Source organism: Psychrobacter urativorans (genome assembly GCF_904846695.1).
GTDB classification, from domain to species: Bacteria; Pseudomonadota; Gammaproteobacteria; order Pseudomonadales; family Moraxellaceae; genus Psychrobacter; species Psychrobacter urativorans.
Genome location: NZ_CAJHBR010000001.1, coordinates 230,687 through 288,357 on the forward strand (window position 1 = coordinate 230,687; position 57,671 = coordinate 288,357).

The following is a 57,671-nucleotide window of genomic DNA, read 5'->3' on the forward strand; positions in this document are numbered from 1 at the left end:
ATGTCAATCGCCAACAGCGCTTTGTTGAGCAAGCCATTAGTCGCCAGCAGTAACTTTAGCGCATAAACTCGCACTAATGAATTGGTCCAAAACGGCAATATTAATAGCAACATCAGCAAGGGTTGCCAGCGTGCCTTAGTTCTGGAGACAAGCCAAGCAAAAGGGTAGCCCAGCAGTAAGCAAATAAGAGTAGTGATACCTGCCATCCACAGCGAGTGGACAAACACCTCAAAATACAGTGGATCAACCATGCGTACATAGCTGTCAATACTGACCGGTAAGCTAATGAAGTCGCTAGTATCACGAGTCAAAAAGCTCACTGCTATTACCAATATATTTGGCAGTAGCGCAAAGATCAGCAGCCACCCCCAAATAAGCCATAACGTAGTGGTGCGAAATATACTTTTATTGCTCAGATGAGTAGCGCTTTTACCTGCCATTAGCTCAAATCCTTATGCACAGTTGCGCTACTCATATCGAAAATGGCTTTAGGTACGACTTCATCATCGATAGAGCCGTCATTAGGCAATACCCATTCCCAACCGTCGACCCAAGTGACTTTCACCGGCTCATTCATTTTGTAATCAAAGCTAGGGTCATCTTCATCAAAGAACTCTGAGGCTTTTATAATATGGCCATTATCCAACTCAATAATAGAGTCTAGAGTACTGCCTTTGTAGTTACTCTCAATTACTCGACCTAGCAATCCAGAGTGAGAGCTGTCATTGGCTTCATAAATACGTAAGTCCTCTGGACGCAGTAGTAAATTAACGATATCACCAACCTTTACATCACTAACAAAGTTAGGACGGCGTAGATTACGCAAAGTAGCCGGTGTTGCTTGTGCTTGCGCCTCGCAGACTTCGACTTCGATACGGCCGTTAGTAACGAGTCCATCACGATCTGGCTGTTGCGGATAGACGTTCTTTACTTCAGCCTTAAATAGATTGGTTTCACCGATGAATTTGGCAGTAAATAGATTCGCTGGAGTTTCATAGATCTCAATAGGAGTGCCAATCTGCTGGAACTTGCCATCTTTCATCACTGCAATACGATCGGACATCGACAGCGCTTCTTCTTGATCGTGAGTGACGAATACAAAGGTGATACCTAGCTCACGTTGCAGACGTTTGAGCTCTGATTGCATCTGCAAGCGTAGCTTATAATCAAGCGCTGAGAGTGGCTCGTCTAGAAGGAGTAACTTGGGACGGTTGATCACCGCACGAGCAATAGCCACCCGCTGCTGCTGACCACCAGACAAGTCTTGCGGACGACGATTGGCCAAAGCTTCTAGCTGCACCATTGCCAACATATCGCGCACTTGAGTTTGAATCTCATCCTTCGGTACTTTTTTAAGCTTTAGCCCATAAGCAACGTTTTGCGCTACGGTCATATGAGGGAATAGAGCGTATTGTTGAAATACGGTATTGACCGGACGTTTATCAGCAGATAGCCCAGCCATTTGTACCCCATCTAACTGAATATTTCCGGCTGTCGGTTGCTCAAAGCCGGCAATAAGGCGTAGCAAAGTCGTCTTACCACAGCCCGATGGGCCTAATAAAGTTAGGAACTCACCTTGTTTAATATCCAGATTGATATCTATTAATACTTCGGTTTTATCATAGGACTTTTTTAGCCCAGTTATTTTTAGTAGGGTATCAGTAGCAGCAGATGCTTGAGGGTTTACGTCTGAGTCAGTCATGATCGAGATTCCTAAGAGACCAAAATAGAAGGTGTCTGTAGTGAGAGAGCAGTTAGGTAATATGCTTAATATAAACGCTTAACGTCGAGACCTAATAGTAAAGCTTGGCATTAGGCATAAGCTCAATGTAATTGTTGCGTATTATAACAAACCTTCCCTATAAGTTGCTGCAAGTTACGCAGGCTATACTTTATTGCGCCTAAACTATGGCGTTACCGTTTAGTTGACTGACTGCCTAAGATTTCATTGAATGCTAATGACTGTAGCTGTGCTGATAGGTCTGGCTAACATAAAAGCCCATACGGTTTGAAAACAGCTAATAAACTGAGGGCTGACATAACGGTTTAGAAACAGCTAATAAACTGAGGGCTGACATAATATGAGGGCTATTTGATGCTTTGATGACAGCCATCTGTATTGGTCAATGACTAAGCGACAGCTGCTAATATTAAATTTTTTATTATTATTTTACTTTTATTGCTATACAATAATTTTGATACTAATGAATAATATAACCCATTTATAATCAAGGATTGCTAATGCCTAATGCTAATCGCCCAAAAACAGGAACGGAAGCGCTTGCATTGCTTAAAGAGGGCAATAGGCGCTATGTGGATAGTTTAACTAGTGATCCATCGATGCAGCGTCGTCCAGAATTAGTCAGAGATCAAGATCCACTAGCTATTATTTTAGGCTGCTCGGATGCTAGGGTGCCCGTAGAAATTGTCTTCGATCAAGGTTTAGGTGATTTATTTGTGATCCGAGTAGCCGGTAATATAGTAGCACCGTCACAAATCGGGTCTATTGAGTTCGCTGCTGAAAAGTTCGATACTAAATTAGTAGTTGTACTAGGTCATTCAAATTGTGGAGCGGTAAGCGCTTGTGTAGATACCCTAATTAATCCTGAGAAAAACTATTCACCAAATTTACAGTCTATCGTTGATCGTATCCGTCCAAGTGTCTATAACTTACATGAACTGGCCACTGCTAATGGGCAAGATGTGGATGCCGAAGAGCTTATAAATCGCTCTATACGCGCCAATGTACGCATGTCAGTGAGTCAGCTCAAACACGGCTCACGAGCTTTAGAAGATTTATCAAGTACCGGCCAGCTGTTAATCGTTGGCGCAGAATACAATATTGACACTGGCAAAGTACGCTTTTTAGACAGCTAATAAAGTACTCTCGACTAGCAGAAGATAGCGAAGTCGCTGATAAAGGCACTTTGGTTGTTTTTTGCTATAACATTATCGATAGCAGTAATATCTGTGCTAATAACATTATTTTAAAAAGTGAGAACAATTATGTCTAATGACACTAATCCTAATACTAATAACATCAATGCTAATAACACTAATGCCAAGAGCAATGACAGCAGCAATCATATCTCTCAACCTGCGACTAGTATCCAAGTGCCGGGGGTGCAGCCTATCGCTATGGTGACTAGTGGCTTTACCTTTAATCACACTATGCTAAGAGTCAAAGATCCCATTAAGTCTTTGAGTTTTTATACTGGAATTTTAGGTATGAGCTTATTAGCTATCAAAAAGTTCCCCGAAATGGGCTTTGATTTATACTTTTTGGCTAAGTTGACTGATGAGGAGCGTGACAATCTACCAGCGGGTGATGATTTGGCTATCTATGCCTTCCGTCAGCGTGGTATCTTGGAATTGACGCATAATTATGGCACTGAAACTCAGCAGGACTTTAGCTATCATGATGGCAACGAAGAGCCACAAGGCTTTGGTCATATTTGCTTTACTGTGCCCGATTTAGAAGCTGCGGTTGCTTGGTTTGATGATAACAAGGTTGATTTTAAAAAACGTCCAGAACAAGGTAGTATGAAAAACATCGCTTTTATTAAAGATGTTGATGGTTATTGGATTGAGATTGTGCAGGCCGACTTGATGGGCTAGTGCTTTAATCGCCGTTAGTTTTGCTTATCGAACTCTATAATGGTTAAGTAATATAGTTTTGTGCTTGATAGTTTCAATAGCCTAGCGATAAACACCATAAAAAAGACAGGAATAATGATTCTATGCCTACCTCTGATACTGACGTTGCAGCGGCTCCTACGGAAGCTCTGACTTACCAAACTATCACTGGCACTGCTAATGAGCTATTAATAAGCTTTATAGAGCGTGTTCCTTATCTAGTAGCAGCAATAATAGTCATGCTGATTTTTTGGTTGCTATCCAAAGTTTTTAAAAAGGTTGTGATTAAACTATTAGGCAAACAGCGTAACCATCAAAACTTAATCAAAGTCTTTCAGCGAGTAGGCGCGGCGCTGATATTTTTTATTGGTTTTATGATAGCTATGGTAGTTGCTATTCCCGGTTTTACTCCTGCTAAATTAATTGGTGCTTTGGGTATCGGTTCAGTAGCTATCGGCTTTGCTTTTAAAGATATTTTCCAAAACTTGCTATCGGGTATTTTGTTATTGTTATCAGAGCCATTTCGTATCGGCGATCAAATCGTCTCCGGTAGTTTTGAAGGTACCGTTGAAGATATCAAAATCCGTGCTACTACGATTCGTACCTATGATGGTCGACAAGTAGTAATCCCTAACTCAGACCTTTATACCTCGGCTTTGACGGTCAACACCGCTTATAAACAGCGCCGCTTACAGCTAGCTGTGGGCATCGGTTATGCTGATGATATTGAACAGGCCAAAGCACAGATTATCCAAGCGTTAACTAGAGCAAACACGGTTTCAACCTTAGCTGCACCAAGCGTTATCGCTACTAATTTGGGAGATTCAACGGTTGATTTGATCGTGCGCTGGTTCATTGAAGATGGTACCCAAGCCAACAAAGTGGCTTCTATTGATCAAGTCCTGATCGAAGTCAAAAAAGCGCTGGATAGCGCCGGTATAGATATGCCATTCCCAGTACGTACTTTAGATTTAAGTGATCCTTCAGTATCAGCCATAGCCAAGCAAATAAAGCAGCAACAGGATAAGGATAGCTAGGTTTAGCAATTGGATTTAGTAACTGGGTTTAGTAAGCAACTGGGCCTGCTAAGTAGTTTGCATAAACCGCTGCTAGCTGTAGTGACTAATTTGAGTAATTGCTGGCCGATCTATGGTCTATTCGCTGGTCAAATTCGTTATGGTAGCTAAGGTTTGAGCACAAAAAAACCGCCACTATCGAGGATAGAGCGGCTTCATAATTCTACTGATCTATTAAATTAATAGTATTAGTCGTCTTTATCTACTTGGTAATCATCATGGCATGATTTACAGCTTTTACCGACCGCACCAACAGCCATCTTTATATCGTCAGCAGAAGTTGCTGTTTGTGCCACAACATTCAACTCAGCACTAGCCTGCTGAAAATCTTCCGCTTTGGCTTTGAAGTCGGCCATATCAGTCCAAACTGCTTCTTTAGCATTACCAATGGCTGCTTTATCTTCAAAATGAACCCAAGGGCTCTTAGATTCTTCCGCTAAAAATGAGGCTTGCTCTTTTAAAGTTACCGCATCAAAAGTATCAGGCTCTTTTACCATCCCACCTATTGATTTCATGGTATCACCGTAGTTCTTCATGATATCTTGACGGGCTTTTACATCAGGATTGGTAGGGCCGCTACAGGCGCTTAAGCCTAGTGCCAAAGTCATCAAAGTGACGCTAGTGATAGATTTTAATGAGGTAAGGTTATAAAATTTTGACATAGTAAAACTCCTTTATACGTGGCTTGTGATAAGCGTATTAAATCATACTGACCTTAAAGTGCTTATGCAAAAACAAGTGGCTACGTTAGACTAGCTATAAATAAAGTATCTCTTATAAAGTTAAGGTCAGCTACAGGAGCTGACCTTCGGATATGCTAAACGTTTACTAGCAAATCTAATTTTATAACGTAAGACATTTATCTGCTTATCAGAGTTATTATGCCAATAAAGACTATAAAGTCAACCAATCCCGAGGTTTTAAGTAGAAGTCAGTCAATTCAAACTCTGGCGTGCCAGCTACAGGCTCGAAGCGGTAGTGCCAACTGGCAAGCGGTGGCATGCTAACTAAGATTGATTCAATGCGGCCATTACTCTGTAAGCCGAACAAAGTTCCACGGTCATAGACTAGATTATATTCAACGTAGCGACCACGACGATAAAGCTGAAATTCGCGCTGCTCGTCAGTATAAGGCAGATCTTTGCGCTGCTCAAAGATGGGAATAATACCGTCGAGGTAGCCCTGACCAACTGCTTGCATAAGTTGAAAACAAGTATCAAAGTCCCAGCCACGACTTTCAGTATTGACATCATCGTAGAACAGACCGCCAACACCGCGCTGCTCATCACGATGACGTAAATGGAAATACTCATCACACCATTGTTTAAAGTCCGAGTAGATATTGTCACCAAAAGGCACACACAAGTCATGACAGACTTGATGCCAATGCACACAATCTGCCAATACTGGATAAAAAGGCGTCAAGTCAAAACCGCCACCGAACCACCAAATAGGCTCTTTACCAGCGGCTTCGGCGACGAATAGACGCACGTTAGCATGGCTAGTAGGGACGTTAGGATTCTTGGGATGTACTACCAAAGACACGCCCAGTGCTTGCGCTTTACGTCCGGCAATATCAGGATGACGAGCAGTTGCTGAGGCTGGCAAGTTGCTGACATGAATATGGCTAAACATCACCCCAGCTTTTTCGATTACCTTGCCATCAGCTAAAATACAAGATCGACCACCGCCACCTTCAGGACGCTCCCAATCATCGGCCACAAAAGTAGCTGTACCGCCGTCAGCGCTTTCTTGCGCTTCTAGGGTCTGACAAATTTTGGCTTGTAGTCCTACTAAAAATTCACGAACTCGTAGTAGGTCAGCTGCCGTTACGCCGCCCTCAGATTCTGAAGTGTCTGTGCGGGCAAGTGGTGTAGGATTTAATTTAGGAATAGTCATAAAGATCTCTATTATTATAATGAAGGTTTAGGACTTAGAACTCAGCAGTGGCAACTTAGAACTCAGCAATCGTCAATTCACAAAACGCTCTAACTAATGATCGCTCTAGTATTAAGCATTGAGAAACTAAGGTCTTAATGGTCAAAGGCTTTAAAGCGCTATTTTTTATTATTAAAGTACCAGCAGTGTTCTAAATTTCTGGGTCTAGTAAATGGCCCATGCGATCACGTTTAGTGGCCAAATAATCAGCATTCATAGCATTGACCCCTACTACTAGAGGCACGCGCTCAACCACTTCGATATCATGCTCAGTTAGATAAGCGATTTTGTCTGGATTGTTAGTAATTAGTCGAACCTTGTCAACGGCTACATGAGCCAGCATAGCGCCACACATATCATAAGTGCGAGCATCGGCTGGAAAGCCTAGCATAAGATTGGCATCCAAAGTATCATGACCTTGATCTTGCAGAGCATAGGCTCGGATCTTATTGGTCAAGCCAATTCCGCGACCTTCTTGACGCAAATATAAGATAGCGCCACAGCCTTCCGCTTGAATGGCCTGCATGGCAGTATTTAGTTGCGCCCCACAATCACATTTAAGCGAGCTAAAGGCATCGCCGGTTAGACATTCAGAGTGAATACGTACTAAAGGCACTGTTTTATGATGCTCATCAAGCTGCTGACCACCGTTATTACTAGCCGCATTTACACTGGGCAAAACTTTGTCAGTTGACTTGTTATTAGTGCTTTCAGCTGAGCGGTCAGTAGCAGTAATAGCAGCCACTTGGTTACTGCTAATGGCACTACGCAAGGTATCTTGCTCGTCAACAGGCAGGCCAACTGTGAGCATTACATGCTCTTGACCATCACCGTTTTCAAACATGTGGATATCGAACTCGCCATGACGAGTAGGTAATTTAGCACTGGTAATAAAATGATATGACATTACTGTCCTGCATAGGCCGATGATGTAAACGGTACAAAGTATGAGTGTTATGATTATTGGGCTGATGGCGACCTTGTTAGTAGGTGAGCTATTAGTAACCGATAAATAACAACGATGAGTGCTAGCTATATTGGCATCAATACCCAGAATACTAGTCTACGTTAGCTTTACTAGTCACTTCACTAGCAATAAAACACATAAAATTCACAGAGTAGCCACGATGATTGGAGCGATGGGCTAAAAAAAATGCTATTATGCCATACTATTTTAACAGATACAGTCCCGAGTCTTTGCCCTTACATTACTGTATCGTCATCAACATTTAGTATGAATACTCAGCAACAGTGTTTATTATTGAGTCTTACTATAAATGATTAGTGGCGATGCACTAAACATATCGTTATCTACAGTCAATAATTGCAAGCTTTATGCCGCTATTGTCAAGATTGTAGAATATCCATGTCTCCGCATCATAACGATAACGGAGCGCATTTGATAGGGTAAGGCGGCACCTTGTCAGCAGATTGGTAGGTATAGCACGGTTTATGCAGCAGTCACCTCATTCCCCACAGTCTCGGTCAGCGTCTACTTCGACGTCATCAGCTACTGAGTCTGCTGCACACCTAAACGGTTTGCAACAGACTTATGTGACGATTCCGCATACACGTCCTCAGACCTTGTTATTGGATAGTATCGATAATCCCTCTGACCTTAAGACATTATCTACCGATAAGCTAATCACTCTAGCTGACGAGTTACGCTTGTTTTTATTATATGCAGTTGGTCAAAGTGGCGGTCATTTCGGTGCCAACTTGGGCGTGGTTGAACTTACTATTGCTTTGCATTATTTATTAGATGCACCGCGCGATCAGATCGTTTGGGATGTAGGTCATCAAGCTTATGGTCATAAAGTCCTGACTAGCCGCCGTGAAAAACTCATTGGTATTCGTGCTAAGGCGGGCCTAACGGCGTTTCCTGAGCGTGCAGAATCTATCTACGACACCTTTGGGGTAGGTCATTCATCGACTTCTATTTCAGCCGGCCTAGGCATGAGCTTAGCCTTGCGTTACCAAAAGCGTGAGCAGACAGTCGCTTGTATTATCGGTGATGGTGCTATGAGCGGTGGCATGGCTTTTGAAGCGATGAATGATGCCGTGCAACAAGATGCTGATTTATTGGTTATCCTTAATGATAACGATATGTCTATATCTTGTTCGATAGGGGGCTTTTCACGGCATTTAGCGATGTTGTGGGAATCCGGCTATCAAGTTGATATTTCAGAAACGGGTGAACCAGTTCTGCGTCAGCGCCCTAGCATGCAGGACTTCGATCGACGCAAACGTCATAAGCAGCATCGTGAGGTGCCTAAGATTGAAGATAATTTATTTAAAGCTATTGGCTTTACCTACTTTGGCCCATTTGACGGTCATAATTTGCCGGAGCTTCTGCGGGTATTAGGTAGAGCCAAGCAGATAAAAGGCCCAGTATTAGTTCATATCTATACTACTAAAGGCAAAGGCTTTGCGCCTGCTGAAGCAGATCCTGTTGGCTTTCATGCCATAGGTAAAGTAGCCGCTGTTGACAGTGTGAAAGATTTGCAGACTAAGCCTGACTTGCAGCAAAAAACGCCTCTGAAGTATTCGCAAGTATTTGGACAGTTTTTGTGTGACAAAGCGCCACAGGATGATAAACTGCTGGCCATTACTCCGGCTATGGAAGAAGGCTCGGGAATGACGGACTTCGCTCGTCAATATCCTGAGCGTTTTTTCGATGTGGCGATTGCTGAGCAGCATGCAGTGACCCTAGCGGCAGGGATGGCTACTCAAGGTGTTAAGCCTATAGTAGCTATTTATTCCACCTTTTTACAGCGCGGCTATGATCAGCTCATTCATGATGTGGCCTTACAGAATCTGGATGTAACCTTTGCCATCGATCGTGCTGGCTTGGTGGGGGAAGATGGGGCAACTCACGCAGGAATATTTGATTTTGCCTTCTTGCGTTGTGTTCCTAATATACTAATTGCTGCCCCTAAAGATGAAAACGAGTGCTACCATCTATTGAATACTTGTTATGAGTATCAAGGCTGTAGTGCTGTACGTTATCCACGTGGTAATGGGGTAGGCGCTGCTATTGAGCTACCAGCACAGCAATATCCAATAGGGCGCGGAGTAGTGGAGTTAGTATTAGGCGCAGATAATGCGGTCACTAAGCTGGCGATTTTAGCCTTTGGTACTTTAGTTGCGACAGCGCAACAAGCTGCTGCTATGCTGATGGATAGTCATACTGATATTCAAGTCCAAGTGGTCAATATGCGCTGGGTCAAACCTCTAGACACTCAACTGTTAGAGAGCTTGATTAGCCAAGGAGTCACCCATATTGCTACTGTAGAAGAGCATGTGATTATGGGCGGCGCTGGTAGTGCGGTAAATGAGTATTTGCTAAATAGCTCGCCGGCCTTTAAGTCTAATAGACCGGCTATTGCTAATATTGGTATTCCTGATAGCTTTTTGGCTCATGGTTCACCTTTAGAGCAGTTAGTTGATGCTGGTTTAGATACGACTGGTGTGGTTGCCCAGTTACAAGCCCTAGTAGTCTGATAGTGGCTGTAATAGGCGCCTACTAAATAGTGGGCTGCTATTACAGCCATTATTTTTATAGCAATTGTTGTTAAACTTACGGTTGCTAAAATCGCTGTTATTAGAGCCACTAGGTAATAATTTCACAGCGCTTTAAAAGCAAAAAACTTTATAGATCATCTCTTTAGAGTTATATTATTTTACAGCTTAAATACTATTTCGTTTTTTATTCCTCAAACAGACAGGTTATTTATGGAACCCATGGTTGTCATCGCAGCGCGTGCTGCTGAAAAAGTTGGTAAAGAGATTTTATACGCGCATCAAAACCGCCATAAAGTTGAATTTGATATTGAGTCAAAAGGTTTAGATGGGCTAGTAACGCGTATCGATCGCTTTAGCGAAAAGTTGACTATTGAGACCTTGAAGAGTAGCTATCCTACTCATTCGTTCTTAGGTGAAGAGTTCGGCATGCAAGAAGGTCGCGGCGAAGATGCTGACTGGTGCTGGATTATTGATCCTCTTGATGGCACCAAAAACTTTGTGCATGGTATTCCACAGTTTTGTGTGTCTATTGCCGTTCAACACAAAGGCGTTACCCAACATGGCGTAGTCTATGATCCTGTCCGTGACGAGATGTTCTCTGCTAGCCGTGGTAAAGGCGCTCGTCTAAATCAGCGCCGGATCAACGTCAGTGAGCGCAAAACTATTGAGGGCGGTCTATTTACTACCGGTCATCCTTTAGAGCGTACACGTAACAATGAAGTGGTCTCTTATGCTAAACAGCATTTTGACAGCTTATTGAAGATTACTGAAGAAGGTGGTCAAATTCGTCGTTTAGGTTCAGCGGCGCTAGATCTATGTTATGTCGCTGCTGGCCGTCTTGATGGCTATTTCGAGATGTCGATTAAGCCGTGGGATATTGCTGCTGGTGAGCTGATCGTTACTGAAGCTCGCGGTACTGTAGTTGATCATACCGGTGCTCATAACTCTATGACTACAGGCTCAATTTTTGCTTGTAATATCAAGTTGTTAAAGCCTTTGATGCAAGTAGTTGTGCCTATCTGGGGCGATGCAGTTTAAGCGATTATTTAGCGACTGCTAAAAGCTAGATAGTGTTTATAAAAAAAGCTGACTCTTTAATAGAGTCAGCTTTTTTGTGCGGCTAATTAAGGCTCAAAGCCAGTTACTTAAAATTGTTACTTAAAATTGTTACTTAAGGTGATTACTAAAGGCTTATTACCGAAACAGTGTTAATGAAACTTGAGTGTTTAACCTTAAATATTAGCGATTCAATACTGCGCAATGACTACTTCTCACGTAAGCCCAAACGTTTCTCTTCACTGATACTTTCTAACAAGCTCAGCTCTTCTTCGATCAATGCTAGCATATCTTGCACATGAGGCAAGATTTTACTACAAGCGGTAATACAAAATTCAATTTTGTCTTGATAACTAGCCAGAGTAATGTTCAATGCTTGTCCATCTACTAGAATAGAAGCGGGATACAAGGCTTTGAGCGGTGCGCCATTCCAGTACAGCTGCTTTTTGGAACCCGGTACATTGGAGATGATTAAGTTAAAAGCCTGCTTTCTAGGGAACAGCCCAGTGAATACATTTAGTCCTTCCCAAGCATAAGCCACGGCACTGTAATTGATAACTTGTGCTTGGTTCATTCGGCGAAAGCGACGCTTACCACTATTCATACTGTCATGAATCAGTTGCATACGCTTTACTGGATCGTCTAAGTGAGTCGCCAAATTGGCCATCAAAAATGAGATTTGATTGCCAGAGTCACTATCATCACAACGCAATGACATCGGTACAAAGCCTATCAGTGGCTTAGTGGGTAAGGCATTCATATCCAATAAATAACGACGAATCGCTCCTGAACAAACTGCCAGCACCACGTCATTTTGGTTCATCTCAAAGCTATCAGCTATGCTATAAAAACGCTTAATATCGTAAGACTGCGCTGCGATACGCCGCGAGGCTGAAATACGTTGATTAAGTATACTCATAGGCGCATCAAAAGTGCCAACATAATCGATATCGCCACTATGCTTTAGATTGTCTATTAGCTCAGTGAATACTGGTTTGATAGTAGACAGTTGCTCTTTAATGATGCGTATAACTGAACGTGCTGCAGGCTGCACTCTTTCAGCTTTATTGCCATGACGAGTCATCAGCGACCATAGCGGCAATGTCATCGGTTCAGTTGGTGATTGTGACAATGCCTTTTCAACGATGCGCATGGCAGCAATACCATCAACCAAAGAATGGTGGATTTTAAAGTATAAAGCAAAGCGCCCAGGCCTACCTTCGAACTCAGGTAAGATCCCTTCGATGACATGACACTCCCATAGCGGCATAGCGCGATCAAGCAAGCGACTGTGCTCCTTCGATATGTACATCAATAGCTCACGCACCCGACCAGGATTAGGTAGCGCGACATGGCGGAAGTGATGTTCAACATCGAACTGATCGTCTTGCTTCCAAAAAATTAAATTTTCTAGCACTTGGTTAAAAGGAAAACTTGGCGGCACCGTTGAGGTCTGCATCTGCTGCACTAATTTATAAACAAAATCGCTATCGGCACTTTGTTCATCTTCAGGGAGCTCAAACAAAAACAAACCACCGACATGCATAGGTTGTTTGCGCGACTCTAACAGTAAAAATAATTGATCAACGGCGGTCATAAGTCGCATAATAAGTCCTTTTACGGCGATTAGTAATTAATGAGATGATAACTTATAAAAATTTACTAAAAAGTTTTAGGCAAGTTGGCAGTGGACAGCTTATCGACAGCAGTTACCTACCAACTTGTTATTGCAAAGCTTTTATTGGAAAAAATAGCCAGTTTGCGGTGAGCTGGCAGTAGCCATTCTGCGCATCGGCATACGTCCTGCCAAAAATGCTTGGCGTCCTGCCCAAACCCCATGCTTCATCGCCTGCGCCATCATTACCGGATTTTGTGCATTGGCAATCGCTGAGTTCATTAGCACCCCATCACAGCCAAGCTCCATGGCAATAGCGGCATCTGATGCCGTACCTACGCCAGCATCTACTAGCACTGGTACTTTAGCATTTTCAATAATCAAGCTGAGTGTATGGCGATTGAGAAGACCTAGACCTGAGCCAATCAAGCTACCCAAAGGCATGATAGCTACGCAGCCCATGCTCTCAAGCTCTTGTGCGACTATCGGGTCATCTGAGGTATAAACCATGACCTCAAAACCATCATCGATCAGAATTCTAGCTGCTTTTAGCGTTTCCATAACATTGGGATAGAGACTAGTCTCATCGCCCAACACTTCTAATTTCACTAGATTATGCCCTCCTAATAGCTCGCGAGCAAGTTTACAAGTGCGCACGGCACTATCGCTATCATAACAGCCAGCAGTGTTTGGCAGAATAGTGTATTTATCTGGAGAGATTACATCTAATAGATTGGATTCATTACGGTTCTGGCCTATATTAGTTCGACGAATAGCTACGGTAACGATTTCTGCAGCAGAGGCGGCAATGGCTGCACCAGTCTCGTTCATGTCTTTATATTTACCGGTACCAACTAACAATCGTGATGAAAAAGTACGGCTGCCTACTGTAAAGCTGTCTGAGCCTAATGAGTTTTGTTGATTAGTAGTGGCTTCTTGGGTGTTAGCTTGTGACATAGATAGAGTCCTGATAACGGATAGGCAATAAAAGTAAAACAGCGACTAAAGTTAGGCTGGATTAATCAGCCCTTTATAGCGATTAATGATCGCTATAGACAGTTATCAACTCAGCGAATAAAGCATAGAGTCTGTTTATTGATAACCTGCTGTAGGTATAACAAAATGTTATTATAACAAACTCATCTAAACTCACGACCACTCTTTTTGCCTTTTCACTCAACAGTTAGCTTGTTAATAAATAGAGGTTTATTAGCCGGTTTTAGGAAGTTTATTAGCGAGTGGTTAGAGCATTTATTGGCTGATTGTTACAGTCATTAATAACTAGCTATTAGTTGGTTATTAGGGCGATGATTGCAGTAGCTGTTAAATAAAGCAACTGTTAAATAAAGCAACTATGCCCGCAAATCGCTGAGTATTGCTTTACCTTGAGCCACCCAACATTCTTTGTCAGGTCCTTCTTATGATGCAATTGCCTTACAGTTTTGCCAAGCGCCATCAGCTATTAATCCTCCTGGCTATTGATCCTGAGCTGCCGCCAACCTTAGTATTGACTAAGGCGACGCCGCTATCTGCTATCAACGAAGCAGTACGGTTTTTGCAGCAGCAAGGTATACCAAGCGTACCGACTTATGAGAGCATCAGTCCTGAGGATTTTGAAAAGCGCATGAATGCGGCTTATTCGGGTAACACGGGCGAGTCGCAACATATTGCTGCTGGTCTAGAAGATCATCCTGACCTAGATAGCCTAGCGGATAGTGTTCCTGAAACCGAAGATCTTATGGACAGCCAAGATGATGCGCCTATTATTCGTCTTATTAATGCACTGCTGTCAGAAGCGATTCGTCTCAATGCCTCAGATATACATATTGAGACTTTTGAGAAGCGTCTAGTGGTGCGTTTTCGTGTCGATGGCGAGCTCAAAGAAATCATCACCCCCAAAAGACAGCTGGCACCATTGCTAGTATCTCGTATCAAAGTCATGGCTAAACTTGATATCGCTGAGAAACGAGTACCACAGGATGGTCGTATCAGTCTCAGGTTAGCAGGCAGAGAAGTCGATGTTCGTGTCTCGACGCTACCTTCAAGTTTTGGTGAGCGAGTGGTGATGCGGCTACTAGATAAGCAAGCTGGGCGCTTGAATATGACCTATCTAGGCTTATCTGATGACGACTATCAACAGCTTAAGCGCTTGATCTATCAGCCACACGGCATTATTTTAGTCACCGGTCCTACAGGCTCTGGTAAAACCACTACTTTGTATGCAGGCTTGACTGATCTTAATGATCAGACTCGCAATATCTTAACCGCTGAGGATCCTATTGAGTTTCAGCTCGATGGTATTGGACAGACGCAAGTGAATAATAAAGTTGATATGACTTTTGCGAAGAGTTTGCGGGCTATGTTACGCCAAGATCCAGACGTAGTTATGGTCGGGGAGATTCGTGATCTTGAGACCGCTGAGATTGCTGTGCAAGCCTCATTAACCGGTCACTTAGTACTATCAACTTTGCACACTAATACCGCTATCGGTGCAGTAACTCGTCTGCAAGATATGGGCGTAGAGCCGTTCTTATTGTCATCCTCATTGATAGGGGTAGTCGCTCAGCGCTTAGTACGTACTTTATGCAGCCATTGTCATAGTTGGCAAGTAGCAGATCCTGAGCAAGCCAAGCTATTTAACGAGATTAATCTGCCAATCGATAGCGTAATAAAAATACCTAAGGCGGTCGGTTGTGATAAGTGTAATCAATCAGGATTTAAAGGACGTACTGCGCTATATGAAGTCGTCCCTGTGGATGATACTTTGCGACGAATGATTCATAGTAATATCGCAGAGTATGAGCTGGAGGAATACGCGCGTAAAAACACTCCTTCTATCCGTGCTGATGGACTACGTAAGGTGCTGGCAGGACGTACTACTTTAGAGGAAGTGCTACGCGTCACTAAAGAAAGCGCCATGCTCGATGACGCTGTGGTTATTCAACAGCAGTGTTTATTTTAAAGCTTTTTATAGTTAAGCCTTGGTTATTAAGCTTAACTATAAAACTATTGAGCGAAATTTATTTTGCAGCAATACATTCAATCTCAACACTAGCACCAGCGGCTAGCTCTGTAACCCCAAAGGCTGAGCGTGCTGGATAAGGCTTACTCAGCTCGCTCTGATAGACTTTATTGAAGTCGCCAAAGTCGTCCATATCAGTCAACATAGCGCTACACTTGATGATATCTGACTTTTGATAGCCGTACTCTAGCAATACCATTTGGATATTGTCTAGTGCTTGCTTAGTCTCAGTTTTGATACCACCTTTAACTAGCTTGCCATCTTTAAAGCCAATTTGACCTGACATATATAAAGTATCGCCAACTCGTACAGCTTCTGAGAACGGGTATTTGCCACCATCACCCAAGAACAGCGGTGCAGATTTGCTATAAGTAGGATTAGCAGTAGTGGGGGCTGCATTGGCGCTGAAAGCTAAGCTCAACGTGCCAGCGGCTATTATTAGTGGTATTAATGGAGTTGCTAGTAATGGGGCTGCTAAGCGACGCACTACAGCGCTAGTCACTTTGCTAGGGTTGCTAAACATAGAAGCTTCCTTATTTATAATAGTATTATTTGCTTTTCTGATGATCGTTGTTGAGCTTAATGATCGACAAAGTCGCAACTTATATCAGCAGTTATTTATTCAAATCGCTATTCGACTGTGAGTCCGCTGCTGGTTTTACGTTTTTATTGTTATTGTTATTGTTATTGCCTTCACGTCTAGCTTCAAGCTCAGACTTAGGTATCCAAGCCCAAGTCATCTCAACTACTATAGGATCGCGCTCGCTATCGGACTCCCGATCATTGATAACGCAAGGGATAATCATCTCACCTTTAGGAGTATTAACAATCTCCAGACGTTGCTCATCTGATAAAGTAGCGATAGCCGCTACTTGACCTTTTTTAAGCGGTCGATAAAAATTAACGGAGTAAGACTTTATTAATAATACTCGATCCATAGGTAAGTTTAAACCAAGAATAAAACCAGTAGCCGTTTCAGCGAGTAAAGTAATAGCAACGGCATGAATAGAGCCGATATGGTTCTGAACGTTTTTACTATTATTTAGACTGACGACTACTTTATTAGGCTCAACAGTTTCATAATACACGCCAGTAGTGCCAACATAAGGCACCACTTTGCCAAAAGCCTTAGATAATACTGTAGAGCGTGCAGAGGCAGGCAGATATTTGGTCACTGATAATAGTTTGGTAAACTGATTGCTAATCGGCTTCAGTTTATCATTCAAAACCTCTGTTTGAGGAGTAATAGCTTTCGCAATTTTGGTAGGTAACTTGGCTTTGTTGGATAGTTTATTCAGTAATTCTGACATAGCGCATTCCTTGGATTTGAACAAAACGATAGCAGTTAATTGATACAATAAAAGCAGTAATGCTATGATTATTAAGATATTTATTAATTAGTATCTAGATTTATGTGGCCAGCTTTAGCTAGGCTAGTATCTCAATGCTATTACAACTATGGTAGCATTAACTGGCACTTTACTAATACTCATAACATAGACTGTTGCGCTTATAAAATAACCTTAGTGGAGACTTTAATTTCTAATTAACCACAGGTTACTGCGTTTGCGCTCTTTGGCTTTACTAGGTACCTTAAGCAAGTGCTATCTCTCTCAACAGCTAGGTTTATTATGCGTGACATTTCTGTGAATACTGCTACTAACGTTATTTATACGGGTGTTGCTGGTACAGGCAAGACTTATCAGTTGCTACAAATCGCTCAACAGTACACCGATCAGTTGCCAGTTATTGACCATCAGCAACTGTTGGCGCAACTGCTACAGCCACTGAGCTGGCGAGAAGTCGTCTGTTTAGTCATGCTGGATTTACGAGCTGAGCAGCAGGATTTAGCAAAAGTACCTGAGATTGTAGCGCATGAGTTATTCATCGCTAAAGCGGCCCAAAATGCCCGAGCAAAAAACCTTAATAATACCGCTTGGTCAGTGCTACAAATGTACAGTCCAGTAGACTCTAAAACTGTCAGCTGTGATAACCGTGCTAGCCAAGCTTACTTCGATAAAGATGAGAGTGGCGCTTGGTATTTATTGGCAGACAGTTTGCCATTATTGACTGATTTAGCGCAGCAGTTGACTGAGCTTAAACAAATGCAGGATGAGCAGCAGCCTAAACAAGGCCAAAGCTTTAGCGCTCAAAGTAGTCAGCGTTTTAGTATGGTCAGCTTCCACCAAGCGTATGGTTATGAGGAGTTTGTAGAAGGTATTCGCCCAGTGCTCAGCGCCGGTACTCAGAACCAGCAAAGCAGTCAAATGCACTATGATATCCAAGATGGGGCTTTTTTAAAGTTATGTCAGCGGGCAGCTAATGATCCTGAGCGGCGTTATGCGATGCTGATCGATGAGATCAATCGTGCTAATGTATCGCGAGTATTCGGCGAGCTGCTAAGCCTAATTGAGCCAGATAAACGTAGTGGTCAAGAGCAAGCTATGCAAGTGAATTTGGCCTATTCTGGTCGAGCCTTTGCCGTGCCTAATAATCTTGATATCTATGCCACTATGAATACTCAGGATCACTCTTTAGCGCCACTCGATATGGCGATGCGACGCCGTTTTCGCTTTATCGATTGTCCGCCACGGCCAGAATTATTAGCGACTATCCAAGTGCCTGATAGCCTAGAGAATGAGCTTTCAAACCCGCCTAAACTATCAACTAATGCTGCTAATAATGCTCCTAATGAGCAAGCAGTGACAGTTATAGATTTAGCAAAAGTTTTGACTGGTTTAAATCAGCGTATCATACAAATATTAGGGCCAGAGGCACAATTGGGTCATGCTTTTTTATGGTCAGTGACGACTCTTAGCCAGTTACAAACCGCTCTTATTGAACAGATTATCCCGCAATTGGCGCAAGCGACGGGGGGACAGTTGGCATTACTACAGTATCTATTTAATGATGAACAGCAACCTTTGTATGCGCAGTTTATTCAGGATAGTCAGGCGCATTTTAATAGTCAAACTAACATTCAAGCTGGCTATAGTGACCCTATGTTCAATACCCAACAGGCGCTGTTAGGTCAGTCGATGGCCGCTAACAGCTATCAAGTTAATGCGCAGCTAGTTGCTAGAACAGGTACCTTCGCTAAGGCTAATGTTTATCAACGCTTATATTAATCCGACAGTAGCTATGAGAAATCATCAATACCTGTATATAGGGGGTGAGGTTTTCCAGCTATTAGCAACTATGATGATGCTCAAAACCATGCTGCTACCCAAAACCATACTAATACTCAAAAACATACGGTTACCTAGAACCCTAGTGATATGGATGAATCGTAGATGCCAATAGATACTATCAATAGCCGTCAGCCCCAGCTTGCGTCAGTAAATAGACGTGGCCCATCGACTAGCAAGCATCAACAAATTGGTTTAGAGACTTTAAATAATTTAATTATTATTGTGTTTGAGCATCAACGCTTGACGGCAAAAGACTTTAGCCAAGCTAGCGATTTTAGTTGGTTATTAGCGCAAGAGTTTGAGGTATTCAGTTTGAAGCGCCAACGTGGGCAGTGGCAACTAAAAGTAGGGCATTACATCGGTATCATCATGCTCCCTAGTGGTATGACTCTTGAGATACTGCCTAAGCCTATCGCTACTGACCATAACGCCAGCACTAATGGCACAAGCACTTATGATATAGCGCTTACCCGACAGTGGGTGCAGCAAATGCTCAGTGATCTATTCGACAAGGATAATAACAGGTTACCGCATCGTAAAAACTTAGCTCAAATCAGTACTAACTTACAGCCTTTGCCCTCCTTACCGATGCAGCCTTTACCTTTGTCTGAGTGGCTAGTAAAACAGTTTTTACAGCTACTACCACGCTATCGGCCAGCCCATCATTATCAGGCAAGTGTTCAGAACAAGAGCATGCTACAAGGTAAATTACTGATTAAAGAACAACTGCGACGCAATGCTACGCAGCCGCATAAGTTCGTCAGCGAAGTTAGTAGTTTGAGTATAGACATGCTCAGCAATCGCTTGATAAAGAGTGCTTTAGTATTGCTTGAGCCGCTGGTGGTTCGATCATCGTGCTCTGAGCACTCTAATGGCTCAATAAGGATTTTGCCAGCACAGCCGCTACTGGCTTGGCAAGCGGTAACGGCCTGTAATCAATACGAGTTGCGCCAGCTCGATAGTTTATATTTATCAGCGAAGCGCCAGCTAGCTATGCAACCCTTAGCACGTGAACAGCTGCAAAGCGCTCAGCAGTTATTAGAGTGGGCCTACTGGCTGCTACAGAGGCAGCAGCTAGCTGTGCAGGTAGGTAACAGCTTGAGAGCCAACAACAGTGCTCTGGCGGCAGCTAGGCAGCCAAGGCTATGCATATTATTCAACATGAACCAAGCTTTTGAGCAATGGGCCAGTTTACGCATCGCTATGAGTTTTGAGCAGCTCGATAATAATTATCAAACCTTATATCAGTCGCAGCACAGTTGGCTAAGAGATAAGTGGGGTCAGAATTGTTTGTCTATGCGCCCCGATCTTTTGATTGGCAAGCGGTTTACTAGTACGAGTGATAGTCGTGATGTTGATGGCGTTGATGGTTTTTGCAACAATACTCATCTTAATACCAATGACAATGCTGACAATGCTGTTGATCAAAATCATCATCACCAGCTCAATGGTGCTCAAGACTCTTTTAACTGTAGTCATGTGATCGATATAAAATGGAAGGCTTTAGCACAGCCGTCAGCTATCAGTGCCAGTGACGCCTACCAGCTGACCAGCTATGCCCAAGCTTATCAAGCTGAGCAAGTCTGGTTAGTTTATCCGGTTGCTAATGCTAGTATTAATAATATTCACCGACCTACTGTGTTGAAACAGCACAGGGCTACAGAGCACTCTGACCGTAGCCAGCAGGCAGAGTTATGGCTAATGCCGTTTAATGTCCTAACCGCCACCTTAAATGACTGGCCGCTAGTGACAAAGTAGAGCCTATTAACCATAGAATTGCGGTTTTAATAAAAAAATAGCTTTTATTTTAAAATAATTGAAAATAGGTGTTGACAGGGAGGCCATAAGCCCTTAATATGTGCACCTCGATAGCGAGGAACGTTAACCAGTTAGCAGCACTATTAACCAGTTAATACAATCGTTTTATCGAGGTAATAGAGAACATCGGAGTGTGGCGCAGTTTGGTAGCGCATCTGGTTTGGGACCAGAGGGTCGTAGGTTCGAATCCTATCACTCCGACCATCTATTTTAAGAGCCTTACAGGCTTTTTTTATGTATAAAGGTTTAGTTGTTTATAAGCCTAGATAGGTAAAAAGCCCTTAAGAGCGCCTGTAGCTCAGCTGGATAGAGCATCTCCCTTCTAAGGAGGTGGCCGCAGGTTCGAATCCTGCCAGGCGCACCATTTAGCCTGAAAATATTGCCTATTATTGGCAACAGTTATGGCGGTTGTAGCTCAGTTGGTAGAGCCCCGGGTTGTGATCTCGGTTGTCGTGGGTTCGAGTCCCATCAGTCGCCCCATATTTTATTCTGTATAGTTCATTGAATTTATAAAACACCATTTGCCTCTTTTGGCATTTTTTTTCGTCTGCGTTTTTAGTTGCTCCCTCTACTCTCAGTTGCCAGTATATTTAAAGTATTGGTCATCAGCCTCATTTATCAAACCTTGCTATATTTACCCCTCTAAATTTAACCGATATGCAGCGTACTTATATTCTTACTTAAAGTCCAAAATAAGCGATTTACCTTGTATGATGGCTATTGAGTAGTTTATTTTGCTATGGTTGACTAATCAGTCAAGACACCATTAAGGAAGTAGGTTATGGACGCACTGAGTGTATTACTACAAGAAGTGCATTTGATTGAAACAAAATATCACCGTTTAAATGGTTGTGGTGATTGGTCTTATTCTTTTTCTAGAAAAGACACTATTATGTTTTATTTAGTACTATCTGGTAGCTTCTGTATTGATATAGGCAATGAAGTACGACAAGCGAATACTGGTGATACGATTATGATTTCTAACGCCACTCAGCACGTGAGTTATGCGTCACATCACAATGGCGATAACGCCAAACCTTTAGATGACTTACTGACTATTGATGACAGTGATATCCTGCAACTTAATAGTGGCGATGATAACAATGCTTGCTTAATATTGATTGAATGCCAGTACGATAAACAAATGATTCGTCCTTTATTATCAGTATTACCCTCTATGTTGCCAGAGCTAGGGGTCAAATCAGATGGTCGCTTCGGCGTTATGGATGTAGAGGTTAAGCTATTAGCCTTAGAGTCTGAGCATCAGCGTATGGGCAAGACAGCGGTGATCAATCATTGGGCTAGTATTATGATGATTGAATGTTTACGCACTTATATAGAGAGCTTGCCTGAGGCTACAGACAGCTGGTTACAAGCCATGAAAGATCCCTATCTGGCCAAAGCACTAGCAGCGATGCATGATGCGCCTAATAACAATTGGACTATTCATAGGCTTGCGGAAGTCGCTGGCATGTCACGATCGAGCTTTGCGCAAAGATTTAAGGACGTAGTGGGCATGCCGCCACTGACTTACTTGATTGATTACCGACTACGGCTAGCAGCACGCTATTTACGCTTGCAACAGAACAGCATTAGCCGGATTAGTGAGTTAGTAGGTTACGCTTCAGACTCAACTTTTAGCCAAGCATTCAAACGCGTTTATGGGGTTTCGCCAAAAGCTTATCGTCAGAAGTATCGCCAAAAGCTAATCTCCTAAGGATCGATGCGGTGATCGAAGGTTCAACACGGCCTAGTAGTTCTATTTTATTTACACGGATCAATGGCTCTTAGTCAGTAGCTTTGACTATTGAGGCAAGCTACTAAAGCCATAGCGTTAAGGTGTTTTTTAAGCCTTAACGCTATTTTTTTGTCGCTGTTAAAGCAATTGCTGCTGGCTGAGTCTTTGCTAGTAGCACAGCTGACAAGCTAAGTCAGTTAAGGTACTATAGAGCAGTTAATTCACTCATATATATTGTATGATCGCTATTTAGACAATCTACATTTTTGACTGGTGATAGTAAGTTATGACTCGACCCATTTTGAAGAGCAGCGCCAAAGTAGCGCTTACCAATAGCAATGAGGCCGCAACTGCCGACATTATCGTAGAGGGGCTTGGCTGTGCAGACTTGACTACTACGCAACACGATTCGCTGAGCTTAGCGTCAGCAGTATTGAATAAAGCTGAGCTGTTAGCGTTGTTCACTTTGCCTGAAGCGTTTAGTGCTAATGTTAATACGGATGTGAGCGCTGCTATTAATAGTGCCGCTGCTGTCACTTTAGTTGATGCTGAGATTAACAAAGATACTATCGAATTAACGGTCGCTGAGCAGCGTTTAGCGCTTTATCATCGCCAGCATCAGCGTACTCGGTTATTGTATCAAGCCTCTGCTAGTAGTCGGCCAACTTATCTAGTCCAAAATCTAAAAACGCAATTTGTAGAATATCAGCAATATTTACTAGCACAGCAGCTAGATAAACGTGGGCTTATCGATATCGATGCCATCGAGCGTTTGTGGCAGCAGCTGCATGTAGTGGATGACATCATCGCTGATATAGTGCGTCATATGCCCGCTCAACAGCCCGCAGGCTGGCAATTGACGGCGCAAGATGGGCACAATCCTCTAAGTATGCCTACTGTTGGCAAGCTCAAACACTTGAAGCCGATAGCCGACTTAGCTAGTCTTAACAGTTACGTGCTCAGTCATTTTGGCGTTAGTAGCTTTACTTATGATCGTGGCTATTATATTGGTCATGTGGTCGGCTATTTATTCAGCTGTTATTTCTGTGCTCATCTGTCCATCAATTATGGGGTGACTGCACTTGGCGAGCATGTGGTACTGGATTTTGATTATGCTAGCCTTGACACTCCTTATATGGTGCGCTTACTTCAAGGACTTGATGGCTACTGCAAAAAACGTATTTATCAGCTGGCGGTTATCTGTGCCAGGTTAAGTGTTTATGCTTCTGATAAGCGTATTGAAAGAATGTTGATCGCTGAGGTTAATGATTTTGATAAAAAACTACAACAGCAGCACTTAGATGTTTTATTATTGCAAGGAGTAATGCCTGAGAGCAGTGATCCGACGCCTCTTTTTTGACTATAAGTTTTGCTTCTAAAGCGCCAGTTGCCGTTTGACTATTTAATGGCAATCTACCTATTAACTAATTATGAACTGACGATTTATCTACAAACGGTTGAGCGCTAGGTATAAAAGAGCTAATCGCTACCGTCTTTTGCCCACTTGCTTTAGGATAATCAAAGCTATGCCTGCTTATCATTATAAGGCCCTTGATGATCAAGGAGCCGTTCAAAAAGGCTTGCTTGAGGGTGATTCTGCGCGACAAATACGTCAGCAGCTACGTGATAAGCAGTGGACCCCAGTCGATGTTAGCGCTGTCAATGATAAGCACAGTAAACATAAAAGCCGCTATAAGAAACCTTCTGCTTATGAGCTGGCACTACTGACCCGTCAATTATCAGTCCTACTTGCGGCCGGCATTCCCCTAGAAGAAACCCTCGCTGCTGTCGCCAAACAATCCCCCAAGACCCATATTAAGTCTTTGATGCTAGCGGTGCGTGCGCATGTACTAGAGGGCTTGAGTTTAGCTCGATCCTTACAACAAGCCGCCAGTTTCCCACCGCTATACATTGCTACTATTGCTGCTGGGGAGAAATCTGGACACCTTGATCTGATCCTTAATCAGCTGGCAGATTACACCGAAAACCGCTTTGCACTGCAAAAGAAGATCCAAGGTGCTATGGTTTATCCTATCGTCTTGATGGTTATGGCTTTGGCGGTGATTATGGGTTTGATGAGCTTTGTAGTCCCCAAAATAGTCAAAGTATTTGAGCAATCTGAGCAAGCGCTACCATTAATCACTCAAATCGTGCTGTCCTTGTCTAACTTAATCACTCAATGGTGGTGGTTAATGCTGATAGTTTTAGCCAGTATTAGCTTATTATTCTATCGTTTTGCGCAGACGCAAGCAGGCAAGCTAACCTTAGATAGCTTAGTCCTCAGATTGCCGATATTGGCACGTTTATCTAAAGGTCTTAATGCGGCGCGTTTCGCTAGTACTCTGGCGATATTAGTGCGCTCAGGCGTACCGCTAATCGAAGCACTACACATTGGTGCGGCTGTTACTACTAACTTACATATTCAACGCAATATCATTACCGCCGCTGATCGGGTTACTGAAGGGGCAAGCTTATCCAGCCAATTGGAAAAATCCAGTTATTTTCCACCGATGATGGTACAGATGATCAAAAGTGGCGAAAACTCAGGCGAGCTTGAAAACATGCTTAGTCGAGCGGCAAACATGCAAGAAGCTGAAGCCACGAATTTTATTAGTACTTTATTATCCTTACTAGAGCCGCTAATGTTAGTGCTGATGGGGGTAGTAGTAATGATTATCGTCATGGCCGTCATGCTACCTATCGTTAATATGAATGACTTAGCAGGCTGATACCTACTACGGCGCACTAAGTTGACTCAATAGCGAAAATGGCCCAGTCAAATCAGCCAATATCTTCTAAAGATTATAGCTGGCCTATAACCCTTGTATAATTAATCCTCATTAACCACCCCTTTAGACTCACTCCTCTATATAGCGGATATTTACCGCTAAAGTCCCAAATAGCATCGATAGCTTTGACGGCTGTTCAATAGGGATGTGCAGGCAAAATCTAGATAAATAGCACCCAGCAGTAAGCCTGTATCTAGTACTGAGCAGCGACGGCATTCCTATACTTTCTATTACAGATGTTTTACTTAATTTAGCTTTAGGTTTCTTAAGCTTTACTTACTGTATTAGATTGATGCTTGATAAGGGTTTTTACTATTACTAGCCAATTCATTGGTTTATAGTGGCCAATGTCAGGTTGTTGTCATGTATAGCTGTGGTTTTAGTAATGAGTAATCACTGATAGCATTAAAGACCAATAAGGTATCAATAATAGCTGTCAGAGGTAGAGAACAAAGGTAGATAAATTTAAAACCATGGTCTATAGTGACTAAGGTCTAATTATTTATTTCAGTATGAACTACTACAAGAGTGACGACATCAGTGATGACTATATTTAAGCAAAGCCAATGTAAGCCAAGCCAAGCAAGCTGTTTTGAGCAACAGGCTATAGACAATACTCAGCTAAAAATTATAAATAAAACTAGCACTATAATTTTACCTACTCATCGCCAGCAGTCAGGATTTACCCTGATTGAGATTATGGTAGTTATTGTTATTTTGGCTATCTTGGCAGGCTTAGTAGTACCAAAAGTGGTAGGACAAAGCGACAAGGCACGAGTCAAAACCACGGAAACGGCGCTAGCTACTGTCTCTAACGCTCTAGACATGTACAAAGTGGACAACTCCCTCTACCCAACTACAGCCCAAGGCTTGGATGCGCTAACTACACCGCCAGCAGATGCTAAGAACTACCCTGAAGGCGGTTATATCAAAGGCGGTTATCCAACCGATGGTTGGGAGAATGAAATGCAGTATGTGGCTCCTGGTGCTGAGGGTAAGCCTTATGACTTGTTCTCTTTGGGAGGCGATAATCAGCAAGGCGGTGAAGGCCTAGATGCTGATATCCATGCTCAGTTATAGTTATAAACTATAGATACCCAGCCAGCCAGATAGCTATCGCTGCTTGCTATCAATTGAGAGTCAATAACTACTAACTCATAGCTTGATAGACAGACGCCTAATATCAACCAGTAACGAGTTATTGGTTGATATTTTTTATGAGCGTTTTAGTACAGTGGGTTTAATAAGATTCTTACCGAAGCGTTTAGCAATGACAGGGTTTATATAACCTACAGTTGAATCAGTAACAATCGCCCTCATGATTATAAAACTAAAACCACAGTTCTAACCCATATACGCTATAGCGCAATAAATTTTTATAAACCATATCTAACTATAAACCGCTATAAACATCAGCAATAAAAGGTAGCCCTCCATGTTCACACAAAAATCAATACCCAAAACCGCAAGCAGCAAAAAATCTTCTATCTTGCTGTTGGCCTTGACTAGTATTTCTCTAGTAGCCGGATTAAGCGCTACCACTATGACTACGCAAGCTGCTGGTTTGAGTGATTTATTTGGTAATGACCAAAGTGCTTCACAGTCGAAGTTTCTTCCTGTTGATAAAGCTTTTCAAGTCGTTAGTAGTAATAAAGCCAGCACTCAAGGTACGGTATTGTCTATTAACTTTGACATTACTCCTGGCCACTACGTCTATAAAGACCGTTTGACCTTAACTTTTCCTAAGGGTGTGCGTGCTACGCCTTTTAAGTTTAGTCAGTCGCCCGTATCCATCAATGATCCAACTTTTGGTAAAGTACCAGTATTCACTCAAAGAAACATGGTGGCGACTACTACTTTGACTTCTACTAATGGCAAGCCTATAAAAAATGCTGCCCTAGTGATTGGCTGGCAAGGCTGTGCCAAAGCAGGTCTTTGTTATCCACCTGAAAAGATCAAAACTACTGTAAATATAGCTCCAGCTCGTAAATAATACCTAGCGCAATGACTAGCATCTACATCGCTATTAATGGCGTAGCTATTAGTTTAGTAGCTACGCAATCATTGGCAATAAAAGCTGTAAGTAAGTATCCTGTATCAATATCTACAGTTTCACTATTAATCAGTACTAATCGGTAATAACAAGGTAGCCTTCATGTCTAGAAAGACGCCAAAACCATCATCAGTAGCAATAACGCCTACTGCTAGTAAAAAGTCTTATTTATTAGCTTTTGCTATTGCTAGCAGCGTACTAACGGTTGGGATGGGCGCTACGACTAGCCAAGCTGCCGGCTTAGGCGATTTGTTTAGTAATGATAAAAGCGCTACTCAGTCAAAATTCTTGCCAGTAGAGCAAGCTTTTAAAGTCACCAGTAGCAGCAAAGCCTCAGCTAAAGGCACAAGTTTAGCAGTGAATTTCACTATCACGCCTGGACATTATGTCTATAGAGATCAGCTGAAGTTAACTCTGCCAGCTGGTGTGAGTGCAGCACCTTTTACTTTTAATCGCACTCCCGTATTAATTGATGATCCAACTTTTGGCAAAGTGCCAGTATTTGATCAAGCCAATATGGAAGCGACCACTACCTTAACTAGCACTAATGGCAAAAGTATAACTAGCGCAGCGGTAGTTGTTGGCTGGCAAGGCTGCGCTAAAGCAGGTCTTTGTTATCCTCCTGAAAAGATCAAAACTACCGTTAGTATTGCTGCTATCCCACAAAAATCAGCGCCTGTTAATACTATTAAGGCCGCTGCGGTAACAGCCGTTGTTAGCTCCCAAGCAAAAAACGCTAGCGCTGAGCCAGCGGTTGTTGCAAATGATGATGCTGTAGAATCTGCTAATACTGAAGGCACCACTAGCATCTCCGGTGCGGATACTGCAACTATATCTGCTGCAGACACTAGTACTATCTCCGGCGCAGATACTGCAACGGACAGTATCTCTGGGGCGGATACTGAGACTAGTACTATCTCTGGTGCTGACACTGACACTAGCACTATGTCTGGCGCTGACAGTAGTCCAGTAGGGGATGAGGTTAATGCTACTGAGGCCAATAACGGCTTATCAGAAAGTGATCCATTTGGACTAGCAAGCCACCCTTGGTTGGCATTATTGTTATTGTTTTTAGCTGGTCTTGGCTTGGCATTTACCCCTTGTGTGCTACCGATGTTACCTATCGTGGCAAACATCGTTGCTCGTCAGCAGAATCCAACGGTCAAAAAAGGGGTGGTACTGACTACTAGCTATGCGGTAGGGGTCGCTATCGCTTATGGTATCTTGGGAGCCGTGATTGCGGTATTCGGTGAGTCTCTAGGTATCATCGGTTGGCTACAGAACCCAATAATATTGATTAGCTTTGCTATTATTTTTGTATTATTAGCGCTCTATATGCTCGGGGTGTTTACTATACGTTTGCCACGTTTCATTACTAGTAAAATGCAAGGCTTAAGCCAAGCTGGTGATAGTAAATTGGGTAGCGCTGGGGGCAGTCTAGCTGCTGGCTTTTTATCGGCACTAGTTGTATCGCCTTGTGTATCAGCACCCCTATTTGGTGCCTTACTGGCGGTCTCCACTATTGGTAGTCCACTGCTAGGTTTTGCCGCTTTATTTATGTTGGGCTTTGGTTTATCAGCGCCACTTATCCTAATTGGGGCGACTCAAGGTAGCATCATGCCTAAAGCTGGCGAGTGGATGAACTGGGTCAAAGTAGGCTTTTCTTTATTACTATTTGCGGTGGCATTGCTATTAGTTGAGCGCGTATTTATATCGTCATTTATGCTATTAGTTTGGGCACTTTGGTTTATGGTAGTCGCTACTTGGGCTTGGAGCTGGTTGGGCAAAGGCCGGATGCTTACGCAAGCATTAGGGTTAGTCGCTGGTATTTGGGCGGCAACTTTAATTATTGGCGCCGCTTTAGGTAACGATGATAGTTTACACCCCTTAGAATCGTTAGGAGCTGCACCGATGATGATCCAAGCAGCTGGTGGAGCAGGCAATCAAGAGCTAGCAGCGAGTAATGCTACTGATAAGAATATTACTACCTTAGCAGAGCTGGATGTCATCACTGCTGCTAATGCTAAAGTGTTAGTGGATGTCACTGCTGAATGGTGTATCGAATGCCGGATTATGGATAAGAATTTGTTTACTAGTCGTCCAGCACAGATGCAAGGCTGGCAATTAGTGCGCTTAGATATTACAGATACCAATGAAGACTCAAAAGCTATCTTGGCTCGTTATAAGCTATTTGGTCCGCCGACGTTGCTGTATTATAAAGACGGTGAACTGGTGAATAAACAAGTTGGCGAAATAGGCCGTGAAGAGTTCGAACAGACTTTAACTACTTTGAATAAATAAGCCAAAACCACTACCTCGCTAGTGAAAGTAAGAATCAGCCAGCGCTATTAAAATAGTTGCTGGCTTTTTTTGTCAAATTTTTGCTAATGAAGTTTAAACTATAATTATCTCTCTACTAACAGCGCACTAGCTATCAAAATATAGTGATTAAATCGGCTGTGTGAGTTAGAGACAAAGGGGATCACTGAGATCTAATAGTGACTTAGTACTATAACTAACCGCAATGCTGCCCACTAAAGCACTATAGGCTGGCACATTAAATATGTGATAAAGCTAGTATAGTAGATATATATTCATTACAATAAAGTAACAATTTCAACATGCTATAGTGTTGGTTTATTAACGGCTATTGCGTTATAAGATTTTCCAATTCACCTGTTTTTCCTATCTTTTAGACCATCTGTTGGCGCTACCGCCAGTTAAGATAAAGGATCTCTATGTCTGCCGATTTTATCTCACCGCGCCACAGCGTGACTTTTTTGCCTACTTATTTAAGTATCGCCATTGGTGTGACGCTCAGCTGTTTTGCGTTTTCAGCGCAAGCAGCAACTAGTAAAACTTATAACGAATTATCAGTATCAGATGTGTTAGTCGAACAAGATAATAAGGCACCAAAAGTTATCTATAATCGCCTAAAAACCCCTAGTACGCCTGTTAGTAGCCAAAAAACGGCTAGTGAAGAATTGGTAGCTAAGCAAACCCAGCTATTCTTTGACTGCACGCAAGTACAGACTGATGGCGCACGCTTAGCTTGTTTCGATAAAGTGGCCAATCAAGGCGAAACTAATCTAGCGACAAAACAGTCACTAGACTTAGTAAAAACCCTCAAGACCACGATATCGGGTAGTCCGCAAGTGGTATTGACAGTAGATACGGATCTTGATAATGAGCAGAATACGGATCGATTACTGGCCAATCAAGATGCTGATAACGAGCCATTAAGCACTGTAGGCTTGACCAAAAATGAAGCTAAAGTGTTAGAGGATGCTGGGGTCACGCAAACTGATCTTGAAAAGTATACGCCATTAAGTTTGGCTTATGATCTCGATAAAAACAGCGAGCGCGGTACTTGGACCATTCGTCCCCATAACCCAAACTATGTGTTGCCACTATTTTATACGGCTAAGCCTAATCTAAGCCCAAATAGCCCGTCACTAGATGGAGGAGAATTCACTTCTAATGACATTCGCAACACTGAGTTAAAGTTTCAGTTATCGCTAAAATCCAAAGTTGCCGAAGATTTATTTGGTACTAATGCTGACTTATGGTTTGGTTATACCCAAGATTCGCATTGGCAAGTTTATAATGAAGATAACTCACGCCCTTTTAGAGCCACTGATTATCAGCCAGAGATTTTCCTCACTCAGCCTGTAACCGCAAACCTACCTTTTGGTGGGCGCTTACGGATGTTAGGGCTGGGGGCGATGCATCACTCAAACGGTAAGTCTGAACCAGTATCACGCTCTTGGAACCGAATATATCTAATGGGCGGGGCTGAATGGGGCAAGTTCTCTATCGTGCCACGAATATGGGCGCGCGTAAAAAATGAAGATGAATCTAGTGAAGATAATGCTGATATCGAAGATTTTATGGGTCATGGCGATGTAAAGTTCTTGTATGACTTACCTAAGCAACAGAGCATAAGTGGTACCCTCCGCTATAATACCAGCACTAACAAAGGCGCGGCTCAAATTGATTACGTTTATCCTTTGACTAAGAACGTCAATGGCTATGTGCAGTTATTCCAAGGTTATGGTGAGTCGATCATTGACTATAACCATGAGACTACAGCTGTTGGTGTCGGGATAGTACTTAACGACTGGAAAGGGTTTTAGAGTCACCCGCTTATACAAAACAGGGTTTGAGCCAGTTAGCAATTGCTTGCGCTTGAACCTGTTTATTTAGCTACAGATAACCACATCCACCCTAATTGATAAGGAGCTTCTATGCACAGAATGGCCCCTTATCAAGCAGGTGTCTCTATAGCAGAATATGTTAATAGACGCTGTCAGCTATGCCATATTCAGCCGAGCAGGCTGGTAATTAATGCCATTGAGACTGTCACTAATCCTGTAACCCGCCTAACTCATTACCTTAATAGCGGACTGCTATGTAGCCATTGTCAAGATAGTATAGTCTGGCTACCACCTTCTTTTGCTGTCGATATTGCGCCAGCTATCTCTTTGCCTATTCAGGCAGCTACTTACTACCACTATCCTATTCGTCCTGCTTTTCGTGCTTTTAAGCACTATGAAGATATCAGTAAATTACCTCTCCTAGTCCATATTTTACGGCAGTTACCACGGCCCAAAGGCTGTCATCATGCTAATAGCGTCATCGTACCTATGCCTACTACTAACAGTCGCTTGCGCAAGCGTGGTTTCGACCCAGTAACTATCCTATCAGCATATTTGGCCAAACACTGGCAGATTCCCTTATGGAAAGGAGTGCAGCGCACAGACAGTACGCTTAGTCAGCAAGGTTTAACTCGCGCTGAACGCCTGAGTAATTTAGATAACGCTTTTGCAGTCACTAAGTCACCAACCGTCAAACGTTTATTATTATTTGACGATATAGCGACTACTGGTGCTAGTTTGCAAGCATTGGCAACTACCTTACATGCACACTGTCAACCTTCTAGCCGCCAACTCATAACCAACTCTGCTGAGCATGCCTCTACTGAGCATCCTTCTATTAACAACCCCTCTATTCACACTCCCTACCACATGACTGCCTACGCTATCGCCCATGGCAGTAATGACTCCCTTTAGCTACTTTAGTCAGGGTAACTAACCTTGCACTGCTATGCGTAGCACTGTTAACTCGTAGCATTGTTAACTCGTATCATTGTTTTTAGCTATGCTAAATAGTGGACAGTTGTCGTATTTTTTATAAAAGTTCAGTGGTTAATTTCAATTCCTATTAGCATTACTGATAACTCTTATTAAGCAAATTGCTTTACGATTTCAGCAGTCATTACTACTCTATGGTTATTTATAAATATGCTGGAATGAAAATTGCAACTCTTAGGCATAAATTCTTCAATACAAACTGTTAAATATTAACGCTTTAGTAACAACCATTAAATAGCATCGATTGATATAAGTTATAAAAATTATTCATAAGTTGGTAAATAGGACAGGGCGGTGAAAGTAATTATAAATAGCTTGTTGGATGGAAAAAAGACGACTAATGCTGGGTTTACTCTGATTGAGCTGATGGTAACGATTGCAGTGATGGCTATTATTGTCACTATTGCTGCGCCTAGCTTTAGTACTCAGCTAGCCAATCAGCGGGTTAAGTCGACGGCAGTAAATATACAGAGCGCTCTAAAAGAGGCTAAGGCTGAAAGTATCATTCGCCGTCAGGATATTACGGTTGTTGATAACCTTAGCTTAAACACCATAGCCTTAACAGGTAGAAATAATACTCTCATCGCTACTTATAGTGTCAAAAGTCAAAGTACAGTAAGTCAGGCTATTAGCCCTAGCAGCGTTACTCAAGTTGTCTTTCAACCGAATAAGCTCATAAGTGGAGCAAGTACCGAAGTTGTCTATACTATCTGTGATGATAGCTCCGATAGTGAGACCCCAAAGCAAGTGGTGGTCAATAAAATCGCTAATATTAGCATTATAAATGCTGGGAGCTGTTAATGAAGATTGATGACACACAGGCAGGCGTAGGACTAGTAGAAGTGATGGTTGCACTATTGTTATTAGCGGTGGCCATACTAGGGTATAGCGCGCTACAAGGCCAAGCTATAAAAGCAACTAATGAATCGTTTGAGCGTTCGCAATCGATAGTAATAATGCGCAATATAGCAGAAAAAATTCACGCCAATCCTTTCGCAATCGAAACTTATCAGACTAATATTAATAACGTAGACACAGTTACCGCACCTAGTATTCAGTGTGGCTTAGATGGAGCAGCGGTAACCACTTTATGTACTCCTGTCCAGTTTGCAGAAGCTGAAAGCTATAAAATCAAAGCGAATTTACAAAATTATGATTTCCAAATACAGATGCATCCTTGCCCGAATACTGGCGGAAATGGTGCTGATGTGACAAGCAACATTATGTTTTCGTACTGTTTGATTTCAGCCTGGGGTAATACCACAGCTACTGTTGGCAGCGACGAAGACACAGACTGTTTAACGGCAACAGTTATTGATGTTGACGATGTGGTAGAGCAAGTAGGTGGTCACTATCATTCTAAAGCTACTTGCGTGATGATGGAGATATGAGATGAATTCAAAGCATCCCAACCTCCCACAATCGGCTACTCAAAATAATAGTGCTATTCAAGAGCCTGTTTTTTATCAAGTAAAAGGCTTCACCTTAGTAGAGTTAATGATTGCTCTAGTATTAGGTTTGTTAGTCTCTGCTGCGGCGTTACAACTATTTTATACCAGCTCAGCTAATAGCCGCCGTCAACAAGCCAGCTCTCAGATTCAAGACAATGCTATTTTTGGTTTTTCTCAAATTCAGCAACATCTAAGACGTACTAACTACGGCGCCAAAGCCACGATTGCTTATGATGAGTTTTTTATGAATCACTTGACGCCACAGGGAGGGGTTGTACTTACCACGCCTGTTGCTACTGGTATACCAGTCAGTTGGTTACAAGGTAATTTATCTGGCTTAGTATTGAATAATGCCGCTATTCCGGCAGCTTTATTAACTAGCAATGCGTCTGGCAATAGTATAAGTAACTTAAAAGGTACTACGGTTGCCAACAGTGATCAACTAACGATTCAATATCGATCAGATAGACGGAATGCTTTTGACTGTGAGGGCGATACGATACCGGCAGGGTTTTATGTAATCGAGCGCTATTTTGTACGAATGGATAATACCGTCACGCCGGCCGCTCCGGGACTAGCCTGTGCCTCAGCTATCTATGACTATAATGAGACTGTTGCGGGTAGCGTAACAGGTATTGATATAGCCCGTTATACGGCACCCGCTATACCGGCTGTAACTACCACACCAGCTGTGCCTGCTAAAGTGAGAAACAATAATTTAGCCGGAAATGGCACCATCATTATACCCAACGTTGATTATTTTAGAGCAACGCTTGGCATATCATCGAGTAGAGATTTTGCTACGGATCCTGAAAGTTTAGACATTGCTTATGTGGCTATTCCTGCAGCAGCGGATCTTGCGTCATTGCTTGATACTAGACGTATTGTCAGCTTACAGATTGGGGTGTTAGCGCGATCAGATAATCCAACAGCGAGTGCGCAAGCCAATAGTCAGTTGAGATTCACAATTTTAGATAAGGTAGATGCTGAGCTTAGTACGGCGGCTGCAGCTGGCCCAACATATTTACGCAATGTTTACCAAAGCACCATTTTATTACGTAATGCTAGAGGAGGTTTATGATGAATCCTAAGGCTACAAACCCTCCTAAAGTATCAACGAGCTTAGATACTCAAGCTGGTGCAGTATTGATCGTGGTACTGCTAGTGTTGATTTTAATTACCATAGTAGGAGCAGTTGCCGTTAGACAAAGCACTACGGATCTTAAAGTGGCTACTGCTGATCAAGTGAATAAACTATTGTTTCAGGCTAATGATGCGGCCTTGTTAAAAGTTGAAAAAGAAGATCGTATCTCAAGTGCTAATAACCGCGAAAAAAACGATACTTTAAAGGGTTATATATCCAGTAGCGAGCGCGAGGGTCATAAGATTAGTTTTTGTGTTAGACCGCGTAGTACTGAGCTATTTAATATCCTCAAGATTAGTGAGATGGATCAAAACAATGCCTTACTGACTAATAAAAATAATGGTTATTGCAACCCTAATGATAGCGATGATTATGTCAGTGAAGGTCGAGTCATTACCCAAATGACCTTTGTACGATCTGAAACCCAAGGTGTTTTTTCTGCAGAAGGATCTGGTACCTCGTCCGACAATGTTGAACCAGCAACTACAGGAGTAAATGCCGCTATTGGCTGTACTACCTTTGTAGGTTATGTCACCTCAGTCATACCAGCGCTATCTAGCGCGCCATTAGGTAGTCCCAGTAGTAATAATACTACCTCTATTTCTGGCTGTTTTAAACAGTTGCGTACCGGTAATAACACTGTAGATAGTTGTTTGGCTGCATTGAGCGTGCCGTATCAAACTCAGCAGCAGACTTATATCAATCAGCCTGTTGGGGTTAAGTGTGTCTCTGGAAGCTAAAAGGTTATTAAAGGCATCAGTTTCAGTATCTAGCGCAATGTTACCTCAGAGATAGCAAATTATTTATAACAGCGATAAATATATATGGGCGATTATTATGAAAGTCTCAGCAAAACTCAAAGATAACCCATCTCATCTTATTAGAAGAGGCTGGGGTATAAGACTACTATCAACAGCAGTCTTAGGGTGTATGGCGAGCAGCGCTGGCCACACCTCCGATTTAGAGATATACCAAGGTGCGACTTTTGGTAATGCCACTATTATGATGATGCTCGATAACTCAGGTAGTATGAATAATAATAGTATTGAAGCAGATTACCCACTGGTGAGTTTGCAAGATGCTATCAGGAACGAAACTATTGTTTCCTACCTCTATGACGATGATGGAGTAATAACCAACGATAGCGTCAGTTATAGTGTGAGCTATAGGTATGATGCCAATTTAAAAAAATACTATAGTCGTATGGGACGTCTAAAAAATGCACTGATACCTATGTTTGCTAACCCCAAAAGTAACGATGCTTTTGGTAGTAGTGCCGATCTGAGTAAATACAAAATAGGACTAGGTAACTTTTATCTAGGTCATTTTGAGATTCAAGGAGGCCAAATACTGGCACCAGCTTTAAATTTGACTTTGCAACATCGAAAAAGATTAATTGAAGACATTAAGAACCTGCAGCCAAACATCAATGGAACCCCTACTGCTAACGCTTATGCTGAAGCAGGTGCTTATATGTTAGGGACCAATACCTTAACCAGCAGTCAGACCACTCGTTATCTAGAGGTTGGCTATTCAGAACTTAGCAATGGTAAGTATGACCTATATAAATGTACTAAGAATCAAACCAGCTTTTCCACTCATAATAATTATAAATATTATCCATGTAATAACGAAAGAAAAGTGCAAGATAACGCTAGTTCTCTAAATTTAGGACTGCTAAATAATTTTAATTCTGGCTTTACTAATCTCAAAACAACTCGCTATCTCAGAGCTATTACTAAAGATTGGAGTAAGAGTAATTCAAGGAAAACGCCGAGTGGTTTTGATTTGTCGGTCAATGATACTAAGGTTCAGCCAAATAAGTTGACCTACCGCTCACCTCTTAGTGGGGTGCCTGCCCAATGTGATGGTTATGGGGTATACTTTTTGACTGATGGTGAACCCAACAGAGCTTATGCAGAGACTATCACCTTGATGGAAGCTAGCTTAAGCGGTAGCGCACTGTCTATGGGGGCTTCTTGTGACTCGGGTTTAACTAATATAGGAAGTAGGCAAGGGGAGCAATCTGGTTGGCAATGTATGGGTGAGTATTCAAAAGCATTGAATAATAGCAATAATGCTAAAAATACTTCAGTTTTGACGGCGGCGGTAGGCTTTGGCCGAGTGTTTGAAGAGATTGTAGCGCAAGCAAAAATAACAAAATCTATCACTGTGTCTGATGGCACGATTGAGAGAGTACCCGTCTATGATTGTGATAACCCTGCTATTACTAATCAAGACGCCAAGAACTTATGTAAGCTTGGCGAAAAAGGCTACGGTTACGGTGAGGGTGGATTTTATTATACGCAAGAGTCTTTAGAGATTGCCAATAGTGTCAGAAGCTTTATCGAAGATGTTAGTCAGACAGAGATTGAATCATTATCAGCAGGAACGATGTCGGTACCTCTTGATAGCTTAGGAGGTCTCACCTCACGTAAATTCGCTTATCTACCCATACTTGAGCCCGTTCCAAAGTCATCGTTATTATGGAAAGGTAATCTCAAGAAATATAAGGTTAAAGATACTACCTTATTTGGCGCAAATAATAGTTTTGTGTTTGCTAATAGTACGGGGTTATTCGCAAAAAATACTTATGACTTATGGAATACTATCGTCGACGATACTCGCGCTGATACCCTAAAACCTGATTTGGCAAAGCCACAAGTTGGTGGTGCTTTTCAACAAATATTCGACAATGCTACTACGAATGTGGGTAATAGGAACTTGTTCGTTGACGTTGGTAGTAGTCTCGTCAATCCACAAGTGGTTACTGATAATAAACCTGCAAATTTTGCTGCTTTGACCAGCTACACTAATCCGCAAAAACTAACTTTGCTCAATTTTATGGGCTATAGCGAGCCTGCAACTACTACAGTAACTGATAATACTGCCTTAACCTCTACCCATGATAAAGGGCTAAAAAACATGGGTGGTGTGTTGCATTCTATCCCGCAGCTGATCACCAAAAAAGTAGCCATTGACGCTATGGGTAGGTTCGATACTAGTAACCGTAAAGATTACATTATTTATGGCTCTATGGATGGTGCCTTGCACATGCTCGATGATAGTACCGGTAAAGAGGCTTTTACTTTTGTACCGAAACAAATTCTCGATTTGCAGCCTAAAGCACTCAGTGGCAATGGTTCTGCTGCAGATGGCAGTTACCCTTATGGAGTCGATGCCCCTTGGCTCACTTATGCTTCTTATACTACCAAAGCCACCACCACAGGTACTGGTGATACAGCAACAACGGTCAATACTTATGAAGCCGATCAAAGCTTTGCGTTAGGTGGTCTGCGCATGGGTGGCTCTATGTATTATGCTCTGGATGTCTCAGATGTTGACAGCCCTGAGATTATCTACGGGGTTGGCTCTAATTATGCCAATCAATTACAAAATAATAGTCTAACTCTAGCTGGTACTAAAAATAACGTTACTGGCAGCAGCACAGCAGAACAAAAAGCTTTGGCCCGCATGGGTCAGTCATGGGGTAAGCCGAGCCTAGGTTATGTAAAAAGTGGTGGTAAACGAGTGATGGTTAGCCTGTTACCTGGGGGTTACGATAGCTGTTATGAAGATCCAAATTTCAAATTAAATACTAGCTACCCGAATAACGCTCAATGTCATAATAAAGCAGCGGCCCAAGGTAATGGCGTTTATATGTTACAAGTGGGTGAAGCCAAAACTAAAACCAATAATGAGGAAACCATAGACACCACCGTAAATAATGGCGCTTTACTTTGGTGGGCAAGCAATAGTGGCAGTAGTAGTAACAGTACTACTCGTTCTGCTTCTATGCAGTATTCAAAAGCCCCAGACCTTAAGCATAGTATTGTTACGCAGATCAGAGCTATGGATCGTAACTACGATGGTCTTATAGATCATATCTACTTCGCAGATTTAGGCGGTCAAGTTTGGCGCGCTGATATTAATAATAATGCCGACACTGATAACTTTAAGGTAGATAGAGTAGTCAAAGTGTTAGACGTTAGCGATCAAGTTGCGACTGGCGATGCACCACCACGTATTTATGAGCGTCCGCTGGTAACCTTTTATAATGGCAAGTATAGCTATGTAGATGCTGCTGGTATACCAGGCAGCGCTAATGGTGTACAAGCTATGGTGACAGTAGGAACAGGGGATCGCAGTAATCCGGTAACGGCAACCAGAAATATCCCCGATGCGCTATACAACATTATCGATAAGGATGTTGCCCGTAGTGACTTATTTTATTATGGCACCGCTACAACGCCGACGATGAATTTACGTACACCTGTGAATAAGGTAGCAGGTATCAGCAATAGGAACGATAAACTACAAAAGCTGACTTTTTCTGCCGCAGATATAGCTACCTCAGGTATTAAAGAAGGAATGCAGAGTGGTGCTATACAAGGCTGGTACATGCCATTCACAGCTTGGTTAAATGAGACGCCACAAACTACTGGACCCTACAAAATAAAAATGTTCAATGAGCCAGATGCATTAGCTGGGATATTAGTATCCTCTTCCTATAACCCTGACGAAGGGCAAGAAGTTCAGGCTTGTAGCGCTGGTGTCAAAGGTGAGACGCAACGCGAACGTACTTGCTTACCTTATGGTACTTGCTTAGATGGTGCGGGTAACGGGATATTGACTGCACGCTCTACTTTTAATGCTGGTTCAGGAATTGTTGATAATATTATCAGTCAGTTCAATGATACTAGTACGTTTAGTAGCTTAGTTAACCGCTGTGAAGGTGATGATTGCCAGCCTAAAGTTATCTGCCCGAGTGGTGATTGCAAACCTGCACCGCCTACTTGTACAGGCCCTACTTGCGGTCCTCTCGATGGTTTTAATACTGATAAACGTATCAACCCACTAAGCTGGATTGAGCATTGATATGTCTAAATGGTTAAATGATAGAACCCTGCAACAATCAGGATTTACTCTTATAGAACTAATGGTCGTCGTGGCCATTATCGCAATTTTGGCGACTATCGCCATACCAAGCTATCGCGTGTATGTGATTCGCAATGCAGAGTCTGATGCGCAGCGCAAAATGCTAGCGCTAACCAATGAGCTTGAACAATGGCGAGCCAAGGCCCTGACTTATAAAGGCTTTAAGCCTGATACTATTGCAGATAGTACAGGAGCTATTAACTGGCCCGCTACTAACCCAAGTTATATTATCCAACTAGGCCATGTCACTGGACCGGCGACATTTAGTACTTTACATCAAGGTAATGCGCGCGCTAATGACTGGGTGATAATGGCTACGCCTATCACTATGACTAGTGCAAGCAATTTTAAGATAACTAGCCAAGGGTTACGCTGCGCTAATAAGTTGAGCTTTACTATTACTACTGCAGGTTGTGGAGCAGGAGCGACGACATGGTGACATCATTACCAACAACCGCCTATAAAGCAGGCAGTAATAGTGAACCTAACGGCTTTACTCTTATAGAGCTGATGATAGTTGTTGCGGTTATAGGCGTACTTGCAACCATCGCTTATCCTAGCTATCAAGGTTATGCACAGAGTACCAATCGTGCAGACATGATGAGCGAGATGCAACAAATCGCTCTGCGTATAGAGTCTAATAAAATCAACTATCGACGTTATGACAGAATACCGTTGGTTACTATCATGTCAACGGCACCTGCTGCTAATGGTAGTGTGCGCTTTCCGAGATCTGCTACAGCATTATATACGGTGACGGTCACTCCGAATGATGCTACTACCCTGTCTAGCAGGGATTGGACGATAACGGCAGTCCCTATAGTCACTCAACGTATGGCTACTGACGGTACTCTAACTCTGGATAATGCTGGAGAAAAATGCCGAGGTTCTGTCTGTGGCCTGAGTGATGAGTGGCGTTAAAACTCTAGAGGTAGTCCTTATAGGTTATTCGATAACCATAAGACCGTATTGCCGAACATTGTCAGTATCAAGGTTTGTATTTAAGTAAAGCAAAGCTAAAATCTGACAAAAAGCGTCAGGTTTAGGTATCTTCTGCAATCGAATCACTTAAAAGTGACAAATTTTAGTAACAATATAGCAACATATAGTTTTAGCTAATACTTACTAGGGTTGACTTAATAATCTAAAAAAAGTGACTATCGCTAATGAAAGGTTATTTAAAGACTATAAGCTGTTATTTTTCCTCTATTAAACCATGAGCTAAGCCGTTAATAAGTAAGCCCCTAGATGTATTCTAGATAAAAAGAGTTGGCACACTACCTGCAATAATTATGATAAGACAGACAGTAGGCTCAATAGTTCACTAGGACTGTCATTCATTTTATAAAAGGTGGTAAGAACTTACTAGCCATCCAATCATCTTAAAGGACATGCTTATGAACGCTCAAAAAGGTTTTACCTTAATCGAACTCATGATCGTTATTGCCATTATCGGTATCTTGGCTGCGATCGCTATTCCACAGTATGGCAACTACACCTCACGCACTCGTGCAGCAGCTGCAGCTGCAGAGCTTGCTTCAGTCAAGTCAGCCGTTAACGAATGTATCGCTTTTACTGGTACTCTTGATGAGTGCGACTCTGGCGAAGAAGGTATTCCAGCTACTACTGATTTTACTGCCACTAGAAACGTTACTTTAGCACCTACGGTAACTGACGGTGTCATCACAGCAACTACTGGTGCAACAGATGCTGCAGGTAATGATTTAACTTATGAGAATACGCCTACGCTTGCTGCTGATGCTGCAAATATGATTTGGTTGCAGTCTGGTTCAGTTTGTAATGCTACTCGCGGCTTTAAGTCAGGTACTGGTGATTGCGCATAATCTTATAACTTAGATGTCTTCAATTAATAAAAAAGCCAAACATCATGTTTGGCCTTTTTGTATCTACTGAGCGAACATTAAAGAGTGACACAATATCCTCTATAACAAAGACTATAAGTGATTGTAGGAGACATAATGAAAGCCACTACCCAAACAGGCTTTACTTTAATCGAGTTAATGGTTGTTATCGCAATTATCGGTATTCTAACGGCGATCGCTATGCCGCATTACAGTAATTATACCTCACGTATTCGTGCTACAGCAGCAGCTGCAGAACTTGCTTCAATAAAATTAGCCGTCAATGAATGTATCGCTCTTACTAGTGTAATTGTCGGTTGTAACGCTGGAACCAATGCTATCCCAACTATTGCTGCGTTTACTGTGACTGATAACGTTACGGCATTAACCTCTGTAGTGGATGGAGTGATTACTGCGACTACTGGCGCAACGGACATTACAGGCACCGGTTTAATCTATATGAATACGCCGACTGTAGTCAACGCTTCTATTATGATCTGGACCAATACTGGTACAACATGTAACTCTGCCCGCGGCTTTAAGTCAGGTACTGGTAATTGCTCATAATCTGGTGTTTAGGTATCGTAATGTAAAGGCGGCACTTTATGTTTAGTTTTTCCTAAGCAGTAGGTTATAGCATCAGCAGTGTGAAATCATTGTATAAATACGGGTTGTAGGAAAGAGTCATTTTATGGGCATAAAAGATTACTAGAAAAGTAATACATCTATAATAAGATTAAAACAACACTCTGCACTGGCTCTTATAGGCTATCACTTACTGTACTCGTTAGCCTTCAGAGGCTTTACTAATCCTAGTTTTTGTTTGGTATCTCAACCCTGTTTATCGCGCTACTGGTATTTTACCAATAGTTCTAATTATGATCGCTCTAAAATTATCTTCAATAGTGTAAACTCAGTGTACCAATAATAGTCACGCTGGCGAGTGGTTGTATGCAAAGAAAAGTCTTAGGAATATGTCTAGCCATTGCACTGCTTGAAGGCTTTGCTGGTCTCGGTATTGAGATATATGCGATTAGAATATCAGCGACTTATATCGGCTCATCTATCTCTATCACTGGTGTGATCTTGGCTATGGCGTTGATTGCGATAGCCGTTGGTTATTGGTACGGCGGGCGTTTATCACAAGATATCAAGACGCCGAGGCAAGCCTTATTAAAAGCGGGTCATGTATTGTCACTATCCGCCATCTCTCATGCTATTGCGTGTATAGTTCAATTGCCTTTATTAGCGGCTATGACTTTAAGTACTAGCAATCCTATTATAGCGGCTATGGGCGTAGGTTTATTGTTCGGCATCGGCCTAGCTTTTGGCTCAACCACCATTCCTCTGATTACCCAATTCTTAACTTTAAAATATCCAAATAGTGATGGCGTCGATGCGGGTAAAAATGCTGGCATGATGGTAGCCATTACTACAGTTGGGAGCGTACTAGGCTCAACGCTAACGCCAATTTTATTATTGCCTTATATCGGTCTTATGAGCAGCTTGGCATTATTTATAACGGCACTAGCGCTAAGTGCTTATTTATGTACTAAGCTGGCTGTACAACTCTATAGTGATGATTATGCTAGTCAGCTGGCACCTAGGCAGAACTATCTTCTAGCGATATCAGCCGTTGTATTAACCGCCGCTTTTATATTTCTTAGCAAGGTAGATACTGGCTATCAGACCTCAACCGGGGCTTGGTTTATTAAACAGATCATTTATGAAGATAAGCTAGCTGTCACTATTACCGATAAACCAGGACAATCAACCAGTAGCTGCTGGATCTATTTAACTAAGAAGAATTGTCATTGGTATGGCGAGATTACGGTAGCAGCTATCGAGCAAACTGCGCCTAGTACTTTAGTGTTCTTAGGCGGTGCAGGCATGGGAACGCCAAGTGAAGTTGCCCATCATAATCCTAAGATGGCGCTTACGGTTATTGATATCGATAAGGATTTGCCAGACATTATCGAAGAGCATTTTTTAAAAGCACCAATAGCAGACAATATTGAATTCATCGGCGATGATGCTCGCGGCTATTTGACTCGTAATAGCGATGCTCGTTATGATTTTATGCTCATCGACGCCTTTCAAGGTCGTTATGTGGCTAGCAATCTATACACCTTAGAAGCACTTAGCCAATTTAAAGAAAACAGTAAATATATCATGGCAAATATTATAGGGCAGCCGAATAGAGCGCATGGTTATACCCAAACCCTGTTTAGAAACTGGTATGAGGTGTTTGGGGATAGCGCTTATGTTCTAACTAAAAATGATAGCCCCAATCTACAAAATATTATGCTATGTAATTTTGCCTGTCCTGGTAGCCAAAGGCTTGTGCAAGTTGACTATTTTAATAGGCGTCAAAAGGTGCATACGGATGACTTGCCAAGGCTGGATAGATACTATTATCGATCTATTGAGATGAGCTAGGAAATAATAAACAATGGTGTCGTGTTCAACCATATCAATAAAAGCGCTGGTCTAAAAGACCCAGCCTACGGCAAGTCTATCTTGTCAATTAAGGCTACTTATACATATTGATTGATAGTAAATATCGTATTTTAAAGTACAAGAAATAAAGCTAAATAATATCGTATAGGCTGCCGCTTTAGCTCCGAAAACCCTTATGTAAAATCATAATTTTGCATAGTAGAAAATCACTTATAAGCTGAATGATAAGCTGTACCCTATTAAAAGACATAAAAAAAGCTGGGTTAAAAAACCCAGCTTACGGTCTAAAATTTTGCTGCAACTACTTCTCTAGATATTGAATCTTACCTTCAACACCATCCCACTTTTCGGCTTCTGGTAGTCCGGGAGTCATCTCAGTAATATTTGGCCACTTCTGTGCCAGCTCCGCATTGAGTTCAGTAAACATCTCCTGACCTTTAGGAACTTCATCTTCTGAAAATATAGCATTAGCTGGGCATTCTGGCTCGCATAAGGCGCAGTCGATGCACTCATCAGGATCGATGACGAGGAAGTTCGGTCCTTCATAAAAGCAGTCCACCGGACAAACTTCCACGCAGTCGGTGTATTTGCAAAGGATGCAGTTATCTGTAACGACAAAGGTCATGGTGTTGGCTACCTGTTATTGGTTCGGCTGAGTGCTGAATAGAGTGAAGAAAATTCACATAAAAATAAAACGTATTTTAGCGCTTTTACGCCACTTTAACAATTCCCTTTAACATCTAATGAGTTGCTTAAGCTTATAAAGTAAGTCGTGAGCTTGTTTGGGTGTTAAAGCGTCAGGATCAGTATTATCCAAAGTGCTATGCAATGCAAGTAGCTGATTATATTGATAATTAGTATCATCTAAAACAGCCTGCTGTGGGGTGTTGCTAGCTGTTTTTTGTTCGCTAAGCGCATAACTCTGCCGGCTTTGGTCATTTAGTGAATTAGCTAAGTCGTTTTTGTTATCAGCCGTCGCAACATGGATAGCTGCTTTAAGGGTTAATTTGTCAGTTGATTTATCGCTGTTATCAGTAACGGTTAAATTATCAACTAAATAGCGTTTAGCATCGGCCAGTACTTCTGCTGGAATACCCGCCATTTTGGCGACATGGAGCCCAAAGCTGGAACTGGCTGCCCCATCTCGGATTTGGTGTAATAGTAACAGTTGACCATCGACGTCACTAGCAGCGACGTGGACATTGCGAATACCGTTAGCTTGATCATTATAGCTAAGGTCAGCCAACTGGGTTAGCTCAAAGTAATGAGTAGCGAATAGCGTTAAGCAGCCTATAGCCAACAGCTTATTGACGCAAGCATGAGCAATGGCTAGACCATCGGTAGTGGCGGTTCCACGTCCGACTTCATCCATCAGTACTAAGGATTTATTAGTAGCTTGATTGAGGATATTAGCGGTTTCTATCATCTCTACCATAAAGGTAGATTTGCCACCAGCTAAGTCGTCAGCCGAGCCAATACGAGTAAAAATACGATCAATATCACCAATACGAGCGCTCGCTGCTGGTACAAAGCTACCGCAATGAGCGAGCAGCACTATCAGTGCCGTTTGGCGCATATAAGTTGATTTGCCGCCCATATTAGGGCCAGTAATCAGCAATAGCCGTTCAGTATGTCCATTATCATTATTGCTGGGGCTGCCAAGTCGACAGTCATTAGCTACAAAGCTACTGCTAAAATTTGTATCAATACTATTGAGACTAGTACTAGTTGGATTGAGCGCTGCTTCGACTACTAAGTGGCGACCAGCAACGATATCAATACTGGTTTGGCTACTGCTACTGCTATTGTAGTTGCTGTTAGTGTGGCTATGAAGCTGGTTTTGGCTTATTGCTTGCTGATCAAAATTAATTTGGTTTTGCTGATTGCTAGCTGTGCTGTTTTTAAGAGCTACTGACTTATCTAAAGAGTCGTTAGTCATCAGCGGACGTTGCCAATTATAAGTACAAGCCAGTTGTGCCCAATTGGTTAACACATCTAGTTGGGCAAGAGCAGCACTTAACTGCTGTAGTGGTGCTAGATTAGTGTTTAAAGTAATCAGCAGCTGCTGATAAAGCTCCTTTTCTCGAGCTAACGCTAAGGTTTGCGCCTCTAGATACTCAGTTTCGACCTCTTTAAGTTCATCAGTAATGAAGCGCTCGCTATTCTTTAGCGTTTGCCGACGAATAAAGTGAGCAGGTGCATGCTGAGCCTGCATTTTTGGCAGTTCAAAATAAAAACCACTGACTCTATTAAAACCAACTTTTAAGCTAGTCAATTGATGAGATTGACGCTGTTGCTCGACCATCTCATCAAGAGTAGTCTGAATATTATCATGCAGATGGCTTAAGCGATCAAACTCCTCATCAAAACCTATTGCCAACATACCCCCATCACGAATATGAGCAGGTGGCTCAACGAGGATAGCGCGCTCAATCAGATCCGCAGTCTGTTGCAGGACTGGCAGCTGTGCAGGCAATTGCTGAATTAGGCTAGTTAATAGGCAGCTGTGTCGACTAGTAGACTCAGGGTTTAGCTCAATAGTACTAAGTAGCACGCTCAACGGCTCACAATTAGCAATGCCATCAGCCAGCTTGCGTAAGTCTCGTGGTTTCGCACTCATCAAGGCGATACGACTACTGATGCGCTCAATATCACCGATACTGTTTAAAGTTTGCCGCAGGTTTTGTACCAAAGACGGAGCTGCTTTACCCCTAATATTCGACGGCTTATCGTTGCTCAAAGCCTGTTGGTTTTTTAGCAAGCTAGTAATAGCTTCTAAACGCTGATTGATCCGGCTATGTTGCCGCAATGGCCGTTGCATTTGTTGGACTAATAGACGTCGACCCATTGGGGTTTTACAGTGATTGACTACTGATATAAGTGAAGTCCCATTGACACTGACTGGGCTAAATAGCTCCAAGTTTTGCTGACTGTTGGCATCGATAATTAAATAGTCATCATGGTGCTCAACAATCAGCTGATTCACTTGTGGCACATGACGTTGCTGAGTCTGTCTAGCATAGTGTATAAGGGCGGCGCAGCTAGTCTGCGATAGCGGCGCATCGAGGATACCTAGCCCATCAAGGCGCTGTACATCGAACTGTTGGCACAGAGTCGTTGCGGCATGATCTCGATAAAAGTCATTAGCTGCCACTTCGATGATTGGACAGTCAAGATGACTGCGTAACCACAGCATCCACTCTTCGCCGACCCTGTCAATTAGGGCTTCACTGACGATACATTCGCTAGGGGCAAAACGAGCTATCACCGTTAGCATTTGCTGTTGTAAGTCTTTAACGCTGTCAGTAGTAGTGCTGATGGTTGATAGTGAGCTTAAGGTTTGGGTAGTTAAGGTTCCTGCGGCTAAGTCCAGCTGACTGATAGCGGCTTGCCATAATCGCTTGCTGCCTGCTTTTGAGGCAGGTGCTGCAATATCAATAGCCACTACAGTAGGTCGATGATTAGGGGCTATCAAAGCGTCATCAGTGATAGTGCCAGCAGTAAGCGTTTTGACTACCTCACGACGCATGATACCAGTAGGTTTATTGGCTGGGTTCGCTGAGTCTGTAGCGCTATCTTTATTAGCGTATTGCGACTGCTGTTTGTTACTTTTAGCACCCATAGTAGGGAGTTGGCTAGGGGCAGATTCGTCGATTTGCTCGCAGACTACTACGGTTTGTCCTGCAGCAATTAGCCTCGCCATATAACTGTCAGCGGCGTGAAATGGCATGCCAGCCATAGCGATAGTATGCCCAGCTTTATCAGTACCACGGCGAGTTAAGGTGATGTCTAGAATTTGCGCAGCACGTTTAGCATCCTCAAAAAACAACTCGTAAAAGTCGCCCATCCGATATAATAATAACGCTTGTGGATAGTTGGCTTTCATCGTCAGATACTGCACCATCATAGGGGTGTGATCGGCCAAGTCATAAATAGTATCACCGATAGTCAAACGCTTAGAGGCTGGGTTGTCTAAGGTATGGTCAGATAGCGAGTCTGATAAAAGTTTTTTTGGGGTAGCGGGTTTAACAGTCATGCACAGTCTCTTCTATTTCTAATAAGGGTGTTCTAACAAGGTAGATTTGAACATCCTTAGATCGTTTATTTGTTGCTATTGAAAAAATAGTTTTACTAGGTAAGGGCAAGTGTGGAAGTAAATAAGCGACTAAGTAAAGCTGTAAATTGATAATAATAAAAGCTATTTTAACATGCCTAAGTGCTAATTCGCCTCAGCAAATATCTACTTATTGCCCTTGTATCCAACAGCATCATAACCATATATAATGTCGGCATCCTTAATAGACGGCTAGTCAGGTGATTATCTGGTTAGCCAGTTGACGAATATTAATCAAATAATGATTGTCAGTTACCAACGGTCAAACGGGCAAGTAGCACTAATAATACCAGTAATGATAGTCAAGCAAGCTACCCTGCTAATAATAGTCGAATAACGACAGTGATAATAAAACAGCGGGCTCAGCTTCGACTACTGAACGTTAATCATCAAATATTCTTATAGGTTAAAAATTATGTTATCAAAGATTGTAGGTAGTGTTGTTGGTACGAAGAATGACCGTGAACTAAAGCGCATGCGTCGAGTAGTCACCAAAATTAACGCTCATGAGGCTGCTACACAAGCCTTATCTGATGAACAGCTACAACAGAAAACCGTGGAGTTCAAAGAGCGCTTCAAAAAAGGCGAGAGTTTAGATGCATTACTGCCAGAAGCTTTTGCGGTCTGCCGTGAAGCCTCGTTACGTATCACTGGCATGCGCCATTATGATGTGCAGCTAATCGGTGGTATCACCTTGCATGAAGGCAAGATCGCTGAAATGAAGACCGGTGAAGGTAAAACTTTGATGGCTACTTTAGCCATTTATCTAAATGGTATCAGTGGCAAAGGCGTCCATGTAGTCACAGTCAATGATTATCTAGCCGCTCGTGATGCCGACTTGAACCGTCCTTTATTTAACTTTTTGGGTCTAAAAGTTGGCGTTATCTACTCGCAGCAGTCTGGACAAGAAAAAGTCGACGCCTATCAAGCTGATATCACTTATGGTACTAACAACGAGTATGGCTTCGATTACCTGCGCGATAATATGGTCTTTAGTTTAAAAGACAAAAAGCAACGTCCTTTAAACTATTGTATCATCGATGAGATTGACTCTATCCTAATTGATGAAGCTCGTACGCCGCTGATTATCTCAGGCCAAGCCGAAGACTCATCACGAATGTATGCGCTGATCAATAATATTATTCCGCTATTAGTACGCTCAAAAGATGAAGAGGCCAATAAGAATAATGAAGAAGAAGACTTCTGGATCGATGAAAAGAACCGTCAAATAGAAATCAGCGAAAAAGGCTATGAAAAAATAGAGAGTTTTTTGATCGAAGTCGGTGAGTTAGGTCCTGAAGAAAGTCTCTACAGCCCTAGTCGATTACCCTTATTGGCTCACGTACAAGCTGCTATTCGTGCCCATCATATTTTTGTGAAAAACGTCCACTATATTGTTGATGATGGCGAAGTGGTCATTGTCGATGAAAACACTGGTCGTACTATGCCGGGCCGTCGCTGGTCAGAGGGTCTGCATCAAGCGGTTGAAGCCAAAGAAGGTGTTGAAATCCAAGCTGAGAACCAGACGCTAGCGACTACTACTTTTCAGAACTTTTTCCGTCTCTATGACAAGTTATCGGGCATGACAGGTACTGCTGATACAGAAGCGGCAGAGTTTAAGTCAACTTATGATTTGGATGTAATTGTTATTCCAACTCATATGCCGATTGCACGGGTCGATCTAGATGATCAAATATTTTTGACTAAGCTGGGTAAATACCAAGGTATTATTCGTGAGATAAAAGAGATTCAAGCCAAAGGAGCGCCCGTACTAGTGGGTACTGCCACTATTGAGGCCAGTGAAGAATTATCGTATTTACTCGATCAAGAAGGTGTGAAACATAACGTTCTAAACGCAAAGCAACATGAGCGTGAAGCTGAAATCATTGCACAGGCCGGTAGTCCTAAGGCGGTCACTATCGCAACCAACATGGCCGGTCGTGGTACCGACATTATCTTAGGTGGTAACTGGCAGTCTTTCATTGAAGATCCTGAATCTGTCAGTCCAGAAGAGATGAAACGTCTAAGAGCTCAATGGCAGATTAAGCATGACCAAGTAGTTGCGGCAGGCGGCCTACATATTATCGGTTCTGAGCGTCATGAATCACGTCGCATCGATAACCAATTGCGTGGTCGTGCCGGTCGTCAAGGAGATCCAGGTATGTCACGTTTCTTCCTATCATTAGAAGATGACTTGATGCGTATCTTTGCTGGTGATCGAGTAGTCAACATGATGCGCGCCATGGGTCTAAAAGAGGACGAAGCTATTGAACATAAAATGGTGTCTAAATCTATTGAAAATGCGCAAGGTAAAGTTGAGAGTCGCGATTTTGATGCGCGTAAAAATCTACTAAAATACGATGATGTTGCTAATGACCAGCGTAAAGTCATTTATGGTCAGCGTGATGACCTACTTGCCGAAACAGATCTTTTAGTCGCTATTGAAGTGATGACTAAAGAAGTTTATAACGCTATGATCAATCAGTTTATTCCACCAGGTTCAATCGATGATCAGTGGAATATCGATGGCTTAGAGGATGAGCTTGAAAACGAATTTAAGTTGTATATGCCGATTAACGATTGGTTAGATCAAGATCGTCGTCTCGATGAAGAAGGCTTGCGAGCAAAAATTGTTGAAACTGCGCTGGAGCACTATCATCAACGCCGTGAGCAAATGGGTGAGGAGAGCGCCGCTCAACTTGAGCGTCATTTTATGCTGCAAAGCTTAGATAAGCATTGGAAAGAACATTTGACTCAAATGGATCAGTTGCGTAAAGGTATTCACTTACGTGGCTATGCGCAAAAGAACCCAGAGCAAGAATACAAGCGTGAATCGTTCGAGCTGTTCCAAATGATGCTCGCCGCTATCAAGTCAGAAACAGTACAAGATCTGTCGCGAGTGCATATTCCTAGCAAAGCAGAGTTAGAGGCACTAGAAGCCCAGCAACGTGCTGATCGTGAGCGTATGCAAATGCAATTCGAGCATACCGATACTAGTGGTATCAATGGCGAGGTTCAACAGTTAGCTGATACGAGCCAAGGTACTCAGCCTGCGCGTAATAACGGTAATATGAGCGTTAATCTTAGTGGTAGTGCTGCTACTGCCAATAATAATGTAGACAATGCTGAGCCAAACCCTTATAGCCATATGAATGTTAGTCGTAATGCTCCTTGTCCTTGTGGATCAAACCTTAAGTATAAACAGTGTCACGGTAAGATTTAGTAGATAGTGCCTTTAGCATCATAAGTTAACAACGTTACTGCTGATTATATAGTGTCCATTGCTAATAATAGTGATGGGCATTTTTTTGTTTAGCGAGTGGGCAATCTACTGTATAGTTATTTGGGGCGTGTTAAACAATCATTGCTTACAAATTGCAAGTAGGCGTTAATAGTTGGACACGCTATAGTATTTAGCCTATCAATGTAGGAGTAGGATATGAATTTAGCATCACTAAAAAAAATCCGGTCGTCTGTTGTTACTGCGGGTTTATTAGCTAGTATGATCAGCATTAGCGCTTGTCAGCAACAGCCAGAACCAGAAGCAAGCTTAGAAAATGATATTAATGCTGAACAGCCAGTACCTATGTCTGCAGATCCTGCAGAGCCAAATGATATAGTGGTGGCGGCTGATGATGCCCCAGAAAGTGAAGTGGCGGATGACACTATCGCTTCAGTGAATACTGGCGTTACTCAAATGGTCTATTTATGCTCACCTGAGCTTAAAGTACAAGCAACTTATAAAGATGAAGAAAACTCGGTAGTGCTAGTGACTAATAAAGGGACAGTTAGTTTAGAGCAGACTAACGAAGGTTCTAATCCTGAAGTGTTTGAAGGTGCGACAGCAATGGATGGTACGCAAGGATTTGTACAGTGGCGAGTCGCTCATACCGAACGTGAAACTGGCGTAATACGTACTGCAGGTGCCGATGCATCCAAAGTTGAAACTTACCAGTGTAATAAATCTGGCTAATTACAAGTTTAATAGCTTATTGAGTTTCTAAGAGTACCTCAATAATTAGCAATAAAAAAGCAACGTAATCGTTGCTTTTTTATTGGCATTTTTTAGGATCAAGGGTTACAACTAGGGCTATCCTAGAATTCAAAGCTTGTAGCTAAAAATATAGATCATAGGAGTAAATACTGGTGATCTTAACTACTTAGCATCGTGACTACTTAGTAAGAGGGGTATTGTTATGATCCAAGAACCCTTCTTCACGGACATCAAGCTCTTCATGTTTCAATTCAATAGCTATATTATCGACATGAGTATGAACACTCTTGCTAATAGCAACTTCCTGAATGGCATAAGTTTCTTTGGTGATAGTAGCCACTTGACGAGAGATGATAATTTCAATAGGAGCATCACCGATGGTGACTTGCTTATCATTTATCGTTACTACGGCATTACTAGCTAATGAAGGCTCCACATGGCGTAAGATGTCTTTATCGTCGTAGCTGCCTGATAACAGATCTTGACTCTCAGCGTCATGATACTCAGTTTGCACAGTAATATATTCTTCAATCAACTCAATAGGCACTTCAATAGTTTTAGTGCGAGTATGCTTAGTCACAGTGACTCGGCCAATATCTAAGCGCTCTTTATTAACTATTGGACGCTCTTCTAAAAGTTCTAGATAACCATCACCAGTGTTCATAGCCATTTTTGCTTTGTCTGCAGCATAGTCAGGTGCTGGCAGTTTATTATCAGCGCTTCTATCAGTAAGCATAGCGTTGTTATCAGCATCGGTAGGGGATAGAGTAGGATGCTCGTTTAGATTATTATTGATAGTCATTATTCAAATCCTTATGGTTAGTATATTTTTTATAGTCGGTACAGTATCGTTATCAAAGAGCTTTTATTATTAATACTAATATTATTAATACCAGTAATGCTATAGATAAAAATTATTAATAGAAAATAAAATAAGCGCTAAGATAAAAATTTTTGTCAAAATTAATGCTATGCATTTGCAAAGATTAAAGTTGCTGAATAACTTAGTTGACCACTCAATTTAGTATAATTATTCATACTAGTATTATTGCAGATATAAATTATTAATAGAAAATAAAATTAGCGCTAAGGTAAAAATCTTTATCAAAGTTAAGGCTATGCCTTGGTAAAGACTAAAGGTATTGAGCAACTTAGTTGACTACTCAACTTAGCATAGATTACTGCAAAGAATTACATTATGAGTCTGACACAAAAAAAGACCAGAGACAGGCTCTGGCCTTAATTTGCTAAGTAATATAAGTAACAGTACTTACTAATAACTGTACTTAACGGTTAACAGTCTAATAAAATAAATTAGGCAGCTAACCTTTAGCTTATTACATACCACGAGCTCTACGTACATCTTCAGCAGTGATACTATCATTTTCGTATAGTGAGCCATTGGCGTCTACTACATTACCATCACGATCGATGTTTAACTCTTCACGCTGAATAGTTTCTACGATAGTTTCAGTATGGCTTTGAGTAGTTTTGCCTACATTTACTTCTTCAGTAACGAAAGTTTGCTTAGCAACGTTAGCACGCTCTGCTTCTAACTGTACTTCAACAGTTTCATTACCGTTAGCATCACCAATACGACGATCAGTTGGACGATCTACGTTAGTACGTTCAATATGAGCATGCTCTTCTTCAAGCTCTACTTCTACATTACATTCTTCAGTAACTACATGCTTACCTACTTTTACTAGACCAGCTACAATACGGTCTTTATTTACTGTTAAACGTTCTTCTAACAGCTCTAAAGTGTTTGGCGCATTGTAAGAGGTATCAGTAATGTCCATACGCTCTTCTGTAGGGATAGTATCAGCAACAAAAGTTTTGCGATCGTTCTCATACTGCTCTTTATAGCTATACTGATAGTCATGGTCGTACTGCTCCATGGCTTCTACTTGTGATTTAGTTAAGCTATCAAAGAATACATCATCACCAACGATACGAGCTAAACCTGCTGGTACTAAAACTTCTTTTGAGCTGAACCAACCACCTGCGTCAACGATTAAATAACGGATACGGCCAGTAGTATCTTCTACTAAAGCGCCATCAATTTTACCAATCTTTTCTTCATTAACGCCATAAGCAGTTTTGCCTGTTGGATCGTAGTAATCATCACCAATTAGGTCACGTTGAGTAGCTTGGATATCTTGTAAACGAATTAATTGACTCATTATTTTCTTCCTTTTATATATAAATTATAAGTAAAGTATAAAAACGATTATTAAAATCTTATCTCAAAACAATAGCGTTAAAAATAATACTAAGTAAAAACACTATTAAATACTATCAATAGCTAATAACCGAAACTACTGCTTTAGCTATTATTAATATCGCAACAATTCAATGACTTTTTATAAATTTTTAATAGCCATCTCAAATCGCTGCTTCTGCATTAACTTGAACTTGCAATGATAATAGCATTCAGTTTTTTGATGGGATATATGAGCGAGGTAGCAAAGTGTGCATTAGACGTAAATGCGTGTAATAGGCTGTAAACGAAATAACATCGCACTTGTATAAGTTAACGTATTCTTACAGTGTTATAAGACCGTAGCAATTTTTCTTGAGAAATTAAAAAACCGCAACGAATAAACCGCTGCGGTTATTAAAAATATATAAGATAAAGGGGCTTTAAGCTCTACGTAAAAATAGTTATCACAACCACAGTTAATAATTTAAGGCTAAGGCAGTTATAAGGAGCTAAAGCAGTTATAAAAGGCTATTAAGGCAGTTCGATAGCTACTGCTACTGCTTCGCCGCCGCCGATACATAGAGTAGCTACGCCTTTTTTGCCACCTGTACGCTGTAACGAGTGCATTAAGGTGATCAAGATACGAGCGCCAGAGCACCCTACCGGATGCCCTAAAGCACAAGCACCACCCTCGATATTTACTTTGGCATGGTCAATAGCTAGTTCTTGCATAGTCACCATAGTTACCATAGCAAAAGCTTCATTGATTTCCCAAAGGTCGACATCGGCAACCGACCAACCAGCATTGGCTAATACTTTTTCAATAGCGCCGATAGGAGCAATAGTGAATTCACTAGGATGGCGCGAGTTTGAAGCAGTAGCAATGATACGTGCTTGATAGTCTAAGCCTTCGGCTTTAGCTTGTGATTCTCGCATGACTACTACAGCTGCAGCCCCATCTGAGATAGAACTGGCATTAGCTGCAGTAATAGTACCGTCTTTAGAAAAAGCTGGACGCAGAGTAGGAATACGTTCGGCATCCGCTAAAGCAGGCTCTTCATCGGTATCGACTGTCTTTTCACCTTTACGAGTCTTAAAAGTCACCGCAGTGATTTCATCTTTAAAGTGGCCGTCGTTGATAGCCGTTAACGCGCGAGTTAAGGATTCAATGGCAAATTCGTCCATCTGCTCACGGGTATAGCCCTTTTGGTCGGCCATCTCTTGAGCGAATTGACCCATAAGCTTGCCGGTTTCCGCATCTTCTAAACCGTCCAAAAACATATGATCTTTGACTTCTTTGTGACCCATACGGTAGCCACTACGCGCGCCTGGCATAATATAAGGAGCATTAGTCATTGATTCCATACCGCCAGCGACCGCAACATTGAAACTGCCAGCTTTAATGCCATCATGAGCTTGCATCACAGCTTTAAGACCAGAGCCACAAAGCTTATTGATAGTCACAGCACCAGTAGCATCATTGAGACCTGCTTTGCGCATTGCTTGACGAGCAGGACCTTGACCAAGACCAGCAGTCAAAATACAGCCCATAATCACTTCATCAATACTATCGACATTGACTCCAGCACGATCGACCGCTGCTTTGATTGCCGCCGCCCCTAGATCTGTTGCACTGACGTCTTTTAAGGCACCCTGAAAAGCACCCATTGGTGTACGTGCGCCATTAACTATAACAACTGCATCATTCAACATGGTTATTTCCCTTATTTTTACACTTTTATAAATTGATTAGTCTAGTAATGAGCTAGGTTTAAACCTGTTATAACAAGTTTTGACGGCAAATGTTTATTATAGTGCGCACCTGTCGGTCAATATTAAGCCAACTCATCCAAGCGAATACGTATGACTTTACCAGTAGTTGCTTCTAGTTTTTCAATCTTTTCGATAGCCAAATTCATTTGGCTTTCAACTACCGGTAAAGTCAGAATAATAACTGGCACTTGCCCAAGCTTATGCGCAGGTTTCTGCAAAATTGCGTCGATATTGATACCGGCATCACTCAAGATACGAGTAATATCTGCCAATACCCCAGGGTTATCATAAGCGTGCACACGTAGATAGTAGCCAGTAATCATCTGTTCTGCACGCAATATTGGCGTATCTGATAGTTGATCAGGTATAAAACCTAAATGAGGAACATGATGGCCATGATTAGTTTCACTATGACTGCTATCTGCTTCTGAACCTAGTACACGAACTAAATCCATCACGTCAGCCATTACTGCTGAAGCCGTCGCCCCAGCACCGGCACCGTCGCCATAGTACAAAGTTTGTCCAAGCGGATGCGAGTTAACTAATACCGCGTTTTTGACTCCATTAACATTAGCTAATAAAGTATTCTGCGGAATCAAAGTAGGATGAACACGTAGCTCAATACCGGCACTATCTGAATGAGTTTGGTCAGTACCATCACTATTAGCGTTGCCATCACGACGTACTGCAAAGCCTACGTGCTTGATACGATAGCCTAGCTCTTCAGCATAATTGACATCTTGCAAAGTAATATCAGTAATACCTTCACAGTACACTTGGTCAAACTGTAATGGAATACCAAAAGCGATGGAGGCGAGAAGTGCTAGTTTGTGCGCCGCATCGATACCTTCGACATCGAATGTAGGATCCGCTTCGGCATAACCAAGCTCCTGAGCCTCAGCTAGTACTTCAGCGAACGGACGACCCTTGTCACGCATCTCAGTCATGATAAAGTTGCCAGTACCATTAATAATACCCGCCAGCCAGTCAACCTTGTTAGCCGCTAAAGCTTCGCGCATGACTTTGATTATAGGAATGCCACCGGCCACTGCTGCTTCATAAGCTACATGCACATTATTAGCTTCAGCTAAGGCAAATATCTCATTACCATGTTCGGCA

43 protein-coding genes and 3 tRNA genes (2 of these 46 running past the window's edge) are annotated in these 57,671 nt (G+C 42.2%); 31 read left to right on the forward strand and 15 right to left on the reverse strand.

What is annotated here, in order from left to right:
* Positions 1-440 carry the beginning of a spermidine/putrescine ABC transporter permease PotB gene (potB, locus tag JMY09_RS00980; RefSeq protein ID WP_201621717.1) on the reverse strand. It extends 448 nt beyond the left edge of the window, so the window shows 440 of its 888 coding nt (coding positions 1-440); its start codon is at positions 438-440; its stop codon lies off the left edge, out of view.
* On the reverse strand, positions 440-1,702 hold the full coding sequence (gene potA, locus JMY09_RS00985; RefSeq protein WP_201621718.1) for a spermidine/putrescine ABC transporter ATP-binding protein PotA: 1,263 nt from the start codon (positions 1,700-1,702) through the stop codon (positions 440-442). The genes potB and potA overlap by 1 nt, the downstream gene beginning before the upstream one ends.
* Before the next feature lie 539 nt (positions 1,703-2,241).
* Between potA and JMY09_RS00990 the strand changes: the two genes are divergently transcribed.
* From JMY09_RS00990 to JMY09_RS01000, 3 genes are all read left to right on the forward strand, one after another.
* Positions 2,242-2,877 carry a carbonic anhydrase gene (locus JMY09_RS00990; RefSeq protein ID WP_201621719.1) on the forward strand — a complete coding sequence of 212 codons (636 nt, stop codon included), beginning with the start codon at positions 2,242-2,244 and terminating at the stop codon, positions 2,875-2,877.
* 261 nt (positions 2,878-3,138) lie between these two features.
* Complete coding sequence (gene gloA, locus JMY09_RS00995) at positions 3,139-3,618, forward strand: lactoylglutathione lyase (protein WP_227677109.1); 480 nt, start codon at positions 3,139-3,141, stop codon at positions 3,616-3,618.
* Positions 3,619-3,740: 122 nt separating this feature from the next.
* On the forward strand, positions 3,741-4,673 hold the full coding sequence (locus JMY09_RS01000; protein ID WP_201621721.1) for a mechanosensitive ion channel family protein: 933 nt from the start codon (positions 3,741-3,743) through the stop codon (positions 4,671-4,673).
* 227 nt (positions 4,674-4,900) lie between these two features.
* Here the strand turns inward: JMY09_RS01000 and JMY09_RS01005 are convergent, their stop codons facing one another.
* The 3 genes from JMY09_RS01005 to ribA form a co-directional block, all read right to left on the reverse strand.
* On the reverse strand, positions 4,901-5,374 hold the full coding sequence (locus JMY09_RS01005) for a c-type cytochrome (RefSeq protein WP_201621722.1): 474 nt from the start codon (positions 5,372-5,374) through the stop codon (positions 4,901-4,903).
* A gap of 232 nt (positions 5,375-5,606) precedes the next feature.
* Positions 5,607-6,611, reverse strand: a complete 1,005-nt coding sequence (gene hemF / locus JMY09_RS01010) for an oxygen-dependent coproporphyrinogen oxidase (RefSeq protein WP_201621723.1) — start codon at positions 6,609-6,611, stop codon at positions 5,607-5,609.
* A 190-nt stretch (positions 6,612-6,801) separates the two neighbouring features.
* A complete protein-coding gene (gene ribA, locus JMY09_RS01015) occupies positions 6,802-7,557 on the reverse strand; it encodes a GTP cyclohydrolase II (RefSeq protein WP_201621724.1) in 756 nt (251 codons plus the stop codon).
* 545 nt (positions 7,558-8,102) lie between these two features.
* Between ribA and dxs the strand changes: the two genes are divergently transcribed.
* Together dxs and JMY09_RS01025 are read left to right on the forward strand one after the other, a co-directional pair.
* A complete protein-coding gene (gene dxs / locus JMY09_RS01020) occupies positions 8,103-10,154 on the forward strand; it encodes a 1-deoxy-D-xylulose-5-phosphate synthase (protein WP_201621725.1) in 2,052 nt (683 codons plus the stop codon).
* 231 nt (positions 10,155-10,385) lie between these two features.
* Positions 10,386-11,213 (forward strand): inositol monophosphatase family protein, encoded by an 828-nt coding sequence (locus JMY09_RS01025; protein WP_201621726.1) that lies wholly within the window; start codon positions 10,386-10,388, stop codon positions 11,211-11,213.
* A gap of 226 nt (positions 11,214-11,439) precedes the next feature.
* Here the strand turns inward: JMY09_RS01025 and JMY09_RS01030 are convergent, their stop codons facing one another.
* A complete protein-coding gene (locus tag JMY09_RS01030; RefSeq protein ID WP_201621727.1) occupies positions 11,440-12,837 on the reverse strand; it encodes a WS/DGAT/MGAT family O-acyltransferase in 1,398 nt (465 codons plus the stop codon).
* A 132-nt stretch (positions 12,838-12,969) separates the two neighbouring features.
* Positions 12,970-13,803 (reverse strand): thiazole synthase, encoded by an 834-nt coding sequence (locus tag JMY09_RS01035; RefSeq protein WP_201621728.1) that lies wholly within the window; start codon positions 13,801-13,803, stop codon positions 12,970-12,972.
* Between the two features lie 463 nt (positions 13,804-14,266).
* Here JMY09_RS01035 and gspE point away from each other — a divergent pair, with 463 nt between their 5' ends.
* Positions 14,267-15,808 (forward strand): type II secretion system ATPase GspE, encoded by a 1,542-nt coding sequence (gspE, locus tag JMY09_RS01040; RefSeq protein ID WP_201621729.1) that lies wholly within the window; start codon positions 14,267-14,269, stop codon positions 15,806-15,808.
* A gap of 58 nt (positions 15,809-15,866) precedes the next feature.
* Here gspE and JMY09_RS01045 read toward each other — a convergent pair whose 3' ends face one another.
* Together JMY09_RS01045 and JMY09_RS01050 are read right to left on the reverse strand one after the other, a co-directional pair.
* Positions 15,867-16,391, reverse strand: a complete 525-nt coding sequence (locus JMY09_RS01045; RefSeq protein ID WP_201621730.1) for a RidA family protein — start codon at positions 16,389-16,391, stop codon at positions 15,867-15,869.
* Between the two features lie 91 nt (positions 16,392-16,482).
* Positions 16,483-17,178, reverse strand: coding sequence for a DUF4442 domain-containing protein (locus JMY09_RS01050; RefSeq protein WP_201621731.1), 696 nt, complete (start codon positions 17,176-17,178; stop codon positions 16,483-16,485).
* 321 nt (positions 17,179-17,499) lie between these two features.
* Here JMY09_RS01050 and JMY09_RS01055 point away from each other — a divergent pair, with 321 nt between their 5' ends.
* The 23 genes from JMY09_RS01055 to JMY09_RS01165 all read left to right on the forward strand — a co-directional run bounded on the left by JMY09_RS01055 (position 17,500) and on the right by JMY09_RS01165 (position 44,444).
* Complete coding sequence (locus JMY09_RS01055) at positions 17,500-18,996, forward strand: McrB family protein (RefSeq protein WP_201621732.1); 1,497 nt, start codon at positions 17,500-17,502, stop codon at positions 18,994-18,996.
* A gap of 165 nt (positions 18,997-19,161) precedes the next feature.
* Entirely contained in the window at positions 19,162-20,817 is a 1,656-nt protein-coding gene (locus tag JMY09_RS01060) for a 5-methylcytosine restriction system specificity protein McrC (RefSeq protein ID WP_201621733.1), read from the forward strand.
* A gap of 187 nt (positions 20,818-21,004) precedes the next feature.
* Positions 21,005-21,081, forward strand: a tRNA-Pro gene (locus JMY09_RS01065).
* 83 nt (positions 21,082-21,164) lie between these two features.
* Positions 21,165-21,241: transfer RNA gene (locus tag JMY09_RS01070), tRNA-Arg, on the forward strand.
* A gap of 40 nt (positions 21,242-21,281) precedes the next feature.
* A tRNA-His gene (locus JMY09_RS01075) sits at positions 21,282-21,357 on the forward strand.
* A 301-nt stretch (positions 21,358-21,658) separates the two neighbouring features.
* Positions 21,659-22,594 (forward strand): AraC family transcriptional regulator, encoded by a 936-nt coding sequence (locus JMY09_RS01080; protein ID WP_201621734.1) that lies wholly within the window; start codon positions 21,659-21,661, stop codon positions 22,592-22,594.
* Between the two features lie 307 nt (positions 22,595-22,901).
* Positions 22,902-23,975, forward strand: a complete 1,074-nt coding sequence (locus JMY09_RS01085; protein ID WP_227677092.1) for a hypothetical protein — start codon at positions 22,902-22,904, stop codon at positions 23,973-23,975.
* Positions 23,976-24,141: 166 nt separating this feature from the next.
* Positions 24,142-25,344, forward strand: a complete 1,203-nt coding sequence (gene gspF / locus JMY09_RS01090) for a type II secretion system inner membrane protein GspF (protein WP_201621735.1) — start codon at positions 24,142-24,144, stop codon at positions 25,342-25,344.
* Between the two features lie 603 nt (positions 25,345-25,947).
* Positions 25,948-26,484: a type II secretion system major pseudopilin GspG gene (gene gspG / locus JMY09_RS01095; RefSeq protein ID WP_320157826.1), complete on the forward strand. Its 537-nt coding sequence runs from the start codon at positions 25,948-25,950 to the stop codon at positions 26,482-26,484.
* A 355-nt stretch (positions 26,485-26,839) separates the two neighbouring features.
* On the forward strand, positions 26,840-27,397 hold the full coding sequence (locus JMY09_RS01100) for a protein-disulfide reductase DsbD N-terminal domain-containing protein (RefSeq protein ID WP_201621736.1): 558 nt from the start codon (positions 26,840-26,842) through the stop codon (positions 27,395-27,397).
* A 162-nt stretch (positions 27,398-27,559) separates the two neighbouring features.
* Entirely contained in the window at positions 27,560-29,758 is a 2,199-nt protein-coding gene (locus JMY09_RS01105; protein ID WP_201621737.1) for a cytochrome c biogenesis protein CcdA, read from the forward strand.
* A 437-nt stretch (positions 29,759-30,195) separates the two neighbouring features.
* Positions 30,196-31,593: a phospholipase A gene (locus JMY09_RS01110; protein ID WP_201621738.1), complete on the forward strand. Its 1,398-nt coding sequence runs from the start codon at positions 30,196-30,198 to the stop codon at positions 31,591-31,593.
* A gap of 111 nt (positions 31,594-31,704) precedes the next feature.
* Positions 31,705-32,529 carry a ComF family protein gene (locus JMY09_RS01115; protein ID WP_227677093.1) on the forward strand — a complete coding sequence of 275 codons (825 nt, stop codon included), beginning with the start codon at positions 31,705-31,707 and terminating at the stop codon, positions 32,527-32,529.
* A gap of 375 nt (positions 32,530-32,904) precedes the next feature.
* Complete coding sequence (locus tag JMY09_RS01120; RefSeq protein ID WP_227677094.1) at positions 32,905-33,411, forward strand: pilus assembly FimT family protein; 507 nt, start codon at positions 32,905-32,907, stop codon at positions 33,409-33,411.
* On the forward strand, positions 33,411-34,001 hold the full coding sequence (gene pilV / locus JMY09_RS01125) for a type IV pilus modification protein PilV (protein ID WP_201621739.1): 591 nt from the start codon (positions 33,411-33,413) through the stop codon (positions 33,999-34,001). Before JMY09_RS01120 ends, pilV begins: the two co-directional genes overlap by 1 nt.
* 1 nt (position 34,002) lies before the next feature.
* Positions 34,003-35,142, forward strand: coding sequence for a PilW family protein (locus JMY09_RS01130; RefSeq protein ID WP_201621740.1), 1,140 nt, complete (start codon positions 34,003-34,005; stop codon positions 35,140-35,142).
* Positions 35,139-35,945, forward strand: a complete 807-nt coding sequence (locus JMY09_RS01135) for a PilX N-terminal domain-containing pilus assembly protein (RefSeq protein WP_201621741.1) — start codon at positions 35,139-35,141, stop codon at positions 35,943-35,945. Before JMY09_RS01130 ends, JMY09_RS01135 begins: the two co-directional genes overlap by 4 nt.
* A 97-nt stretch (positions 35,946-36,042) precedes the next feature.
* A complete protein-coding gene (locus JMY09_RS01140; RefSeq protein WP_201621742.1) occupies positions 36,043-40,083 on the forward strand; it encodes a pilus assembly protein in 4,041 nt (1,346 codons plus the stop codon).
* A 1-nt stretch (position 40,084) separates the two neighbouring features.
* Positions 40,085-40,582: a type IV pilin protein gene (locus JMY09_RS01145; RefSeq protein WP_201621743.1), complete on the forward strand. Its 498-nt coding sequence runs from the start codon at positions 40,085-40,087 to the stop codon at positions 40,580-40,582.
* On the forward strand, positions 40,576-41,064 hold the full coding sequence (locus JMY09_RS01150) for a type IV pilin protein (RefSeq protein WP_201621744.1): 489 nt from the start codon (positions 40,576-40,578) through the stop codon (positions 41,062-41,064). Before JMY09_RS01145 ends, JMY09_RS01150 begins: the two co-directional genes overlap by 7 nt.
* 476 nt (positions 41,065-41,540) lie before the next feature.
* Positions 41,541-41,987, forward strand: a complete 447-nt coding sequence (locus JMY09_RS01155; RefSeq protein ID WP_201621745.1) for a pilin — start codon at positions 41,541-41,543, stop codon at positions 41,985-41,987.
* A gap of 135 nt (positions 41,988-42,122) precedes the next feature.
* The gene (locus JMY09_RS14755; protein WP_201621746.1) at positions 42,123-42,572 is read left to right on the forward strand and encodes a pilin; all 450 of its coding nucleotides are present in this window, start codon (positions 42,123-42,125) and stop codon (positions 42,570-42,572) included.
* Between the two features lie 384 nt (positions 42,573-42,956).
* Complete coding sequence (locus JMY09_RS01165; protein ID WP_201621747.1) at positions 42,957-44,444, forward strand: fused MFS/spermidine synthase; 1,488 nt, start codon at positions 42,957-42,959, stop codon at positions 44,442-44,444.
* Between the two features lie 322 nt (positions 44,445-44,766).
* Here the strand turns inward: JMY09_RS01165 and fdxA are convergent, their stop codons facing one another.
* Both fdxA and mutS read right to left on the reverse strand, forming a co-directional pair.
* Entirely contained in the window at positions 44,767-45,090 is a 324-nt protein-coding gene (fdxA, locus tag JMY09_RS01170) for a ferredoxin FdxA (RefSeq protein ID WP_201621748.1), read from the reverse strand.
* 108 nt (positions 45,091-45,198) lie between these two features.
* Positions 45,199-48,501, reverse strand: coding sequence for a DNA mismatch repair protein MutS (mutS, locus tag JMY09_RS01175; protein WP_201621749.1), 3,303 nt, complete (start codon positions 48,499-48,501; stop codon positions 45,199-45,201).
* Positions 48,502-48,994: 493 nt separating this feature from the next.
* On the opposite strand from mutS, the gene secA reads away from it, so the two are divergent.
* Entirely contained in the window at positions 48,995-51,802 is a 2,808-nt protein-coding gene (gene secA, locus JMY09_RS01180) for a preprotein translocase subunit SecA (RefSeq protein WP_201621750.1), read from the forward strand.
* A 216-nt stretch (positions 51,803-52,018) separates the two neighbouring features.
* Positions 52,019-52,552: a hypothetical protein gene (locus JMY09_RS01185; RefSeq protein ID WP_201621751.1), complete on the forward strand. Its 534-nt coding sequence runs from the start codon at positions 52,019-52,021 to the stop codon at positions 52,550-52,552.
* A gap of 199 nt (positions 52,553-52,751) precedes the next feature.
* On the opposite strand, the gene JMY09_RS01190 is transcribed toward JMY09_RS01185, so the two are convergent.
* From JMY09_RS01190 to JMY09_RS01205, 4 genes are all read right to left on the reverse strand, one after another.
* Complete coding sequence (locus JMY09_RS01190) at positions 52,752-53,375, reverse strand: YsnF/AvaK domain-containing protein (protein WP_201621752.1); 624 nt, start codon at positions 53,373-53,375, stop codon at positions 52,752-52,754.
* A 535-nt stretch (positions 53,376-53,910) separates the two neighbouring features.
* Positions 53,911-54,759 (reverse strand): DUF2382 domain-containing protein, encoded by an 849-nt coding sequence (locus tag JMY09_RS01195; RefSeq protein ID WP_201621753.1) that lies wholly within the window; start codon positions 54,757-54,759, stop codon positions 53,911-53,913.
* Between the two features lie 551 nt (positions 54,760-55,310).
* The gene (locus tag JMY09_RS01200; protein ID WP_379606644.1) at positions 55,311-56,492 is read right to left on the reverse strand and encodes a thiolase family protein; all 1,182 of its coding nucleotides are present in this window, start codon (positions 56,490-56,492) and stop codon (positions 55,311-55,313) included.
* 122 nt (positions 56,493-56,614) lie between these two features.
* Positions 56,615-57,671, reverse strand: the 3' portion of a protein-coding gene (locus tag JMY09_RS01205) for a homoserine dehydrogenase (RefSeq protein ID WP_201621754.1). 317 nt of this gene lie beyond the right edge of the window; the window shows 1,057 of its 1,374 coding nt (coding positions 318-1,374); the start codon falls outside the window, past its right edge; its stop codon occupies positions 56,615-56,617.

What these genes read in the sequence shown, in the direction of transcription:
- potA (WP_201621718.1), bottom strand. Translation starts at nt 1,702, where the DNA reads ATGACTGACTCAGACGTAAACCCTCAAGCATCTGCTGCTACTGATACC.
- JMY09_RS00990 (WP_201621719.1), top strand. Translation starts at nt 2,242, where the DNA reads ATGCCTAATGCTAATCGCCCAAAAACAGGAACGGAAGCGCTTGCATTG.
- gloA (WP_227677109.1), top strand. Translation starts at nt 3,139, where the DNA reads ATGGTGACTAGTGGCTTTACCTTTAATCACACTATGCTAAGAGTCAAA.
- JMY09_RS01000 (WP_201621721.1), top strand. Translation starts at nt 3,741, where the DNA reads ATGCCTACCTCTGATACTGACGTTGCAGCGGCTCCTACGGAAGCTCTG.
- JMY09_RS01005 (WP_201621722.1), bottom strand. Translation starts at nt 5,374, where the DNA reads ATGTCAAAATTTTATAACCTTACCTCATTAAAATCTATCACTAGCGTC.
- hemF (WP_201621723.1), bottom strand. Translation starts at nt 6,611, where the DNA reads ATGACTATTCCTAAATTAAATCCTACACCACTTGCCCGCACAGACACT.
- ribA (WP_201621724.1), bottom strand. Translation starts at nt 7,557, where the DNA reads ATGTCATATCATTTTATTACCAGTGCTAAATTACCTACTCGTCATGGC.
- dxs (WP_201621725.1), top strand. Translation starts at nt 8,103, where the DNA reads ATGCAGCAGTCACCTCATTCCCCACAGTCTCGGTCAGCGTCTACTTCG.
- JMY09_RS01025 (WP_201621726.1), top strand. Translation starts at nt 10,386, where the DNA reads ATGGAACCCATGGTTGTCATCGCAGCGCGTGCTGCTGAAAAAGTTGGT.
- JMY09_RS01030 (WP_201621727.1), bottom strand. Translation starts at nt 12,837, where the DNA reads ATGCGACTTATGACCGCCGTTGATCAATTATTTTTACTGTTAGAGTCG.
- JMY09_RS01035 (WP_201621728.1), bottom strand. Translation starts at nt 13,803, where the DNA reads ATGTCACAAGCTAACACCCAAGAAGCCACTACTAATCAACAAAACTCA.
- gspE (WP_201621729.1), top strand. Translation starts at nt 14,267, where the DNA reads ATGATGCAATTGCCTTACAGTTTTGCCAAGCGCCATCAGCTATTAATC.
- JMY09_RS01045 (WP_201621730.1), bottom strand. Translation starts at nt 16,391, where the DNA reads ATGTTTAGCAACCCTAGCAAAGTGACTAGCGCTGTAGTGCGTCGCTTA.
- JMY09_RS01050 (WP_201621731.1), bottom strand. Translation starts at nt 17,178, where the DNA reads ATGTCAGAATTACTGAATAAACTATCCAACAAAGCCAAGTTACCTACC.
- JMY09_RS01055 (WP_201621732.1), top strand. Translation starts at nt 17,500, where the DNA reads ATGCGTGACATTTCTGTGAATACTGCTACTAACGTTATTTATACGGGT.
- JMY09_RS01060 (WP_201621733.1), top strand. Translation starts at nt 19,162, where the DNA reads ATGCCAATAGATACTATCAATAGCCGTCAGCCCCAGCTTGCGTCAGTA.
- JMY09_RS01080 (WP_201621734.1), top strand. Translation starts at nt 21,659, where the DNA reads ATGGACGCACTGAGTGTATTACTACAAGAAGTGCATTTGATTGAAACA.
- JMY09_RS01085 (WP_227677092.1), top strand. Translation starts at nt 22,902, where the DNA reads ATGACTCGACCCATTTTGAAGAGCAGCGCCAAAGTAGCGCTTACCAAT.
- gspF (WP_201621735.1), top strand. Translation starts at nt 24,142, where the DNA reads ATGCCTGCTTATCATTATAAGGCCCTTGATGATCAAGGAGCCGTTCAA.
- gspG (WP_320157826.1), top strand. Translation starts at nt 25,948, where the DNA reads ATGACTATATTTAAGCAAAGCCAATGTAAGCCAAGCCAAGCAAGCTGT.
- JMY09_RS01100 (WP_201621736.1), top strand. Translation starts at nt 26,840, where the DNA reads ATGTTCACACAAAAATCAATACCCAAAACCGCAAGCAGCAAAAAATCT.
- JMY09_RS01105 (WP_201621737.1), top strand. Translation starts at nt 27,560, where the DNA reads ATGTCTAGAAAGACGCCAAAACCATCATCAGTAGCAATAACGCCTACT.
- JMY09_RS01110 (WP_201621738.1), top strand. Translation starts at nt 30,196, where the DNA reads ATGTCTGCCGATTTTATCTCACCGCGCCACAGCGTGACTTTTTTGCCT.
- JMY09_RS01115 (WP_227677093.1), top strand. Translation starts at nt 31,705, where the DNA reads ATGCACAGAATGGCCCCTTATCAAGCAGGTGTCTCTATAGCAGAATAT.
- pilV (WP_201621739.1), top strand. Translation starts at nt 33,411, where the DNA reads ATGAAGATTGATGACACACAGGCAGGCGTAGGACTAGTAGAAGTGATG.
- JMY09_RS01130 (WP_201621740.1), top strand. Translation starts at nt 34,003, where the DNA reads ATGAATTCAAAGCATCCCAACCTCCCACAATCGGCTACTCAAAATAAT.
- JMY09_RS01135 (WP_201621741.1), top strand. Translation starts at nt 35,139, where the DNA reads ATGATGAATCCTAAGGCTACAAACCCTCCTAAAGTATCAACGAGCTTA.
- JMY09_RS01140 (WP_201621742.1), top strand. Translation starts at nt 36,043, where the DNA reads ATGAAAGTCTCAGCAAAACTCAAAGATAACCCATCTCATCTTATTAGA.
- JMY09_RS01145 (WP_201621743.1), top strand. Translation starts at nt 40,085, where the DNA reads ATGTCTAAATGGTTAAATGATAGAACCCTGCAACAATCAGGATTTACT.
- JMY09_RS01150 (WP_201621744.1), top strand. Translation starts at nt 40,576, where the DNA reads ATGGTGACATCATTACCAACAACCGCCTATAAAGCAGGCAGTAATAGT.
- JMY09_RS01155 (WP_201621745.1), top strand. Translation starts at nt 41,541, where the DNA reads ATGAACGCTCAAAAAGGTTTTACCTTAATCGAACTCATGATCGTTATT.
- JMY09_RS14755 (WP_201621746.1), top strand. Translation starts at nt 42,123, where the DNA reads ATGAAAGCCACTACCCAAACAGGCTTTACTTTAATCGAGTTAATGGTT.
- JMY09_RS01165 (WP_201621747.1), top strand. Translation starts at nt 42,957, where the DNA reads ATGCAAAGAAAAGTCTTAGGAATATGTCTAGCCATTGCACTGCTTGAA.
- fdxA (WP_201621748.1), bottom strand. Translation starts at nt 45,090, where the DNA reads ATGACCTTTGTCGTTACAGATAACTGCATCCTTTGCAAATACACCGAC.
- mutS (WP_201621749.1), bottom strand. Translation starts at nt 48,501, where the DNA reads ATGACTGTTAAACCCGCTACCCCAAAAAAACTTTTATCAGACTCGCTA.
- secA (WP_201621750.1), top strand. Translation starts at nt 48,995, where the DNA reads ATGTTATCAAAGATTGTAGGTAGTGTTGTTGGTACGAAGAATGACCGT.
- JMY09_RS01185 (WP_201621751.1), top strand. Translation starts at nt 52,019, where the DNA reads ATGAATTTAGCATCACTAAAAAAAATCCGGTCGTCTGTTGTTACTGCG.
- JMY09_RS01190 (WP_201621752.1), bottom strand. Translation starts at nt 53,375, where the DNA reads ATGACTATCAATAATAATCTAAACGAGCATCCTACTCTATCCCCTACC.
- JMY09_RS01195 (WP_201621753.1), bottom strand. Translation starts at nt 54,759, where the DNA reads ATGAGTCAATTAATTCGTTTACAAGATATCCAAGCTACTCAACGTGAC.
- JMY09_RS01200 (WP_379606644.1), bottom strand. Translation starts at nt 56,492, where the DNA reads ATGTTGAATGATGCAGTTGTTATAGTTAATGGCGCACGTACACCAATG.